This window comes from Nocardia sp. NPDC059229 (genome assembly GCF_042754165.1).
In the GTDB taxonomy this organism is placed as follows: Bacteria; Actinomycetota; Actinomycetes; order Mycobacteriales; family Mycobacteriaceae; genus Nocardia.
In genome coordinates this window covers 1-42,623 of record NZ_JBHZAK010000036.1, presented here as the reverse complement: position 1 = coordinate 42,623, position 42,623 = coordinate 1, and the positions used below count along the sequence as shown (strand labels likewise).

Genomic DNA, 42,623 nt, shown 5'->3' with positions numbered 1-42,623 from the left:
CTCTGGGGCGTGCTGTGCCCGCGGGGAAGGGGCCGGTGGGGCATTTCGACCCGTCCCTGATGAGTCTCGCCACCGTACGGAAATAACCCACGTGGCGATGCCGCAAGCCCGACCGGACGGCAGGTGTGCCGCCATACAGCACGACCGTGACGATGCGGATTCACCCGACTGCGGCCACTCTGCACCCAGCACGCCGCCCGACCGCAGACGTTGGATCGCGCTTGCCGTGGTCCTCGTCGCGGGGTTCATCGATCTGCTGGATTCCACCATCGTCAATGTCGCGGTGCCGAGCATCCAACGTGACCTCGGGGCGCAGTATGCGCAGCTCGAATGGATCGTCGCGGGATACGTGCTGGCGTTCGCGGCAGTTCTTATCACCGGTGGCAGGCTCGGCGATATCTACGGCCGCCGCCGGGTGTTCCTGACGGGCGTTGCCGGGTTCACCGCCGCCTCGGCGCTGTGCGGCATCGCCGTCAGCCCCGGCATGCTCATCGTCTCGCGGTTTCTCCAGGGCGGAAGCGCGGGGCTGATGGTGCCGCAGATCCTCGCGATCATCCACGTCACATTCCCGCGCGCAGAGCGCGGCCGGGTGTTGGGCATCTTCGGTGCCGTGGTCGGATCGGCGGCAGTGGTCGGGCCGACCGTCGGTGGTGTGCTCGTCGACTGGAATGTGTTCGACCTCCAGTGGCGGCCGATCTTTCTGGTCAACGTCCCGGTCGGGATCGCGGCCGTCGTGGCGGCCCTGTTCGTGGTGCGCGAATCGAGGTCCGCGACCGCTCCGAAGCTCGACCTCGTCGGCGCCACCCTCGCCACGGCCGCGATCGCGATGCTTGTGTACCCGCTCACGGAGGGACGCCGATTCGGCTGGCCGGCCTGGACTTTCGTCATGATGGCGGGCGCGGTCGCGATGCTTGCGGTCCTTGCCGTCCACGAGAACCGGCGAACCCGCACGATCGGTTCACCGCTGATCGTGCTCGGATTGTTCCGGCGGCGGTCGTTCTCGATCGGCAGTCTGCTCTGGCTGATCTTCTGGATCGCGCTCGGTGGCTTCTTTCTCGTCTGGACGCTCTACATGCAGGTCGGCCTCGGCTGGTCGCCGCTGCGGGCCGGTCTGACCTTCGGCGTGTTCGCTGTCGGCGCTGCGGCGGCGGCAGGCATCTCCGTGGAGGTGCTCGTACCCCGGTACGGGCGGCGAGTGCTGATGGCGGGAGCACTGCTCAATGCGGCGGGCTTCGCCGGCTACGTGTGGGCCGCGTGGCACTATGGTCCCGCGATTACCTCGTGGGAAATGATTGCGCCGCTGGCCATTTCGGGTCTCGGCTTCGGCCTGGTCGTCTCGCCGACCATCGATTTCGTGCTGGCCGAGGTCCCCGGGGACGATGCCGGTTCGGCGTCCGGTCTGCTGAACACCGCTCAGCAGCTCGGCATCGCACTCGGGGTCGCACTCGCCGGCGTGGTCTTCTTCGCCCAGCTCGACAGTGGTTCCGGCCGCGGCGTCGACGTGGTCGCACCCCAGGTCCGCACCGAATTCACCGCGGCCGGCCTGAACACACAAGCGCAGACGCAGATCCTCTCCGGCTTCCGGGCATGCGTGCAGGACAGATCGGCCGGCACCAACCCCGCCGAGACCCCTCCGAGCTGCCAGGCGATCCAGGGTCCGTCCGCCCAGCCTGGAAAGCCCGATCGGATCACCGAAATCCTCAGCGACGCAGGCAAAAAGGCCAACGCCGAGAACTTCTCCCGTACGTTCGGGCTCACGCTGTGGTGGGGCGTAGGAATTCTCGCCGCCGTCTTCGCGGGATTCTTCGCGGTGCCGCGACGCGCAGAACACCACGATCCGAACGATCTCTGACTATCGAACTTCCTTGTACCAGCGGGCTCAGATGGTGTCTCATGTCGCTGTGATTCGTTCGCCGCGTGTCGGATTCGGTTGCGCGGCATGATGTCCGGCCGTGATCGACGAGTTGTCGAGCTGTCACCGGCTCGAGCTCCGGCTCGAGACCGTCTTATCGGGAGTGTGGCCGCACAACCTCTGCCGACCGAGTGCCGCGCGAAGGGGCATCATCCCGCGAGTTGTCCTGCGACCGAACCTGTCGCTCGACGGCCTGTCGATGGCGATCGCTTCGGCGACCATCGGTGGCCGCACCCGTGGGCTGGTCGACGATTCTTTGCAGCCGATGCGGGCGTGCAGCCGGCGCAATGGTCGTGGCGCCCACCAGTTCAGGTCGCCGGCGATCCGCATGAAGGCCGGGACCAGCACGCCGCGGATCAAGGTGGCGTCGACGAGGACGGCCAGTGCGGTGCCGATACCGAACATTTGCATGAACGACAGGCCGGTCGCGAACGACAGCAGTGTCACGGTGAGCAGGGCCGCCGCGCTGCTGACGATGCGGCCGACGCGGCCGAGGCCCTCGATGGTGGCCGCGGTGGTGTCCGCGCCGGCGTCGTGTGCCTCCTTGATGCGGCCGAGCAGAAAGATCTCGTAGTCCACGGAGAGGCTGAATGCGATGCAGCACAGCAGCACCACCATCGCGATGTTGAGCGGTGCCGGGGTGAAACCGAGCAGCCCGGCCAGGTGACCGTCCTGGAACACCCAGACCAGCGCGCCCAGTACGGCCGAGAGCATGAAGATGTTCAGCACCAGCGCCTTGATGGGCACCACGATGCTCCCGGTGAACAGGAACAGCAGCACCAGTGTCGCTCCGGCCATGATCGCCAGCGCCGGTGCCAGCCGGCCGGTGATCGCGGCGCGGCTGTCGATCAGCGACGCCGTCGGCCCGCCCACCGAATGGTCCCCCGGCAGTGCGCGAATCGCGCGCACCAAAGCCTGCGAAGCCGGGCTCTGAACGGTCGTCGACGGCTGTACCTCTACGAATCCGGTTGTCCCCGAGAGGAACCGGGCGGCAGCCGGCCCGGGTGCGGTCACCAGCACGCCACCCTCGTACCGCCCGAAGGCGCCGTCGACGTGGCGGACGCCGGGCATGGTCGAGACGTGCCGGGCGAGCGGTTCCAGCGTTTGCGGGTCGTGATCGGACAGCACGGTGACGGCGTTGGACATGTCCGCCGGGTAGTCGTCGCGGATCGGTGTCGTGACCTGCCGGGCAGCGGAGTCGGCCGGCAGCGCCCGCTCGTCCGACGTCGCGAACTGTGCGTGCGCGAACGGGATTCCCATCAGGAGCAGCAGCGCCATGACTCCCAGCGCGGCCCGCAGCGGCCGGCGCGTGACGGCCATCGCGGTGCGCCGCCAGAATCGCGACGGCTGCGCCAGCCGATCCCGGCGGCGGCGCAATGCCAGGGCATCGACGCGGGATCCGAGCAGGCTCGTCAGCGCCGGCAGGACGACGACCGCGGCCAGCGCGGCCAGCAGCACCACCACGATCGCGGCAATCCGTCCGGTCGCCGACCGCGAACGCCAGCCGATGCCGGCCGGAGGACTTCACGAGATTGCTCGACCAGCACAGCCGATTCAGGGCGGCGGGATCGTGGTCGATGTGGTCGGCGAGCCGGACGGCGTTGCGCCGCAGACCATCCCGGTCGTTCGAGGAGACGGTGAGCACGCCGCCGCCGTCGGTCGCCGCCGGAACGCTGGTCGCGGGAGCGCCGGCCAGCAGCATATGCGCATTGGTCCCGCCCATGCCGAAGCTGCTGACGGCGCCGTGAATCGGGCCGTCCGGCAACGGCATCGGCTCATGCAGCAGCCGCAGCCCGTGGGCGGCCAGCCGCAGCCGCGGATTCTCGTCGGCGGCGAACCTGGTGGGCGGGACGACGCGGTGGCGCAGGCTGAGCGCCACCTTGATCAGGCCGGCGATGCCGGCCGCGCCCTCGGTGTGGCCGAGGTTGCCCTTGATCGACCCGATCGCGCACGGCTGCGGCCGCTCGACTGCGTGCACCGCGCCCAGCGCCTTGGCCTCGATCATGTCGCCGAGAACCGTTCCCGTGCCGTGTGCCTCGACGAAGGCGACCTGCTCCGCGGACACGCCGGCGCGCCGGTAGGCCTCGGCGATCACCTGCTGCTGTGCCCAGCGATTGGGCGCAGTGATGCCGTTGCTGCGCCCGTCGTTGTTCACCGCACTGCCCTTGATCACCGCGTGGATCGGCAGACCCTCGGCCAGGGCATCGGCGAGCCGCCGCAGCACCACCACCGCGACACCCTCACCGCGGCCGATGCCGTCGGCCTTGCCGCTGAACGGCTTGCACCGCCCGTCCGGGGCCGACAGGCCGGCCTGGGTGTAGAAGACATTGAGCGCGGGCGTGACGGTGATGTTCACCCCGGCGGCGAGAGCCTGATCGCATTCCCCTGCCGACAGTGCGACACACGCCTGGTGCACCGCGACCAGCGAGGACGAGCAGGCGGTGTCGATCGCCAGGCTCGGGCCCTTCAGGTCCAGCTGATAGGAGATCCGATTCGCGGTCATGAAATAGCCGTTACCCGAACCCATTTGGGGCGTGATGCGCGTGTAGTCGCGCATGTGCACGGTTGCCCACTCGTTGGCCATGACGCCGACGAAGACACCGGTATTCGACCCGGACTGGCGGCGGGGGTCGAGGGTGGCGTCCTCGAACGCCCGCCAGGCGGCCTGCAGCAGCAGCCGCTGCTGCGGATCCATCGCTTGCGCCTCGCGCGGAGCGATGCCGAAGAACTCGTGGTCGAATGCGTCGGCATCGCAAAGGAATCCGCCACTGCGGTTGTTGACCGATCCCGGTCCGCCCGCCGGATCGTGGAATTCGCCTGCCCGCCAGCGCTGCTCGGGCACCTCGGTGACGGCATCGGCGCCGGCCATCAGCAACGCCCACAACGCTTCGGCATTCGGCGCCTGCGGGAACCGGCAGTCGAGGCCGACGATCGCGATATCGGTCATGCTGTGTCGATCGGGCATGCGCGGCGGCTCTGCGTGGTTACGCTGTGCTGCCGCCTCCGAGCCTTGACCGCTCATGCCGCCCACTCACGGTGCAGGCCGGCCTCGTTCGCGATGAATCCGGCCAGTTCGGCGATCGTCGGATAGTCGAACACGACGGTGGCGTCGAGTTCGAGATCCCACTCGTCCTCGACCTCGCCGCACAGGCTCACCGCGGATACGGAGTCCAGGCCGAGTTCGGCCAGCGGCAGCATGGTGTCGACGCTGTAGGCGGGCTGGTCCAGATAGCCGGCGACCCGCTCGACGAGCCACTCGATGATCGGCGCTGCCGCACCGGCAGCCGTGTGCGTGTGCATCGTGTTGATCCCCTTGTGGTTTCGGCTGTCGAATCAGCCGAGGGTGGCCAGTGCGCGGGTGCGCAGCCGTTGGACGGACGGTTCGATCTGTTCGTGCAGCACCGAGTCGATGGTGTCGTCGAAGAAGGCCGCTTGCATGGAGCTGCGCTGCACCTTGCCGCTGGTCGTGCGGTGCACGCTGCGGTGCTCCACCAGCACCACATTCGGCGCCGGCAGGTCGAACGCCGCGGCCACGGTGGCGCGGATGCGGGTTGCCAGTTCGGCGGGGGTCGATGCGCCCAATGCGGTGGTCCGCACGCCCTGGATCAGCGGCAACCGCTCCTGCCGGCCGGTTTCCACGGCCAGTGCGACTCCCAGTGAGTCGGTGAGTGCCGGGTGCTCCGCGCGGACGGTTTCCTCGATGTCGTGGGGGTACAGATTGCGGCCGTTGACGATGATCAGGTCCTTCAGCCGGCCGGCCACGAAGATTTCGCCGTTATGGATCGCGCCGAGGTCGCCGGTGCGCAGGTACGGTCCGTGCCCGGCGATGCGCGCACCGAACTTCTCGCGTGTTTCTTCCGGTCGGTTCCAATAGCCTTGTGCCACACTGTCTCCGGTGATCCAGATCTCGCCGACCCGACCATCGGGCAGCGCCTGCAGCGTGTGCGGATCCACGATCCGGATCTCCATTCCCGCTACTGCCGGCCCGTTACCGACCAGGCGGATTCCGTGCTCGGCCGGCACCAGCCGGTGGGCTTCGAGCTGAGCCGGATCGACGGTCAGATACTCGAGCGGGCGCCCGGGCGGGCTGATGGACCCGATCAGCGTCGCCTCGGCCATGCCGTAGCCGGGGGCGAAGATGTCGGCGGCGAATCCAGCCGGGCCCAGCCGCTCGATCACCGCCTCGAGGGTCCGTGGCCGGATCGGTTCGGCACCGACGAGCGCCCCCCGCAGCGACGACAGGTCGAGCTCCGCCAGCTGCGCGTCGCTCACGCGCCGGGCGATCAGGTCGTAGGCGAAGTTCGGCGCGACAGTGGCGCGGGCGCGGTAGCGGTGGATGGTCTCGAGCAGGCTCACCGGTCGTTTGAGGAACGTCATCGGTGACATGAACACCAAGTTCGCGCCGTGGTACATCGGCTGCAGCAGCATGCCGATCAACCCCATGTCGTGGAAGTGCGGCAGCCATCCGACCGTGGTGTCGAGATCGGTGGCGTTCAGGACCGCACTGGTGGCGGCCGCGTTGTGCACGAGATTGCGGTGGGTGACCACCACACCCTTGGGCGCACTGGTGGAGCCGGAGGTGTACTGCAGGAATGCGACTGCGCCGGAATCGATCTCGGGCATCACCCAGGCCTCCGGATCACCCAGCTCGGCGGTATCGGTCGCGGCGACCGACACCTGCACGCTCGCCTCCCGGGCCCAGGCGGCGAGCGGATCCCGGAATTCACCGGTCGTCAGCACCAAACCGGTCCCGGTGTCCGTGAACATCGCCGCCACCCGCTGCATGCTGCGCGCATCGTGCGGTACCGGGGCAGGTACCGCGATCACGCCCGCATACAGGCAGCCGAGGAAGGCCCGCAGGAATTCGAGTCCGGGGGGATACAGCAGCAGCACCGGCCGGTCGGCCTCCGGGCGTTGTGACAGCCAGACCGCCATCGCCCGGGCATCGCGGTCGAGTTCGCGATAGCTCGCCGGCTGCTCGATCAATTCGCGGCCCTGCTCGCGCAGATACGTGTAGCGCCGAGTGTCGCCATAGGTAGCGGCCTGCTCGCGAATGTGCGCGACGAAGGTGGACTGCATTCGTGAACTCCCGGGATTTGATTCGTGTACCAGGTGCGACAGATTTGCTGGGTAGTTGTCGCACTACTTGGAAAAGAATCTTCCGGGTCGGCGGTTACGCCGAATAGCCACCAAAGGTGGAGACCACCTGCACTTCCTGGGGCCACATTCCCGCTGGAGGGGGCACTGCTAGTCGGCGTATACCTTGGCGGGCATGGAGCGGTAGGCGTGCAGGTTTCGCAGGGGATGCGGGATCGGCGGGCCGTCCAGGCGCAGATCCGGGTACCGCTCGAAAAGGGCTCGCAGCGCGATGGCGCCTTCCAGCCGGGCGAGCCGGGCTCCCAGACAGCCGTGTATCCCGCTGCTGAACGCGAGATGCTCCGCGGCGTTGTCCCTGGTCACATCGAATTGCTCGGGGTTGGGGAAGACCGTGGGATCGTGGTTGGCTCCGGCCAATGACAGCAGGACCAGGGAACCCGATCTGATGTGCTGATTATCGATATCGACGTCACAGTTCGCGACCCGGCCGGTCATCCGCACGGGACCGTCGTAGCGCAGGACTTCCTCGACCGCGTTCGGCCACAGCTCCGGCCTTGCGGCCAGCAGTTCCAGCTGGTCCGGATGGCTTGTCAGCAAGGCGATTCCGTTGCCGAGCATGTTCACCGTCGTCAAGAATCCGGCATCCAGGAGCAGGGCCGCATTGGCCTCCTGCTCGCGGCGGGTGAGTTCGTCATTCGCCACCAGCATGCTGAGCACGTCATCGCGCGGCTCGGCGGTGAGCCGATCGAGGTGCTGGTCGAAGTACTGTTTGACTTCGGCCAGGTCTTTGACGGCGTCGCGATAGGTGGTCCAGGCCAGGCCTCGTTCGAGCAGCGGCGCACCCGAGTCTCCCCATTTCAGCAGGGTCGAATGCATCTCCTCCGGCAGCCCGAGAATTTCGGCGATGATCGTGACCGGCATCTGCGCGGAAAAATCGCTGATCAGATCGGGTCGAGGATTCGAATCCAGGCGATCGATCAGGTCATTGGCCACTTCGGCAACTCGCTCCTCCAGCGTCGCGATCGCCTTCGGGCCGAATGCGTGCCCGACCATGCGCCGGTACCGGGTGTGATCCGGCGGATCGGTCACCAGCATCGAGGGCGGTTCTCCGAGGTTGGGAAGTCCCGGATCCGTCTTGGCCAGCATCCAGCGGATCGGCTTCGGCAGGGCTGGATGATTGGGCGAGACCACACCGAAGCGCCGGTCTCGGAGAACGAGTCGGCAGATTTCGTAATCTGCGGTGATGTGCACCCCCGACATCTGGGGAATCCGGCCCTGCCGCCGGATGTCCTCGATATGCGGCGATGAGCCGAGCAAGCTGTCCGGGTAGAGGGCGAGATTCCCCAGCGGCTCACCACGACGCGCCGACCACCGGAGGTAGGTCCGCAGGAAGCCGTGCATGAGCAGCCACCGAGTCCATGTGCGAGTCAACATCGTCACCTCTCACTCCCGACCCGCTCCCTATGATAGTGATTCGCTATGGGCTGTCGCAGCTGCTCGGGGGTGATGGAGTGACGTTCGGATCAGGCGAGGGGCCCACCGTGGACAGGCGCAGGTTCATAAAGGGCGTCGGCGCGGCTGCGGCGACGCTGGGCTTTGCGAGCGTAGGCGCGGCCATATCTGTCGCACGGGCCGACGATTTCGACCAGAGCTCGAAGACGCCGGAATATCGCACGCTGGTGCCGGAGATCTTCGAACCCCTGCCGGATCCCGCCGATCACGTACCGGCGATCGTCGTCGGATCAGGGTTCGGGGCGTCGGTCACCGCGCTGCGCCTGGCGCAGGCCGGGATGGACGTCGCAGTGCTCGAGCGCGGATCGCGCTGGCCGAATGATCCGTGGCGCAACATCTTCACCGTCGACACGGTTCCGGATGGCCGCGGCTTCTGGCATCGCACCACCTTCACCGGGGTGAACAGGATCCCGCTTGCTTTCGATCCGTTCGGCGGGGTCCTCGATGTCTGCAGCTACCCGGGCATCGACGTGTGGCGCGCCGCGTGTGTCGGCGGCGGCTCGGTCGTGTTCACCGGGGTGATGATCGAGCCGGAGCAACGGTTCTTCGATCACGTATTCCGCGGCGTGGTCGACTATCGCGAGATGCATGACGTCTACTACCCCAGGGTCCGAAAGATGTTGCGGCTCAGCCCGATACCGGACGACATCTACAACTCCTCCGCGTTCGTGCACTCCCGCGCCTGGGACGAACAGGTGCGCGCGGCCGGATACACGCCGCAGCCCATCGACGGCATCTGGAGGTGGGACGTCATCCGCGACGAGCTGGCCGGGCGATCGAACCCGTCGGCGACGGTGGGCTGTTCGGACCTCGGCAACTCCAACGGCGCGAAGTTCGATCTGAACCAGAACTACCTGCTCGGTGCCAAGGACACCGGCCGCGCCCGGATCTACCCGGGCCATCGGGTGGACACCATCGCCGAGGAGCCGGGAGCGCCGGGTCGCTATGCCGTCGCCGTGACCAAACTCGCCCCGACCGGCGAGGTGCTCCGCACCCGGACGCTGACCTGCGACAGGCTGTTCCTGGCCGCGGGCTCCCTCGGCACCTCCGAGCTGTTGGTGCGCGCGCAGGCGACCGGCACACTGCCGAACCTGAACGAGCACATCGGCGAGGGCTGGGGCAGCAACGGCGACGTCGCCCTGGCGCGGCCGCTCACCGTGTTCGATGTGGGGACGCAGGGTGCGCCGTCAGCGAGCCGGATTCTGGACGAGACGGGCGCACCCGTGACGCTGGAGAGCTGGTACATCCCCGGCACGACGCCCTTCGACATCGGCCTGCTCGGATCGCTGGGCATCGTGCTCGACGACACCCGCGGCCGGTTCGTCTGCGATCCGGCCAACGGGCGCGTGGACCTGCTGTGGCCAACCGGCGGCGCCGCCGGTTATCTCGCGCGAGCGCGCGAAGTCAACGGCACCATGATCGATAACGGTCAGGCTTTTGCTCTTTCGGGCCTGGACGCGGACGCGTCGTTCACCGCCCATCCGTTGGGCGGCGCAGTGATCGGACGCGCGACGGACGAGTACGGCCGGGTGCGTGGTTACCGGAACCTCTATGTGATGGACGGGGCGGCGGTGCCCGGTAGCACCGGAACGGTGAACCCCGCGTTGACGATCAGCGCGCTGGCCGAGCGCAATATCGAACAGATCATTCGTTCCGGCGGGTAGCTGAATAGTCCAGCGATACAGTCGAGAGCTGTGGACGAGACTCCGGTCGCACACCGTCGGCGGTCGCTCGCCGAGCGAGTGGCGATCCGGCTGCTGTACCCGACATTCCGGCCCACCGCGGTGTCCTTACGGGAGGCCGTCGCCGGCAAGGTGGTGCTGGTGACCGGAGCCTCGCACGGTATCGGCAGGGCCAGTGCGCGGAAGCTGGCCGCGGCGGGGGCGGTGGTGCTGCTGGTGGCGCGTTCCCGGTCCGAATTGGAACGGCTGGCCGCCGACATCATGGCCGCCGGCGGCGTAGCCCACGCCTACCCGGCCGACCTGACCGACACGGATGCCGTCGACCGGCTCGGCCGCACGCTGCTGGCCGAGTACGGGCACATCGATGTGGTGATCAGCAACGCGGGTAAGTCGATTCGACGTCCCATCGCCGAGTCCTACGACCGCTTCCACGATGTCACCCGCACCATCGACATCAACTATCTCGGCCCGGTGCGGCTGCTGCTGACTCTGCTGCCCGATATGCGCGCACGCGGGCAGGGGCACATCGTGAACGTCTCCACCTGGGGTGTGCTCATGCCGCCGACTCCGCGCTGGTCGGCCTACGGTGCCTCGAAGGCGGCCTTCGATGTCTGGCTGCGCAGCGTCGCCGCCGAAATCGCCGGTGACGACGTCACCACCACCTCGGTCTACATGCCACTGGTGCACACCAGAATGAGCGCCCCCACCGACTTCGGCCGGATGCCCGGCCTGACCGTCGACGAAGCCTCCGACCTCGTCACGCACGCCGTCACCGCCAAACCACGCGACGTCGCCCCGTGGTGGGCAGTCCGGGTCCAAGCCTGGTCCGCCGTCCACCGCGACCAGGTCCAGCGCTTCATGGAACGCAGGTTCCATCGCTGAAGACCGGGCCGGCCAGCGTGTCGTCCCCATTACTTTTCGGCGACATTCTTATGGCAATTGTATAGCCATTGCATCGCGCCGGATAATTTCGAAGGCCGACCGGCGCAAATGCAGGAATGGAGAGACATTTAGTCGTCGAATCGAACGTGCGAAGTCACTGAATCGTTGCTGTTCTACCGCAGCGGTGTTCCCGGTGAAGTTCTCGGGGAATACTCCAGTGCGCTGCACACCTTCCTGGTGGATATGGAAACTATCCCAGCGTGCGGCGGTGTACACGAACGTACCGATCGGCTTATACTGGCCGCGGTCGGGGTTGCAGGAAATTAAGGCGCGAATAAAGCGCGGTCCAGGGTTAGAGGGATGTAATGACTGCACCGCGACCGCAGCCCGACCCTGGCCGAGGATCGAGCGGAAATGCCGAGCCGGGCGCGTCGACCACAGAGTTGATACCGCTGTCTGCCGGGCAGCAGGGGTTGTGGCTGGCGCAGAAATTGACTCCGGATGTGCCGATATCCGAGGCGCAGTATGTCGAGTTGCATGGCGACCTCGACGGTGATCTGCTGCGTAAGGCGGCGATTCGAGCCGGCCACGAGTTCCAGTCGGGGTATCTGCGATTGGTCGAGACCGACGGTGAGCCGTATCAGCGGTACGACCCGTCGCTGAACGTGACGGGACCGGTGATCGATGTCCGTGGTGCATCGGATCCCGTCGCAGCCGGCTTGGAATGGATGCGCCGGGAGTACACAGCGCCGCTGGATATGACCCGGGATCTGTTGGTCGCAACGGCGATTGTGCAGGTGGGGGATCGGCACTATCTGCTGTACTGCCGGAGTCACCACGTCGCACTGGACGGCTACGGCGCGATGATGATCGTGAACCGGATTGCCGAGTTGTACACGGCGGCGGTGCAGGGCCACACCGCAGAGCCCACTCGGCCGGCAGACATCCGCGCCCTCTACGAGGCCGAGCGCAGCTACCGGGAGTCGAAGCGGTTCACCGACGACCAGGCATATTGGGTGAACAGGCTCGCCGATGTCGGCGAGGAGTCCAGCCTGGCCGCCGGGCAGGCGCCCGCGTGCGCGGACAGTGTTGTGGCAATCACCGAACTGTCGGCGGCGACGGTGGAGCGGATCGAACACTCGGCGAAAGCAGTGGGGGCGAGCCCGGCCGCGGTGGTGATCGCCGCATTCGGCTGTTATCTGGGTCGCAAGACCGGCCGCGACGAGGTCCTGGTCAACATTCCCGTGTCGGGTCGCACAACCGCGGTGCTGCGGCGATCCGCGGGGGTGTTCGTCAATGTGGCACCGCTTCCGATCGTCCTCGATCCACGGGACACCGTCGCGACGCTGGCGCTGCGGGTGCAGTCCGATCTGGTGGGGGTGTTGCGGCACCAGCGGTGCGGCCTCCCCGATATTCGCGCCGCCACCGGGACGCGTGGCGCCGAGCGCCGCTTCGCGGGCCCCGTTGTGAATGTCATGCTCTTCGACCAGAAGCTGCAACTCGGGCCGGTGACCGGCGAATTCCATATCCTCAGCTCCGGCCCGGTCGAGGATGTGCTGGTCGACGTGTATCGGACCGGGGATCCGCCGCGGACGCTCCTCCAGTTCTTGGCCAATCCCAACCTCTACACCGACCTCGAACTGTCGGCGCACAGCACCGCATTCGCAGAGTTCATCGACGAATTCGCCGCCGCCACAGCGGACACCGAGCTCGGACAGGTCCACCCCGCCAGCTTGGCCGACAGCGCCGGGATCCGCCGCCGCCGCGAGAACCTGGCGTTCTGGCGGGATACCCTCGCGGATCTTCCCGAGGAGCTTCGTCTGCCATTCGACAGGCCGCGGCCGGTGGTGATGTCGAATCGTGGTGCGACTGCGGATTTTTCGTTGGATGCGGGGTTGGTTCGGGGGTTGGAGGATTGTGCGCGGCGGCATGATTCTTCATTGTTCACGGTGGTGCATGGTGCGTTGGCGGTATTGCTTGCGCGGATGAGTGGTGGCACCGATATTCCGGTCGGCACAGCGGTCGACGATGCGATCGGGATGTTCGCAAATACCTTGGTGTTGCGGACCGAGATCGATCCGGGGGAGTCCTTCGCTGATCTGCTCGGGCGGGTCCGGCAGGTCGATCTGGATGCGTTGGATCATGCCGATGTCCCGTTCGAGCAAGTGGTGGACCAGCTATCTCTATCGCGACACCCCTTGTGCCAAGTGATGCTGGCATTCCGGAACGCGGAACCTGTCGAACCGGAACTACTCGACCTCGAACTGCCTGCGGTCGGCCTCTCCAGCGAAATATCCTGCTTCGACCTGCAATTCGTCCTGTCGGCAGACCCCGGCGGCGGCGACATGACCGCTGCGGTCACCTTCGTCACGGATGTGTTCGATGCCGCGACGATCGATTCTCTTGCACGTCGGTGGATCCGGATTCTGGAGTCCGTGGTAGCCGATCCGACAGTTCCGGTCGGGGCGATCGACGTGCTCGAGCCCGCCGAGCGCGCCGAGCTGCTGGCGCGTCACGGTGCACCCGCGATGGCGCCGGTCACCCTGGCCGAGCTGCTGGCGACCGCGGTCGGTGTGGATCCCGATGCGGCGGCGATCGTGTCCGGCGGCCGGGAGTTGAGTTACCGGGAGGTGGACGAGCGTTCGAATCGGTGGGCTCGGCAGCTGATCGAGCGGGGTATCGGTCCGGAAGATGTTGTCGCGATCGGTATGCCGCGTTCTGCGGATTCGGTGCTGGCGGTGTGGGCGGTTGCCAAGTCGGGGGCTGCCTTCCTGCCGATCGATCTGGGCTATCCGGTCGAGCGCGTCGCCCATCTCGTGACCGATTCGAGGGCGGCGGTTGGCCTGACGGTGGCCTCCGCCCGTGCACAGTTACCGGATGACATCGATTGGCTGACAGCGGATTACCTCGATGAGGGTGATGATCGGCCGGTCACCGACGGTGATCGGGTGCGTCCGGTTCGTGTCGACGATATCGCGTATGTCATCTATACCTCCGGATCGACCGGGCTGCCCAAGGGCGTTGCGGTCACCCATCGAGGACTGAACAACTGCGCCATCATGCACCGGGATGCCATCAGCATCGGAAACCGGTCCCGCACACTGCATCTGGCTTCACCGAGCTTCGATGTCTCGGTCCTGGAACTGCTGTTGTCGCTGTGCGCGGGCGCGACGATGGTTGTCGCACCCGGCGACAGCTTCGGCGGCGACGAACTCGCCGAACTCCTCGACCGCGAACACGTCAGCCACGTGTGTATTACGCCCTCGGCACTGTCGACCATCGACCACACCCGTTGGCTGTTACCGGATTTGGCGCATCTGATCGTCGGTGGCGAAGGCATCGGCACCGACCTGGTCGAACAGTGGAGTGGTGATCGTGAACTGCTCAACGAATACGGGCCCACCGAGACCACGATCGCGGTCACGCTGACCTCGCTGGCGGTAGGGGAGCTGGTCACGATCGGCCGTCCGATCCGCGGCGTTTCGACATTCATCCTCGACCAGCGATTGCAGCCGGTGCCGGTCGGTGTGGCGGGTGAGTTGTATGTCGCCGGTGGCCTATTGGCGCGTGGGTACTACCGTCGGGCGGGTTTGACGGCGGAGCGTTTCGTGGCGTGTCCGTGGTTGCCGGGTGAGCGCATGTATCGGACCGGTGATGTGGTCCGGTGGTCGCCCGATGGTGCGATCGAGTATCTCGGCCGGTCCGACTTCCAGGTCAAGATTCGCGGTCTTCGGATCGAGCTCGGTGAGATCGATTCCGTGCTCGCGGGTTACGCGAGTGTTGGTTATGCCGTCACGATCGGCTATCGCGCCGATTCGGGAGCTCAGTCGCTGGTCTCGTATGTTGTTGCCGCGCCCGGGTATTCGATCGATCCCGCACTTTTGGTGGAGTATGTCGCCGATCGTGTGCCGGCGTACATGGTTCCGTCCTCGATCGTGGCGCTGGACCGGATCCCGCTGACACCCACCGGCAAGCTCGATCGCAAGGCGCTGCCCGAACCGGTGTTCACCGACGACAAACCGTACCGGGCACCGCGAACACCGAACGAGCATCTCATCGCCGAGACATTCGCCGATGTTCTCCACCTGGACACCATCGGTATCGACGACTCCTTCTTCGCCCTGGGCGCAGACAGCTTGGTCGCGACCCGGGTCGCAGCGCGCCTCGGGGCCGCGCTGAATATCGAAATTCCGGTGCGGCTGCTGTTCGATGCGGCCACGACCGCGGAACTGGCCACCCGGATGGAGCAGGAGGCACTGACGGGGCGGCGACCCCGCCCGCCACTGATCGCCGGTCCGCGCCCCGATCTCGTGCCGTTGGCGCCGGCGCAACAACGAATGTGGTTCTTCAACCAATACGACACCGGCTCCGGGGCATACAACATGCCGATCGCCCTTCGGCTGCGTGGCGAATTGAACGTCGAGGCCCTGCGGCTGGCCCTGATCGACGTGCTGGCCAGACACGAATCGTTGCGAACGCGGTACCCGGATCACGACGGAATGCTGATCCAGGTCATCGAATCCGTCGACCACGTCGACCGGGAACCCACTCTGACGACGGTCTCGTTCGGCCAATTGGTCCCGGCGATAACCGAATTCGTGACCGAAGGCTTCGACGTGAGCACCCGGGCGCCGGTGCGGGCCCGGCTGTTCCGCATGGCCGATGCGGAGGAATCGGAACACGTGCTGGCCGTGGTGGTGCATCACATTGCCGCGGACGGCTTCTCGATGGCGCCCCTGGCTCGTGACGTGACGACCGCGTATGCCGCCCGGATCCGCGGTGCGGCCCCGTCGTGGACACCGCTGCCTGTCCAGTACGCGGACTATGCCCTGTGGCAGCGAGCTACCCTGGGCTCGCCGGACGAACCGGAATCGCTGTGCGCGCAGCAGATTCGATACTGGACAGAAGCATTGGACGGAGTTCCCGACGAGCTCTATCTGCCGTTCGACAGGCCGCGTCCGGCGGTGATGTCGAATCGGGGTGCCACGGCGAATTTCTCGCTGGGTGCGGGATTGGTTCGAGCGTTGGAAGATGCTGCGCGGCAGCACAATTCCTCGCTGTTCATGGTGATTCATGGCGCGTTGGCGGTGTTGCTCGCCCGGATGAGCGGGTCCGCCGATATCCCGGTCGGCACGCCGGTTGCCGGTCGTGGTGTGGCGGAGCTCGACGATATGGTCGGGATGTTCGTCAATACGTTGGTGCTGCGGACCCAGATCGATCCGGGGGAGTCGTTCGCCGATCTGCTCGGCCGGGTGCGGCGGGTCGACCTGGATGCCTTCGACCATGCCGATCTTCCGTTCGAGCAAGTGGTGGATCAGTTGGTCACGCACCGATCCCAGGCTCGCCATCCGCTGTTCCAGGTGATGCTGGCATTCCAGAACCTGGAACCGGTGAAGCTGAAGCTGCCCGATCTCGAACTGTCGGTGGTCGACCTCCCCAACAACGTCTCCCGCTTCGACCTGCAATTCATACTCTCGCAGGACCACGACAGCGGCGACATGACCGTCGCGCTCACCTTCGCCACGGACTTGTTCGATGCCGCGACGATCGATTCTCTGACCCGTCGGTGGATCCGGATTCTGGAGTCGGTGGCCGCCGACCCGACGGTTCCGGTCGGGGCGATCGACGTGCTCGAGCCCGCCGAGCGAGCCGACTTGCTGGCCCGTCACGGTGCACCTCCGGCCGCGCCGGCCACCATGCCCGACCTGTTCGCCGCCGCAGTTGGATTGGATCCTGATGCGACCGCGATCGTGGCCGGAGGACGGCAGCTGAGTTACCGGGAGGTGGACGAGCGTTCGAATCGGTGGGCCCGGCAGCTCATTCGGCAGGGGATAGGTCCGGAAGATATTGTCGCGATCGGCATCCCGCGTTCCGCGGATTCGGTACTGGCGGTGTGGGCGGTGGCCAAAACAGGAGCCGCTTTCCTGCCGATCGATCCGAGCAATCCGGCCGAACGCGTCGCCCATCTGGTGACCGATTCGAGGGCGGCTGTCGGCCTGACGGTGGCCTCCGCCCGCGCACGGTTACCGGATGACATCGATTGGCTGACAGCGGATTACCTCGATGAGGGCGATGATCGGCCGGTCACCGACGGTGATCGGGTGCGTCCGGTTCGTGTCGACGATATCGCCTATGTCATCTACACCTCCGGATCGACCGGGCTGCCCAAGGGCGTTGCGGTCACCCATCGAGGACTGAACAACTCCACCACCGAACGTCACGCCGCCCTGAGTATCGAAACCCATAGCCGCATACTGCATCTGGCCTCCCCGAGCTTCGATGTCGCGGTTCTCGAGCTGCTGTTGCCGTTGGGTTCGGGCGCGGCGATGATCATCGCACCCGGCGACGCCGTGGGCGGCGACGAACTCGCCGAACTCCTCGACCGCGAACACGTCAGCCACGTGTGTATTACACCCTCTGTCTTGTCCACGATCGACCACACCCGCTGGCCGTTGCCGGATTTGAGGCATCTGATCCTCGGTGGCGAGAGCTGTCGCACCGAACTGGTCGATCGGTGGAGTGGGAATCGCCGGCTGACGATCGACTACGGGCCCACCGAGACCACCATCACCGCGACAGTGACTTCCCCCCTGGTAGCGGGGGAGTCGGTCACGATCGGTGGACCGGTGCCGGGCGCCTCGACATGGATACTGGATCAGCGATTGCAGCCTGTGCCGGTCGGTGTGGCGGGTGAGTTGTATATCGGCGGTGGTCTGTTGGCGCGTGGGTATCTGCGCCGCGCGGGTTTGACGGCGCAGCGTTTCGTGGCGTGTCCGTGGTTGCCGGGTAAGCGCATGTATCGGACCGGTGATGTGGTTCGCTGGTCGGCCGATGGTGCGATCGAGTATCTGGGCCGGTCCGATTTCCAGGTGAAGATCCGGGGTCTTCGCATCGAGTTGGGTGAGATCGATTCGGCGGTGGCGGCGCACGAGAGCGTTGGTCATGCCGTCACGATCGGCTATCGCGCCGATTCGGGAGCTCAGTCGCTGGTCTCGTATGTTGTCGCCGCGCCGGGGTATTCGATCGATACCGCGCTTTTGGCGGAGTATGTCGCCGATCGTGTGCCGTCGTACATGGTTCCGTCTTCGATCGTGGTGCTGGACCGGATTCCGTTGACACCAGCGGGCAAGATCGATCGTAAGGCGTTGCCCGAACCGGTATTCGCCGACAACAAACCGTATCGGGCACCGCGAACACCGATCGAGCATCGCATCGCCGAGGCATTCGCCGGTGTGCTCCACCTGGACACCATCGGTATCGACGACTCCTTCTTCGCCCTCGGCGGGGACAGCATCATGTCGATCCAGCTGGTGAATCGGGCCAGAGCCGCAGGCGTGGTGTTCTCCCCACGCGACGTGTTCGAGCGCAAAACGGTCGCCGGGCTCGCCCAGGTCGCCATCCACGAGGGCGCTGCGGAGACATCCCTTCCGGCCGAACCGCCCGGCGCAGGTGTGGGTCCGCTACCGCTGACGCCGATCATGCGAGAGTTGCTCGAGCGGGCGGGGCCGACCTGCGACCGCTACTCGCAGGCGATGATGCTGGGCCTGCCGGCGGGGATCGACCGGCGGCAGCTGACCGACGCCGTGCAGGCGGTACTCGATCGGCACGACATGCTGCGTGCGCAACTGACCCCGGGCACCGACGGGTGGTGGACGTGGGAGGTGTTGCCGGCCGGAGTGATTCGCGCCGACGACGTTCTCGTGCGGGTGCCGATGGAAGCGGGGCGCGGCGAGTTCCGTGCGTTGGCGGCGGCCGAGCTGGATGCCGCTGCGGACCGGCTCGATCCGGGAGCCGGGATCGTGACGCAGGTGGTCTGGTTCGACCCGGTGAACGCGGCGGAGCCGGGCACGGTGCTGGTGGTGGTGCATCGTTCGGCGATCGATCGCGTCTCCTGGCGCGTGCTGGTCCCGGATCTCACGGCCGCGTGGACGCGGACCGCCTCCGGCGAGCTACTCGATTCGGCCCCGACCGGGACATCGATGCGCAGCTGGGCGCACGGGCTGGTCGAGGCGGCCCAACGCCCGGAGCGCGCCGCCGAGCTCGAATTGTGGCAGGCGATGACCGCCGGGAACGATCCGATGCTCGGGTCACGGCCCCTCGACCCCGCGATCGACGTGGTCGCGTCCACCCGCACGGTCCAGGTCGACGTCGACCCCGAGACGACCGAGGCTCTGCTGACCACGGTGCCCGCGGCTTTCCACGGCAGTGTGGACGACGGGCTGCTGGCGACCTTGGCGGTGACGATCGCGAGGTGGCGGCGCGAGCACGAGACAGCGACTCCCGCGGACGTGACGATCCGTTTCGAAGGAAACGGCCGTGCGGAAGGCATTGTCCCGGGCTCGGATCCGGCACGGACGGTCGGCTGGTTCGCCACGAGTTTCCCTATGCGCCTGGATCTTTCGGGCATCGATCTCGACGACGCGTACGCGGGCGGGCCGGCGCTGGGGGCAGCGGTCAAGTCCGTCAAGGAACAGCTCCTCGCCGTCCCGGACCACGGGATCGGCTACGGCCTGCTGCGGTATCTCGACGAGGACGCCGGACCGATCCTCGCCACTGCGCCGCCGCAGATCGCATTCAACTATCGTGGCGCCGAAGCGATTCCGGCCGCCGGATGGGTGCCGGTGGACGTCGGCGATGCCTCGGGTGCGGCAGAGCTCGCGGGTACACAGCCTCCGGATATGCCGGTGCCGGCGGTGCTCGACATCAATGCCCTCGTCATGGACGGCGCGAACGGGCCACGGCTGCAAGCGATCTGGTCGTATCCCTCCGGGGTTCTCACCGCTGATGCGGTGCGCGAGGTGGCGGAGTCGTGGCGCTCGGTACTGACCGCGCTGGCGGCGCACGTCCGCCGTGCCGGGAGCGGGGGACGAACGCCGTCGGATCTGGCGCTGGCCGGGCTCGGACAACCCGAGATCGAGCGGCTCGAGGACCGATATCCGGCCCTGAGCGACGTCTGGCCCTTGGCCCCACTGCAACAGGGGCTGCTGTTCCATGCGCTGGTGTCCGAGCAATCGGTGGATGCCTACATCACGCAGCTGGTCCTCGAGCTGCGCGGCCGGGTCGATCCACCGCGGCTGCGCCGAGCCGCGCACGTGCTGCTCGACCGGCATGCGAATCTGCGCGCCGCCTTCGTCACCGACCCCGGACCGGTACAGGTGGTCGACGACGACGCCGAGGCGCCATGGACGGAGCTGGACCTGTCCGGGCTGGACGACGATGCACGCGAACGCGAGTGGACGCGGCTCATGGCCACGGACCGCACCACCCGGTTCGACCCGGCGCGTGCCCCGCTGCTTCGCTGGATGCTGGTCACCACCGGGCCGGAGCAGTACCGGCTGGTGCTGACCAATCATCACCTGCTGCTCGACGGCTGGTCGACGCCGCTGCTCCTGCAGGAGCTGCTGGTGCTCTACGCCACCGACTGCGACGCAACGATGCTGCCGCAGGTGCGCTCCTACCGGGACTTCCTGACCTGGGTCGCCCGGCAGGACCCGGCGCCGTCGCTCGACGCCTGGGCCCGTGCGTTCGACGGCGCCGACGAGCCGACCCTGGTGACTGCGGCCGATCCCCGCCGTCACTACACCGAATCGCGTGCGGTGCTCGGCGAACTCACCGAGGCGCAGACCGCGGAGTTGACCGGCCGCGCACGATCCCGCGGAATCACGCTCAACACCATGATCCAGGCGGCATGGGCAATCGTGCTGGGCACGTTGACATCCCGGCAGGACGTGACGTTCGGTGCCGTGGTCTCCGGACGGACCCCGCAGATCGCGGGTATCGAATCGATGATCGGGCTGTTCATCAACACGGTCCCGGTGCGTGTCCGTCTCGACGCCACCGAAACCCTCGGCCAACTGCTCGACCGCATCCAGGCGGAGCAGGCCGCGCTGCTCGATCATCAGTCCATCGGTCTGGCCGACATCGAGCGAGCGGCCGGGCCGGGGGCGGTATTCGACACGGTGACGGTATTCGAGTCCTTCCCGGTCGACCGCCACGGGTTGACCGCGGACACCGATATCGCCGGCATGCGGCTGGTCGACGTGACCGGCGCCGACGCGGCGCACTATCCGCTGGGCGTGGTCGGGCGCGTCGACTCGCGACTGCACCTCGAGATCAAGTACCTGCCCGAGTTCTTCGACCACGACACCATCGCGGCGACCCTGCGGCGGTTCGTGGGCGTGCTGGGCGACATCGCCGCCGACCCGGATCTGCCGCTGACCCGGCTGAATCTGCTCTCGCCGCGGGAATACCGCGAATTGGCGCCGGTATCAGGTGATCCCGCGATGCCGGAGCGGATGTTGCCGGAGCTCTTCGCGGCGACGGTGGCCCGGGATCCGGGGGCGGTGGCGGTGGTGTGCGGGGACCGGCACTGGACCTATGGCGAGCTCGATGCCGAGTCGAATCGGCTGGCGCGCTTGCTGATCGGCCGAGGTGCCGGGCCGGAGACGAGTGTCGCGGTTGCGTTGCCGCGCTCCTACGAGTCAGTTCTCGCAGTGTGGGCGGTGGCGAAGTCGGGGGCGGCATTCGTCCCGGTGGATCCGCGCAATCCGGGGGACCGGATCCAGCACATGCTCCGCGATTCGGGCGTCGCGACAGGAATCACGCTGTCGGAGTGGAGGAATCGACTGCCCGGATCGGTGCGGTGGCTGGTCCTCGACGAGCCGGCGCTCGAAGCGGAGGCGGCGGGGTTGCCGGCCATGGCGGTGACCGATGCGGAGCGAATTCGGCCGGTCCGGGTCGATCACGCCGCGTACATGATCTACACGTCCGGCTCGACGGGTGTGCCGAAGGGCGTCGTGGTCTCGCACCGGGGGCTGGCGAACCTGGTGGCCGAGCAGTGCACGCGGTTCGACCTCGGGCCGGGCGCGCGGGTGCTGCATGCCGCGTCTCCCAGCTTCGACGCGGCGGTCCTGGAACTGCTCTGGGCGTTCGCGTCCGGCGGGCGGCTGGTGATCGCGCCGCCGACCGTCCTCGGCGGAATCGAACTGGCGCAGATCATTTCGCAGAACTCGGTGACCCACGCCGCGCTGACACCCACGGCCCTGAGCACGGTCGACCCGGCCGGGCTGCGGAACCTCGGGACCGTCGTGATCGGAGGCGAGGAGCCCCCACCACAACTGGTGTCACGGTGGGCGCCGGGCCGGAAACTGTTCAACACCTACGGTCCGGCGGAGGCCACGATCCAGACCGATGCCGGTGCGCCGATGGTGCCCGGTGAGGCCGCGACGATCGGCGGACCGATCCGCGGTGTCGGTGAGGTCGTGCTCGACGCGTGGTTGCGTCCGGTGCCGCTCGGCGTCGTCGGCGAGTTGTACCTCACCGGCCCGGGACTGGCACGCGGCTACCGCAATCGGACGGGTCTGACAGCGTCGCGGTTCGTCGCCGACCCGTTCGCGGGCCGCGGGCAGCGCATGTATCGGACCGGGGACCTGGTGCGGTGGCTGCGGCTACCGGAAGGAGGTCTGACCCTCGACTATGTCGGCCGGGCGGACTTCCAGGTCAAGATCCGTGGCTTCCGTATCGAACTCGGCGAGGTCGAAGCGGGCCTGCTGGCCTATCCGGGAGTGGCTGCCGCGGTGGCGACCGTGCACCGCGGTTCCGCCACCAGCGATCGGTTGATCGGGTACGTGGTGCCCGAGCCCGGCGCCGACCTGGATCCCGTCGCGATCCTCGCGTTCGCCGGGCAGCGATCGGCCCCGCACATGGTGCCGGCGACCGTGATGGTGCTCGACACGCTGCCGACGACGGAGACGGGCAAGATCGACCGCCTCGCGCTGCCCGAGCCCGACTTCACCACGGGCCGAACCGAATTCAGGGCGCCGGTCACCGAGATGGAGACGACGCTCGCGGGACTGTTCGCCGAGGTATTGGGGGTCGACACGATCGGACTCGATGACTCGTTCTTCGCCCTGGGCGGAGACAGCATCATGTCGATCCAGTTGGTGACCCGGGCCAGGGCGGCGGGTCTGGTGCTGTCCGTGCGTGAGGTGTTCGAGCGTAGAACGGTCGCCGGACTGGCCCAGATCGCGGTCCGCGACAGCGCCGCGGCAGCCTCCCTTCCGGCAGAACTGCCCGGCGGGGGTGTGGGGCCGATGCCGTTGACGCCGATCATGTGCTGGATGTTCGAGCGTGGCGAATTCGACCGCTTCTGCCAGTGGGTGATGCTGACGCTGCCGACCGGCATCGAGCAATCTGCCATCGCGGCGACCGTGCAAGCGGTGATCGATCATCACGACATGCTGCGGGCCCGGCTACAACCCGACCCCGCACACCCATCGGGCTGGGCAGTGCAGGTGCAGCCGACCGGGGCATCCGCCGCCGGACTGATCCGGCGGGTGCCGGTCGATGCGGCACCGGACAGCAGCGCGTTCACCGCGATCGCCGACGCCGAGGCACGCGCGGCCGCCGAACGCCTCGACCCCGCCGCGGGAGTCATGCTCCAGCTGGTCTGGTTCGACTGCGCCGGCGGGCCGGGCCGGCTCCTGGTCGTCGCACACCACCTGGTGGTGGACGGAGTGTCGTGGCGCATCCTCGTTCCCGACCTTGCTGTCGCCGGAGCGCAGGTGAGCGCCGGGCAACGGCCGCAGCTCATGCCCGTCGGTACGTCGATGCGACGCTGGGCGCACGCTCTCGAGACCGCTGCCGCGAACCTCGATGAACTCGACTGGTGGCGTTCCACACTCGCGGCCGCTGATCCACCGATCGGGACGCGCCCGCTCGACCCGGTCGTGGACCTGCAGGCCACCGTTGCCACCGTCCGGGTGACGCTGCCTACCGTGGTGACCCGCGCTGTACTCACCACCCTGCCCAGGGCGTTCCGCGGCAATGTGGACGATGCCCTCATCGCGGGGCTCGCACTGGCGCTGACCCGGTGGCGGCACCGCCGCGGCGACGACGTCACCGACACGCTGCTCACTCTCGAAGGCCACGGGCGCGACGACACGGTTCTCCCCGGTGCCGACCTCACCCGCACTGTCGGATGGTTCACCACCACCTCCCCGGTGCGGCTCGACCTGTCCGATATCGACATCGATGACGCGTTCGCCGCCGGCGCCGCCGCGGGGGCGGTCGTCAAATCGGTCAAGGAACAACTCCGGCGGGTCCCCGGCCACGGGATCGGCTACGGGCTGCTGCGCTACCTCAACACCGATACCGCCCGCATCCTGGGCGCGCTGCCCGACCCCCAGGTCAGTTTCAACTATCTCGGCCGATTCGACACGATTCCCGACGCGTTGCGCGACACCGGGTGGATGCCCGCCGGTGACGATGCCGCGGGCGGCAGCCAGCACCCCGGCGCATCCGCGGCAGCCGTGCTGGGCATCAACGCGGCCACCGAGGACACGCCGGACGGACCTGCCCTGACCGCGGCCTGGGACTACCCGTCCGGCCTGATCACCGCCGCCGAGGTCACCGACCTCGCGGAACTGTGGCGCGACGCGGTGACGGCTCTCGCGGCCCACGCCTCCCGGCCCGGCGCGGGCGGGCTGACGCCCTCCGACGTCGGACTCGTCGACCTCGACCAGGCCGCGATCGACCGGATCGAGGCCCGGTACCCGGAACTGGACGATATCTGGCCGCTCACGCCGCTGCAGGCAGGGCTGTTGTTCCACGCCCAGCTCGCCGACGGCGCTCGCGACGACTACATCGTGCAACTCCGGATGGAACTCGGTGGGCGCGTCGACGCTGACCGGTTACGCCGCGCCGCACAGACTCTCATCGGACGGCATCCGAACCTGCGGACCGCGTTCGTACAAGACGGTGCCGGTGAGCCGGTCCAGGCGGTCCACCGCCGTGTCGACGTGCCGCTCACCCGGATCGACCTCTCGGAAGGCGCCGACACCGCAGCGGCGCTCGATCAGCTCATGGCCGCCGACCGGCACTTCGACATGACCGCGGCGCCGCTGCTGCGACTGACACTGATCAGCACCGCCCCCCAGCGGTACACGCTGCTGCTGAGCATGCATCACATTCTGATCGACGGCTGGTCCACCCCACTGCTGATCCGGGAGCTGCTGATCCTCTACGCCGGCGACAGCGACCCCACTGCACTGCCCCCGGTGCGTCCCTACCGCGACTACCTGACGTGGCTGCAGACCCAGGATCAGGATGCGGCCGAAGCGGCGTGGGCACGGACACTCGAGGGCGTCACCGAGCCGACTCTGCTGGTGCATGCGGACCGCGGCTTCCAACGCACCGCCGCCGCTCGCGAAGTCCGGGTGGGGCTGAGCGAGCACCGCACCGCGGCCCTGGTCACGGTGGCTCACCAGCAGGAGAGCACCCTCAACACGGTCGTCCAAGCCGCCTGGGCGATCGTGCTCGCGAGCGCGACCGCGCGCGAGGACGTCGTCTTCGGCACCACCATCTCCGGACGCCCCCCGCAGCTCTCCGGCATCGAATCGATGATCGGCCTGTTCGTCAACACCGTGCCCGTCCGGGTCCGGCTCGACTACGGCGAAAGTCTCGCTCAGCTGCTTCGGCGAATCCAGGCCGAACAAGCTGCGCTGCTCGACCACGACCACCTCGGACTCGCCCGGATCCAGCGGGTGACCGGGTTCGGCGCGATGTTCGACACCGTGACCGTCTTCGAGTCCTACCCGGTCGACACGGCCGGGTTGTCCGAGGACACCGACATCGCCGGGATGCATGTCCTCGACGTGCAGGGACGAGACGCCGCGCACTACCCGCTCGGCCTGATCGTCCATCTCGGTACGCGGCTGGAGCTGACCTTCGAATACCAGCCCGGACTGTTCTCGCCCGACGAGATCGACGCCCTCGCCGGCCGGGTGCTGCGCGTGCTCGACGCCATCACCGATGACATCGATCTCTCACTGCTACGCGTCCAGCTGCTGTCGCCGGATGAGCTGGCCACCTTCGCACCCGTTCGCGGTGGGCCCAGCGTGGCGACATCGACGTTGCCGCAGGTGTTCGCGGCCGCAGCGAGGTCCGGGGCGGACGCGTTGGTCTGTGACGGTGAACGGTTGTCCTACCGCGAACTCGACGAAGTCTCGAACCGGTGGGCGCGGATACTGATCGACGCCGGAGCAGGACCGGAATCGTTTGTGGCCGTGGCATTACCGCGCTCCATCGACGCCATGATCGCCGTCTGGGCGGTCGCCAAGACCGGCGCCGCGTTCGTGCAGATCGACCCCACCCAGCCCGAAGACCGGATCAGCGGCATTCTCGCCGATGCCGGTGCCATCGCAGGGCTGACCGCCGAGTCCTATCGAGACCGGCTGCCGGGCGACACCACGTGGCTCAGCCTCGACAGTCCCGCATTCGCCGCGAAGGCAATGTCGTTGTCCGCCAACGCGATCGAGGATTCCGAGCGCACGGCCATGCTCCGGCCGGAGCATCCCGCCTACCTGATCTACACCTCGGGCTCGACCGGGACCCCCAAGGGCGTCGTGGTCACCCATACCGGGATTGCGAATCTGGCGGCCGAAGCGCGGGAGCAGTTCGGCCTCACCTCGTCGTCTCGAATGCTGGCCGCGGCCTCGCCGACCTTCGACGTGTCGATCCTCGAATGGCTCAGCGCCGTCGCCGCTGGAGCCACCCTGGTGCTCGCACCGGAGCGTGTGGTCGCCGGCGCCGAACTGGCCGAGCTGATCGAGGCCGCACAGGTCACGCATGCGGCCGTCACTCCGACTGTGCTCGCATCGCTGCGCCCGGACGGACTCGATACCCTCCACACCCTGATCCTCGGCGGCGAGACATGCTCACCGGATCTGGCAACCCGATGGGCCCCGGACCGCACGCTGATCAACGCTTACGGGACGACCGAGACCACCATCCAGAGCTGCACCGACGTTCTCCTGACCACAACCGCCGACGGTCCACCGCCGATCGGCGGCCCGGCCCGCGGGTTCTCCGCCGTCGTGCTCGACCGCAGACTGCGCCCGGTCCCGCCCGGAGTGGTCGGCGAACTGTATCTGTCCGGACCGGGCATCGCCCGCGGCTACCACGGGCAACCCGCGCTCACGGCAGCACGATTCATCCCCGACCCGTACGGGCCGGCCGGGACCCGCATGTATCGCACCGGTGATCTGGTCACCTGGACCAGCGACCGGAGACTGCAGTACCTGGGCCGTAGCGATCTGCAGATCAAGGTCAACGGCCATCGCATCGAACCAGGCGACATCGAAACCGCGTTGTGCAGTCATCCCGACGTCTCGCGTGCCGCCGTCGCGGTCCACACCCGGCCCGACGGCGTCGACCAGCTCACGGGCTATGTGGTACCCGCCCCGCACGCCACACCGGATGTCGCGGTGCTGACCGGGCACCTCGCTACCCGATTGCCGACCCACATGATCCCGACCGCCATCGTGACGCTCGACCGGATACCGCTCACGACCACCGGCAAACTCGATCACAACGCCCTGCCCGCACCCGACCTGCGCGGTCGGGCTCGGTTCCGGGCGCCGTCCACCCCGCTCGAGGCCACCGTGTGCGAAGCCTTCGGTCAAACCCTCGACATCGAACGAATCGGAGTCGACGACGGCTTCTTCGCTCTCGGCGGCAACTCGCTGGCCGCCACCCAACTGGTGGCGCGGCTCGCGGAGTCCACCGGTGTCACCGTGCCGCTGCAATGGCTCTTCACCGATCCGACGCCGCAGTTGCTGGCCCTCCGCATCGAGAGCCGCCGCGAAGGTCTCGCAGGGGACGTCGACGGACAGGATCTCGCAGGGGCGCTCGCCGTGATGCTGCCGCTGCGCGCTGCCGGAACCGATCCGCCGCTGTTCTGTGTTCACCCGGCGGTCGGATTGGCGTGGGGCTTCAGCGGACTCGTGCAGTACCTCGATTCCGACCGTCCCGTCCGAGGGCTGCAATCTCCCGCGCTGTCCGACCCCACCGTGCGGTTCGACACCCTCGACGAACTCGCCGCCCGCTATGTGCAGGAGATCCGGTCCGTCCAGCCGCACGGCCCCTATCATCTGCTCGGCTACTCGCTCGGCGGCACCATCGCGCACGCGATCGCGGTCCAGCTCCGCCGCGACGGCGATTCCGTCGCCACCCTGGCCATGATGGACACCCGCGTCGTCACGGCCGACAGCTTCCGGGGTCCCACACCCTCCGTGGCGACGATGCTCGCCGAGTTCGGCGGTTTCGCCGTTCCGGACGGCCACACCGAGCTGACCGTCGAGGCCGCAACCGAGTTGCTGCACCGGCAAGGCGGACTCTTCACCGAGGTGACCCCCGAGCACATCGTGAGTTTGCAACGCGACTACACCCGGCTCATCGACCTCACCTGGAGCCATCGGCCGGGACTGTTCGACGGCGATCTGATCTACTTCAGCGCCGCCGACCACCACGTCGACGGGTCCTCTCCTGCTCATGCCTGGAACGACCACATCACCGGTCGTATCAGCGAGCACCGGATTCCCGTCCAGCACGAACGGATGACCGATCAGGATGCGCTCCGCGCCATCGGTTTTGTCCTCACCGAGCACTTCCGGTCCATCCACACCGCCCCCACGGAGTCACAAACCCCAGCAAGGACAAGCCGATCATGAGCACCGACCGAATCGTCGGAACACGTTCCGGCGTCGAGCCAGTCAACCTGTTCGCCCCCGATGTGGCAGCAGGTAACGGCATGCACCCTCACCTTGCCGAACTGCGCCGATGGATGGTCGATTACCTGTGCCAATCCCACCCCGACCTGGGCCGGCCCGGCCATGTCTGCCCCTACACCAGCCACGCCATCGCACTGCGATCCCTGTGGGCCGCATTCATTCCCGGTCGTGATGTCGACCGCTCGCGCATCACCGCAATAGTCGCCGACCTCTACGACCTGTTTCCCACCCTGCCACCCCGGACCGAACCCGATTCCAAACTCAAGGCCGTCATCGCGGTCTTCCCCGACCTCACCGAATACGCCGACATCGACACCGTTCAGCACGACCAGAAAACCAAATTCGTCGAACAGGGCCTGATGCTCGGCCAGTTCTACCCCGGCTGCACCGTCCCCGGCCTCCACAACCCGTCCTTCCCCGCCCTGGACGCCCCCCTCCCCATGCTCGCCATCCGCTACATGGCTGCCACCGACTTCCCATTCCTCAGCTCCCGCCACGAATGGATGAACTTCTATCTCAAGATCTTCGCCCCCGCCATCCCCAAGTTCATCGCCACCGCGATGTCCGACCGACTCGTCGTAACCCCCGACGCCCCACCCGACCTCGGTCCGGACGGCCGGTAACATCACGTTTCAACCAGCCATCTTCTATGGCGCGAGAAAGGTTCGGCTGCGACTGAATCGGGGAGAACGCACAACCATCGCCGCAGCTTCGGACCCGCGAATGCGAGGGCGAAAGGTGAAAGATGTTGTGCACCAACGGTTAGGTGTCTCCATTCGGATCTGCCGCGCTTGCCGAACGACTCGCCGAGGCCGGGACCGTGCCAACTTGCACGCGACGCCATGTGCGCCGGGCACGACACGCAGAGTCATGGGTTCGCGGGCCGAGGTCACCCTCACTGAGCGCGCGGTCAGCGTGGGTGCGCAACCGCGGCTGGTTCTGCCGGCGCGGAAGTGTATATGCCGCAGCAGTTCCCAGTGAATTACGCGACGCAACCATTGTTGTGCGGGTTCGACCCTGGCTGCGCTGTCCGAAGCCCGTCCGTGCACCTGAATCGCATGATCACCTGGCACGGCGTGGACCTGCGCCATCACCGACAGCAACCCAGTGGCGGTTGGTCACCGGAAGCATGCGGCCGGTGAAGTGAGCGTTCGACGGCTTGGTGTAGAGCACGGCCGCTTGCCCCCTGGTCGTCGGCAGGAACTTGACAGTGATCGTGGGGTCGGCCGCGCTGCCGAGTGCTATGAACGCCGATGTGCTGTAGGAGCGCAACAAGCTGATGTACGCGTCGTGCAGGACCGGGGCGACCGCGAACGGCGAGGAGCAGGCCATCACGATCAAGATCACGGGGAGGAGGGTGAGCACGGGCACCACTGCCAAGACAATCGCCGGCGGCCTCATCACGTCGATGACGAGGAATCTCCTCCCGACACGGGTGGCTTCGGCGATGGCCCGGTACGCGAGTCCGGGCGGGAGGTGATGCATGGAGGTCGCTAACACGACCAGGTCGTAGCTATGGTCGGGTGCGTCGATGGCGGTCGCGTCGGTGACCCTGGCGGTGGCACGGGGGTGGGCGCCGAGGGGACCTGCTTCGATCGCGGCAACCGATTTCGGGTCCAGGTCGGTCACTGTCACCGTCGCGGTGCGGTGCAGGTCGAGCACCCGTGCCGACAGCTCGCCGTGGCCGGCACCCAATTCGAGCACCCGCGGATTGCGGAGGCCGGCGAGCCGTCCGGCGACCAGCTGCGCGTTGTGGTCGTGGTCACCGAACACGTTGCCGACTCGATCGAGGAACGTCACGATCCTCCGCTTGCGCTGCTCGGGCACGTCGTATCTGTCGAGGTATTCGAGCCTTCCGGTCTGTAGCCGCCGGTCGAGCCAAGACGCATCCGGACCGCCACGAGGCATCGCGGCGACCATCTCGATATCGGGTGGGTATTGAGTCATATCCCTCCGCCTTGTGCCGAATTTTAGTCCTGGTGTACAGCCAGGGCGACCGCGTGGCGGCAGCAGCGTCGTGTAGCCCTGCTCTGTTCTCATCCCTGGATCGCAGGTTCGATCCGCTCCGGATCACTGTCGAGCGCAATCGAAAAGTCTTGTCTGCCTTTCGATCTGGCTGTCGAATCCGTTGTCGTGCAATGCATGTGCGGATTCCGCGCTGGTGAGTCCGGCGCACGCGGTCATGATCGCCGAGAGTGTGGTCGTGCGGTCACCGTCCTGCGGGTGCGGTGAGGGCGTGGGCGAGGTCGGTGCCGAGTTGGTCCCAGCTGGCGTCGAACTTGGCGACGCCGTCGGCTTCCAGGGTCGCGACGACATCGTCGTAGTCGACGCCAACTGCGGCGAGCTCGTCGAGGACCTGCCGGGCGTGCGGGTAGGTGCCGTGGATGCTGTCGGCGGGGAGCGGGCCGTGGTCAGCGACAGCCTGCAGGGTTGCCTCGGGCATGGTGTTGACCACCCCGGCCGCGACGAGTTCCACGACGTAGCGGGTGTCGTCGTAGCGATGGTCTTTCACCCCGGTCGAGGCCCAGAGCGGACGCTGCGGGTGGGCACCGGCCTGCGCCAAAGCCTGCCATCGGTCGCTGGCGAGAGTTTGCTCGTGGATTTGGTAGGCCAGCCGGGCATTGGCGATGGCGGCCTGGCCGCGTAGCGCCGCGGCCTGGTCGGTGCCGAGTTCGTCGAGGCGCTTGTCGACCTCGGTGTCGACGCGCGAGACGAAGAACGACGCGACGGAGTGGATGGCACTGAGGTCTTTACCGCGTGCACGGGCTTGCTCGAGCCCGGTCAGGAAAGCGTCGATCACCTCACGGTAGCGGTACAAGGAGAACATGAGGGTGACGTTGATATCGATGCCGTCGGCCAGGCAGCCGGTGATCGCCGGCAGGCCCTGCTTGGCGGCGGGGATCTTGACGAACAGGTTGGGTCGGTCCACCAGCCACCACAGGGCGTGGGCTTCGGCGACGGTGCGGTCGGTGTCGTGGGCGATACGCGGGTCGACCTCGATCGATACACGCCCGTCCACCCTGCCGGTGGCGTCATACACCGGGCGCAGCACATCGCAGGCCCAGCGCACGTCGTAGCAGGTCAACTCCCGCAGCGCGGCAGCGATACCCACCCGCCGCAGCGCGAGCGCGTGGATTTGGTCGGCGTAGCAGTCGCTGCCGGTAATGGCCTTGGCGAAGATGGTCGGGTTGGTGGTCACACCGACCACGTGCCGGTCACGAACCAGATCGGCGAGGCTGCCGTCGGCGAGGCGTTCGCGGCTGAGGTCGTCGAGCCAGATCGACACCCCGGCCTGGGTCAGCGCGGTCAGCGGATCGGGCATCTCATGTGCTCCTTCCACTCGATGCAGAGTGCGGCTCGGGTCGAATTCCCGCAGACCCAGGGTCGCTGCCGCGGTGCGGTGTTCTCGCTGGTTTCGGGTCTGCGGGCATGACTGGTCGATCGGCTGGAGATCGACTGCCTTGTGAGGGCTGAGGCGCGGAAGACACACACGGTCACCCCGAATAGGGATCGAGGTTGCCATGCGTGCGGTGGTCGGCCCCCTCGGCGGGCTGCAGCCAGCGAGCCGGGACGCGCAGGGGCTCGGGTAAACCCACGGGTCGGTCCTGGTCGTCCACCAATCGTCCGCGCACGCGATATTCGCCACCGGGCAGACCCAGCGCAGTGAGCGCAGTGACCTGCTCGTCGGTCAGCACCACCTCGATGCTCTTGCCTTCGGTGATCGGTCGCCCCTCCACCATGGCCGGACTGCTGGTCGAGTCCACTTCGGTGACGGTGAGCCGGAAACGAGTACCGGTCATCCACCACCACGCCGACGCCGGCGTGCCGGGTTGATCACGGTCGGGACGGCGCCTCGGCGAAATCCGGTGTGGAATCAGCACCGCATAGGTTTGCCCGACCACGACGTCGCGGGCCTGCATGCACTCAGCCTGCGCGTCCGCATCGGTGCTGGTCAAGCCACTGTCGTTGTTTTCGCGCAAGTTCGGGACCCCGATGTTCGGGAGTCATTGCGAGGTTCCTGGTGCAAAACAACGAAGTTCGGATAGCCGTTTCGATGGCTCCGCCGATCGCCCCCGCCCCGCTCGTGACCACCGCGACTCGGTTCCCGTTGGCAGACATCGTCGTACTCCTTCGATCTCTTGGCCTAGCCGAAGGTGACACCGTCGAGTGCCTGGCCGAAGGCCAGGGGGTTCCAGTACTCGCGGTAGCCGGTGATCTGCCCATCGCGGACGGTGACGAAGGTCGCGTAGGCCATGTCGTACTTGTTCCCGTTGGGAATGACCTGTCCCGTGACACTCCATTCGGCAATGACGGTGTCCGGCTGGTTGGTTTCATAGACGGTGACCGAGTTGATCTCGTGGATATCGATGATCGTCGGGTAGTACCGCAGGTACTCGAAGATCGCCTCACGACCGTCGAGCCGCGAGGGCAGATTGTCGGGCGAGAAGGGGAACTCGACCACGACGTCCTCGGCGCAGAGATCCGCCCAAGCCCGCATGTCCTTGGCAAGGAAGGCATCGAGGCTGCGCCGGAAGACGGCGGCGGGAGCGTTGTCGCTCACGGTGTTTCCGTTCGTGTCGCGGGTTGCTCAGAAGCCGTAGGCGGGCAGGATCGCGCCGGAGACCGGAGCTCCGGACTCGGCCACGAGGTGCACCAGCTGGTCGGCGATCTCCTCGGGCTTGGTCGCATGGTCGAGAACCTCCGCCGGGAGGAAGGAACGGTTCGTCGGATTGTCGATGAGTTGCGGCGCTACGGCGTTCACGCGAATCCCCGAGGCCCTCAGCTCATGGTTCAGCACCACGACGAGATGGTTCAGTGCAGCCTTGCTGAGGCTGTAGGCCGCGACACCCGCTTCGGGATCGGTGCCGAAACGCGAGGAGACGAAGGCAATCGACCCGCCGCCCGCCGACTGCATGTGCGGCGCGACCGCCTGCGTCAACCAGAGCGCCGGCCCGAGATTCACGTCCATCATCTGGCGCAGCTGGTCGGGCTTGGTGGACAGGGCATCGCCCATGCCGTACATGCCGATCGTGTTGACGAGCACCGAGGGCACGCCGACCTCCGACACCGCCGTGTCCACGATCTGTTGCGCCGCTTCGGGATCCGCCGCGTCGCCGACGATCCGTACCACCTGCGCCGGAAGCGCTTCCAGGCCTTGGGCATTCCGGTCGGCCCCCGCCACCCGGTAGCCCAGCGCCACCAGCTTCTCGGCAACCACACGGCCCAGCGGGCCTCCCGCGCCGACTACCAACGCCACATGCTCGGTCATCAGATTCTCCTTTCGCCGGGGGATGCCTCCCGCATCCGTCGCCCTGATCCGAGGCTAGAACATATTGCTTGCCCAAGCAAGTACTTTCTCGATACGCTTTCGCCATGACCACGTCCGGCCCGTTGAACGCCGAGGAAGAGCACGTGTGGCGCGCGCTCATGCGGGTGTGCGTCGCTCTACCCCGCGAGTTGCACGGCGACATGTCCCGGGCCGCAGGACTGCTCGTCAACGAGTACGTCACGCTGATGTGCCTGTCCGAGGCGCCGGACCGCCGGCTGCGGATGGCGGCGCTCTCCATGGAGGTCGGGCTTTCCCCCAGTCGGATGACGCGCGTGGTCGACAACCTTCGAATCCGCGGACTGATCGTCAAGCAGACCTGCCGTGAGGACGGCCGCGGCAGTCTGGCCGTGCTGACCGATGCCGGGCTCTCGACGTTGCTGGGGGCGTGGCCCACTCATCTGCGCAGCGTGCGCACCCGCGCGTTCGACCACATCGATCCCGCGGACCTGCCGGCGATGGCCCGCGTGCTCACCGCCATTGCGGCGCAACTCGACCGCGATGTCTGAGTGGGAACGGTTCGAATAGACTTCGCGTGTGTCCGAGCCCCAGCCATTGAACCCCGACGAGGACCTGGTCTGGCGCAACCTGATGCGGGTGTGCACCATTCTTCCCCGCGAATTGCACGCAGACATGAGCCGGGCAGCCGGGTTGCTGGTCAACGAATACATGACCCTGATGGCACTGTCCGAGGCCCCGGACCGCCGCATGCGAATGGCCGCGCTCTCCAGGGAAGCGGGTGTTTCGCCCAGCCGCATGACGCGCGTGGTCGACAACCTGCAAGCACGCGGACTGGTCACCAAGGAAACCAGCAGTGAGGACGGCCGCGGGAACGTGGCCGCCCTGACCGATGCCGGCTTCGCCAAAGTCCGCGAGGCCTGGCCGACCCACCTGCGCAGCGTCCGAGCCCGGGCGTTCGACCATATCGACCCCCGTGATCTCGCGGCGATGGGCCGAGGCCTCAGCGCCATAGCGGAGGGCCTCGGCGCCAGCGCCGACTTCTAGGGATGTACGTCCATGCGGTAGCCGAGGTCGAGCCGCATGGATTCGAGAATGGCCATCGTATTGCTGAAGGTGAAGACGTCCGCCGCGCCCAGCACGTCCACGTACTTCCCGGCGACCCGGGTGGCGGCAATCTCGGAGACCGCGTACAGCCATTCCTTCACCCCGGCCCAAATGTTCTCGCCGTACTTCGCGAAGTAGGGGGTCGGATCCAGCTCGGCCAGTGAACTTTTCGCCTCGTCGACGATGTCGGCGATATAGCGCTGATGGATGCCCAGGTCCTCCCGTGTCCCGAGCCTGCCGAGGTGGCCCGTGATCATCGTCGTCCACTCGTATTCGAAGGCGATATCCGGCGCCGCAATGTAGCCGGGAATGTCCTCGCTGATATTGATGCCGTAGAACGGTACCCACCCCGGCATATTGATGTCGACGAGCATCAGAGCATTGTGGTCCGGGAAGTGGATGAACGAATTGTCGGGCGTGTGATTCCCGCCGTGCCAGGACAATTCGAATCGCTCACCCCCGATCTCGATCATCCTGCGGTCCTGAAAGGCCTCCTCCGGCGCGGGCTTCTTCGGATCGTTGTCGCGCAACAGGAGACGGCGAGTCTCTTCGTGCCCGATCCGCGCGATGTCCTTGCCGAAGATCGAGGACCCGCCCGCGTGGTCGGAGTGGTGGTGGGTATAGACGAGATGGGTGATCTGGCTCGGGGTGCCGATCGCCCGGGTGACTTCGTCGACCGCCCGGCGGATGTTGTGCCCGATGGAGGCCGGAGCGTCGAAGAGCACCACACCGTCGCGCGTCGCCAGGAACGCGGACTGGTAGTCACCGTCGGTGATCCAGTACAGATTCCGCTCGATCAGGCCGACGTAATACCCCTGTTCGTTGACCGCCGGTCCGAACGCGGAGCGGGGGACCGGTGCGTAATCGGGGAGGTTCATGAGCATGTCCTTCTCGGTCGACCGGAGGGAATCAAGGGTGGATCTGGGAGCCGACGCCCTTGTCGAGGCGTAGCGATTGCATGATCATGAATGTGGTTGTGTAAGTGAGTGGTTCGATGTCGGCCGCGGCGAGCACGCCGGTGTATTTCGCCACGACGAAATCGCTCGCCGTCCGGGTCACCTCGTTCAGATAGCCGTTCACCCAGCCCCAGTGGTTCGGCGGGTACTTCGCGAGATACGGTGTCGGATCGACGGATTCGAGCGCCTTGTAGGAGGCGGCGACGACATCGGCGATGTAGGCCTGGTGGAGTTCGACGTCGGCCCGGGTTCCGAGTCGGCCCAGGTGACCGCCGATGAGTTTCGTCCACGAGTATTCGAGCGCCTGGCCGGGCGCATCGATGTAACCCGGCATGTCCTCACTCAGGTTCGAGTTGAAAATCGGCACCCAACCCGGGTTGATCACATCGACCAGCATCAACGCGTCGTGATCCGGGAAGTGGATGAAGATGTTGTCCGGCGTGTGATTCGGGCCGTGATAGGCGAGCTCGACGCGCTCCCCACCGACCTCGAGGGTGTAGGTGTCGCTGAAGGTGTTCTCCGGCGCGGGCCGGGTCGGATCGCCATCGCGCAGCAGCCGACGGCGGGTCTCCTCGTGGCCGATCAGGATCGCGCCGGGGAACAGGCTCGCGGCCCGGCGTGGTCGGCGTGGTGATGCGAGTAGACGAGATGAGTCACCCGATTGGTAGTGCCTTCGATGGCTGTGACCTCGTCGATGGCGCGTTGCAGGTTGTGCCCGATCGTCGGTGGCGCGTCGAAGACGACGACCCCCTCGGCCGTGGCGAGGAACGCGGACAGGTACACGCTGTCGGTGACCCAGAAGAGGTTTCGTTCCACGCGTTCGACGTGGTAGCCCTGCTCGTTGAGTGCCGGTCCGAGAGCGGAATCCGGGAGGGGAGCGTAGTCCGGCAGCTGAGCTGATTCGACCTGTGTGGACATGATTTTTCCTTCGCGACCGGCGCGAACGGCACTCGCGCCATCGGTACGAACGCTAGACGAATCTTGTTGCTTGCGCAAGCAATATCAGACACCTTCGTGGATTCCCAATCGCGTCGGCACCCGGCACCAGGGTGTCTCGGTGGGTGGGGTGAGGGGGTCCGGTGGGTGGGAGAACCAATGGGTAGGTGCGATGAGTCTCGATGCCGCAGTCGCTTTCGCACTCGAAGCGCACCACCCGGTTCTAGTTCAACCTTCGCCGTCGCGTTGCGACGCCCATTCCCGGATCGCGGCGATGATCTGCTCGGGCGCGTCTTCCTGGATGTAGTGGCCCGCGCCCTCCAGGATGACGGTGCGATGCTGGGGAAAGACCCGCTCCCAGCGGCGACGCTCCGGTTCGCGGAACGCCACATCCTTCGTCGGCCACACCAGCAACGCGGGCTTGTTTCCCAGGGCGGGCAGCCCTCGCTCGATCTCGGCGAGAAACGGTCGGCTGCCGAGGATTTCGCGAGGGAACACGTGCATCGGACGCCTCGACTCGGACGTCGGGAACGGCCCACGGTAGGCGTCCATCACCGACTCCGATAGTTTCCGGCGCCGGACACCGAGCGGTATGAGCCTCTCGACGAAGAAGTTTCGACGCAGAATCAGGTAGCTGCCGATCGGACCGCCCAGCGTCCGGGAGAACACCTGCGTTCCCAGGTCCGATTTCGGCCAGGCCCAGGTATTGCCGATCACGAACGCGGCGAACCGATCCGGATGCCGCGTCGCGACCGCGAACCCGATCGGTCCGCCCCAATCCTGCACCATGAGCGTCACGCCCGACAGGTCGAGCTCGGTGACGAATCGCTCGACGACTGTCGCGTGCTCGGCCGGCGTGAAACCGTATTCAGGGCCCGGGCGTGAGAGGCCGAACCCGGGGTAATCCAAAGCGATGCAGCGAAATTGGCCGGCGAGATTGGTGATCAACTCACGGTAGAGAAACGACCAGGTGGGGTTACCGTGCAGAAGTAGCAGGGGTGGACCGATGCCTTCGTCGACGTAATGGACGCGAGCGCCGGCCAGGTCGAGATAGCGGTGCTCGAAGGGGTATGAGTCTCGGGGCACCCAGGACGGAATTGCCGGTGTGTCTTCGGACATGTCGACCTCCTCGGGCGAAGCATACGGAGTAGCTGCTGCGGATCGCATTCGCGAAACACCTACCCGACCGGACCGATCACCATCGAACGGACTGCAAGCTGAGAACCCGCCGCCGCAAACAGGCTTTTATGACCGACAGCGGTGGGTTCCCGACGAAATAGCTTCAGTCCGGCTGAACCCACGGGAAACGGCCGCCTCAGCGCTGGAAGCCGCGGTGACCAAGCTTTTCTACGATGTCATAGAGCAGAGGCTCAGTATTCAGGAGCGGCAGCAGCTCCGGACCTGGGCGAGAGTAATCTTCGAGCAATTCATCAGCGCGATCCGCTACGAATTGCAACTTCCTCGAGTCGAAGCGAGCTTCTTCTCCTGCACCACGGAGCCAGTGGATCCGCCGGCTCCGACAAGCTGGCTGTCTGCGGCCATCGCCTCCGGCCAGTTACCAGAGGCACCTCTGACGGGAATCGAACCTGCGACCTAGGGATTTTAACAAAGTGCCGTTGCTCGACATCACGGGCTGCTGTCAAGAGCCATCGAAAAGACTTGTACGCCTAGAGATTTGGCCGCCAACGGTTAACTGTTCGCAGCTGAACGCAATCTCGAAAGACGCCGGCGGGCGGTGGATTCAGTGGGAGATCGTTGGGTCTCGTCCGGTCCGGGGTGCCGTCGTAAGCATGGAGCCTTGCGTAACTGACCCACAGAGTGCGTCGGCGAACCGCGCCTTGATGCTTGCGATGCCCAGGTGGCGGGCGGTGACGCCGACCGAGTGCGGCGTCGCCACGTACCCGCGATTGCGTCGATTACCACAAGGTCGCGATGTCGCCGCATATTCGCCCAGTCCACCGTGATCGTGGCGTGCGCCGGAGGCACGGAACTAGACTTCAAATTTGCCAGACGTTTTCTCTAGTTGTAGTCCGTCGAACGACCCAGGGAGACCGGCCATGGCGACGCATACGTGGGAAACCGAACAGCAGCACCGCATCGACCAGGTCTTCACCGACCAGCAGGTGCGCGATGCCATGCCGTCGGAGGAGGTCATCGCCGCCGCCGCGCGGCCCGGCCTGCGACTGGCCCAGATGGTCGACACCGTCGCGGCCGGGTATGCCGACAGGCCGGCCTTGGGCATGCGCGGTACCGAACTCGGCACCGACGCTGCCGGGCGCCGGGTCCGTCGGCTGTTGCCGCGCTTCGACACCATCACCTACCGGGAATTGTGGTCGCGGGTGGGCGCGCTGGCCGCCGCATGGCACCGAGACCCGCAGCATCCGGTGCGTGCCGGTGACTTCGTCGCGATCCTCGGGTTCACCAGCCCCGACTACATCACCGTCGACTTCGCCTGCACCCGGCAGGGCGCGGTATCGGTGCCACTGCAGGTGAGCGCGACGCCCGCGCAGTGGGCGGCGATCCTCGCCGAGACCTCCCCGCGGGTGCTCGCCAGCAGCCTGGAGATGCTCGACGGGGCCGTGGACGCGGTGCTCGCCGGGACCGCCACCCCGCAGCAACTGCTGGTCTTCGACTACCACCCGGAGGACGACAGCGACCGTGCCGCCATGGAGGACGCCCGCCACCGCCTGGCGCAGGCCGACAGTCCCATCGTGTTGGCCGAGCTGAATACCGTGCTCGACCGAGGCAGCAGCCTGTCTCCCGCCCCGTTGTTCGTGCCCGCCGCCGGCGAGAATCCGCTGTCCATGCTCATCTATACCTCCGGCAGCACCGGCACCCCGAAGGGCGCGATGTACACCGAGGAGATGCTGGCCGCGATGTGGCGTACCCGCTACGGAACCGATGGCATTTCGCTGCCCGCGATCGAACTCAACTACATGCCACAGAGCCACCTGGCGGGGCGGATGCAGGTGGTCAGCACGCTGATGCGTGGTGGCACCGCGTATTTCACCGCCGGCAGCCACATGTCCACCCTGTTCGACGATTTCGCGCTGGTGCGGCCCACCGAGGTGTCCTTCGTGCCGCGGGTGTGCGATCTGGTATTCCAGGAGTTCGTCAGCGAGGTGGAACAGCGCGTCGCGGACGGCGCCGACCGCACCACCGCCGAGCGTGAGGTGCGAATCGACCTGCGGGAGCGGCAGTTCGGTGGCCGCGTGCTGGCGATGAGCTGCGGGACCGCGCCGCTGTCCGCGGAGACGCGGGTCTTCATCGAGTCCGTGTTCGAACTGCCGCTGCACGACGGGTACGGTTCCACCGAGGCCGGAGGCATCATGCGGGACAACCACATTCACCGGCCCCAGGTGCTGGACTACAAGCTCGCCGACGTGCCCGAACTCGGCTATCACCACGACGACCGGCCGCATCCGCGCGGCGAGTTGCTGGTGAAGACGATGACGATGTTCCCCGGGTACTACAAGCGGCCCGAGCTCAGCGCGGAGATGTTCGACGCCGATGGCTTCTACCACACCGGCGACATCATGGCCGAGATCAGCCCCGACGAACTGGTGTATGTGGACCGGCGGAACAACGTGCTGAAGCTCTCGCAGGGCGAATTCGTCGCCGTGTCCCAGCTGGAGGCCGTATACGCGATCAGCGCGCTGGTCCGGCAGATCTACGTGTACGGCTCCAGCGAGCGCGCCTACGTGCTCGCGGTGGTGGTGCCCACCGACGAGGCGCTGCATGCGCATCCGGACGATCTGAAGGCCGCCGTCCTGCAGTCGCTGCAGAAGATCGCGCAGAATGCCGGGCTGGCCTCCTACGAGATACCGCGCGACATCATCATCGAGACGCACCCGTTCACCCGCGCCGAAGGGCTACTGTCCGGTGTCGGAAAACTGTTGCGGCCCAAGCTGAAGCAGCGCTACGGGGAGCGGCTGGAGGAACTCTACCGGGAGCTGGAGCGGCAGCAGACCGACGAATTGACCGCGTTGCGAAGCGGTATCGGTGACCGGCCGGTGCCGGAGATCGTGCACCGGGCGGTGCGGGCGCTACTGGGCTGCGCCGACGCCGATATCCGGCCCGACTCGCACTTCGGCGATCTCGGCGGCGATTCGCTGTCGGCACTGTCGCTGTCCAACCTGCTGCAGGAGATCTTCGGGATACAGGTGCCCGTCGGCGTGATCGTCAGTCCCGCGGTCGATCTGCAACAGCTGGCCGGATACATCGAGGAGGAGCAGGTTACCGCGGGACGGCGCGCGACCGCGGTCTCGGTGCACGGCACCGGCGATCGGATCCGCGCTGCCGACCTCACACTGGAGAAATTCATCGACGCCGGCACTCTGGAGGCCGCGCCCGCGTTGCCGGCGGCCGCCACGACGCCGCGGACCGTGCTGCTCACCGGCGCCAACGGATACCTGGGCCGGTTCCTGTGCCTGCGTTGGCTGGAGCGGCTGGACGCCGTCGACGGCGCCCTGATCTGCATCATCCGCGGCAAGGACGCGGACGCGGCGCGCGCGCGGCTGGACGCGGTGTTCGACTCGGGCGATCCGGCGCTGTTGCGGCACTACCAGGAGCTGTCCGAACGCCGGCTGCAGGTGCTACCCGGCGATATCGGCTACCCGAATCTCGGTCTGACGGAAAAGGATTGGCAGCGGCTGGCGGACACCGCCGACATGGTCGTGCATCCCGCCGCGTTGGTGAACCACGTGCTGCCCTACGACCAGCTGTTCGGCGCCAACGTCGTCGGCACCGCGGAGGTGATCCGGCTGGCCCTCACCGGCAAGCGCAAGCCGGTCACGTACCTGTCCTCGGTGGCAGTGGCCGGCCAGGTGCCGCCCGGGAGGTTCGCCGAGGACGGCGACATCCGCGAGATGAGCCCGGAGCGGATACTCGACAACAGCTACGCCAACGGCTACGGCAACAGCAAGTGGGCCGGCGAGGTGCTACTACGCGACGCGCAGGAGCGGTTCGGGCTGCCGGTGGCGGTGTTCCGTTCCGACATGATCCTCGCGCACAGCTATTACGCCGGGCAGCTCAACGTGACCGACATGTTCACCCGGCTGCTCCTCAGCATCCTGGTGACCGGCATGGCGCCGAAGTCGTTCTACCGCACCGACTCCGGCGGCCATCGGCAGCGGTCGCACTACGACGGCCTGCCCGCAGATTTCACCGCCGAGGCGATCGTCACCCTCGGCGGCCGCGCCACCAGCGGCTATCAGAGCTTCGACGTCCTGAACCCCTACGACGACGGCATTTCCCTGGACCAGTTCGTCGACTGGCTCATCGACGAGGGCCACCCTGTCCAGCGCTTCGACGACTACGGCGAATGGCTGTCCCGCTTCGAGAGCGCCCTGCTGGCCCTACCTCAGCAGCAGCGCCAGCAATCCGTCCTCCCGCTTCTGGACGCCTACCGCACCCCCGCCGAACCCACCCGAGGCTCCGTCCTCCCCGCCGACCTCTTCCGAGTCGCCGTGCAGCAGGCCCATCTCGGCCCCGACGCCGACATTCCCCACCTTTCCCCCGCCCTTGTCCACAAGTACGTCGACGACCTGCACCTGCTGAAGCTCCTCTGACCCAGCAGAGGACCGGTCGGGGGACTGTAAAAACAACGGTGTAACTCCGAATCAAGGAGTGGCACTTGATGTCTGATACGACAACGATCGATGTGACCGATACTGCTGCGGTGGG

At 66.8% G+C, this 42,623-nt stretch carries 22 protein-coding genes and 1 pseudogene; 9 read left to right on the top strand and 14 right to left on the bottom strand.

The window, feature by feature from the left end; translation table 11 throughout:
* Positions 1–226: 226 nt before the first annotated feature.
* A complete protein-coding gene (locus ACFXHE_RS41400; RefSeq protein ID WP_379390787.1) occupies positions 227–1,852 on the top strand; it encodes an MFS transporter in 1,626 nt (541 codons plus the stop codon).
* 123 nt (positions 1,853–1,975) lie between these two features.
* Here ACFXHE_RS41400 and ACFXHE_RS41395 read toward each other — a convergent pair whose 3' ends face one another.
* The 5 genes and pseudogenes from ACFXHE_RS41395 to ACFXHE_RS41375 form a co-directional block, all read right to left on the bottom strand.
* Positions 1,976–3,376, bottom strand: coding sequence for an MMPL family transporter (locus tag ACFXHE_RS41395; protein ID WP_379390785.1), 1,401 nt, complete (start codon positions 3,374–3,376; stop codon positions 1,976–1,978).
* Positions 3,377–3,536: 160 nt separating this feature from the next.
* Positions 3,537–4,859: pseudogene (locus tag ACFXHE_RS41390) on the bottom strand (beta-ketoacyl synthase N-terminal-like domain-containing protein); the annotation flags it as partial.
* A gap of 71 nt (positions 4,860–4,930) precedes the next feature.
* Entirely contained in the window at positions 4,931–5,212 is a 282-nt protein-coding gene (locus ACFXHE_RS41385) for an acyl carrier protein (protein ID WP_379390783.1), read from the bottom strand.
* Between the two features lie 33 nt (positions 5,213–5,245).
* A complete protein-coding gene (locus ACFXHE_RS41380) occupies positions 5,246–6,991 on the bottom strand; it encodes a fatty acyl-AMP ligase (RefSeq protein WP_379390781.1) in 1,746 nt (581 codons plus the stop codon).
* Positions 6,992–7,159: 168 nt separating this feature from the next.
* The gene (locus tag ACFXHE_RS41375; protein ID WP_379390779.1) at positions 7,160–8,443 is read right to left on the bottom strand and encodes a cytochrome P450; all 1,284 of its coding nucleotides are present in this window, start codon (positions 8,441–8,443) and stop codon (positions 7,160–7,162) included.
* Positions 8,444–8,550: 107 nt separating this feature from the next.
* Between ACFXHE_RS41375 and ACFXHE_RS41370 the strand changes: the two genes are divergently transcribed.
* The 4 genes from ACFXHE_RS41370 to ACFXHE_RS41355 all read left to right on the top strand — a co-directional run bounded on the left by ACFXHE_RS41370 (position 8,551) and on the right by ACFXHE_RS41355 (position 29,278).
* Complete coding sequence (locus ACFXHE_RS41370; RefSeq protein WP_379390777.1) at positions 8,551–10,185, top strand: GMC oxidoreductase; 1,635 nt, start codon at positions 8,551–8,553, stop codon at positions 10,183–10,185.
* 30 nt (positions 10,186–10,215) lie between these two features.
* On the top strand, positions 10,216–11,085 hold the full coding sequence (locus ACFXHE_RS41365; RefSeq protein ID WP_379390775.1) for an SDR family NAD(P)-dependent oxidoreductase: 870 nt from the start codon (positions 10,216–10,218) through the stop codon (positions 11,083–11,085).
* 365 nt (positions 11,086–11,450) lie between these two features.
* Positions 11,451–28,595 (top strand): amino acid adenylation domain-containing protein, encoded by a 17,145-nt coding sequence (locus tag ACFXHE_RS41360; protein ID WP_379390773.1) that lies wholly within the window; start codon positions 11,451–11,453, stop codon positions 28,593–28,595.
* Complete coding sequence (locus ACFXHE_RS41355; RefSeq protein ID WP_379390771.1) at positions 28,592–29,278, top strand: DUF6875 domain-containing protein; 687 nt, start codon at positions 28,592–28,594, stop codon at positions 29,276–29,278. The genes ACFXHE_RS41360 and ACFXHE_RS41355 overlap by 4 nt, the downstream gene beginning before the upstream one ends.
* A 439-nt stretch (positions 29,279–29,717) precedes the next feature.
* Here the strand turns inward: ACFXHE_RS41355 and ACFXHE_RS41350 are convergent, their stop codons facing one another.
* The 5 genes from ACFXHE_RS41350 to ACFXHE_RS41330 all read right to left on the bottom strand — a co-directional run bounded on the left by ACFXHE_RS41350 (position 29,718) and on the right by ACFXHE_RS41330 (position 33,924).
* On the bottom strand, positions 29,718–30,602 hold the full coding sequence (locus ACFXHE_RS41350; protein ID WP_379390789.1) for a class I SAM-dependent methyltransferase: 885 nt from the start codon (positions 30,600–30,602) through the stop codon (positions 29,718–29,720).
* A gap of 262 nt (positions 30,603–30,864) precedes the next feature.
* The gene (gene tal / locus ACFXHE_RS41345; RefSeq protein ID WP_379390769.1) at positions 30,865–31,977 is read right to left on the bottom strand and encodes a transaldolase; all 1,113 of its coding nucleotides are present in this window, start codon (positions 31,975–31,977) and stop codon (positions 30,865–30,867) included.
* A gap of 172 nt (positions 31,978–32,149) precedes the next feature.
* Positions 32,150–32,611, bottom strand: coding sequence for a hypothetical protein (locus tag ACFXHE_RS41340; RefSeq protein ID WP_379390767.1), 462 nt, complete (start codon positions 32,609–32,611; stop codon positions 32,150–32,152).
* A gap of 188 nt (positions 32,612–32,799) precedes the next feature.
* Positions 32,800–33,216: a nuclear transport factor 2 family protein gene (locus ACFXHE_RS41335; protein WP_379390766.1), complete on the bottom strand. Its 417-nt coding sequence runs from the start codon at positions 33,214–33,216 to the stop codon at positions 32,800–32,802.
* Positions 33,217–33,243: 27 nt separating this feature from the next.
* Positions 33,244–33,924 carry an SDR family NAD(P)-dependent oxidoreductase gene (locus ACFXHE_RS41330; RefSeq protein ID WP_379390764.1) on the bottom strand — a complete coding sequence of 227 codons (681 nt, stop codon included), beginning with the start codon at positions 33,922–33,924 and terminating at the stop codon, positions 33,244–33,246.
* A 104-nt stretch (positions 33,925–34,028) separates the two neighbouring features.
* Between ACFXHE_RS41330 and ACFXHE_RS41325 the strand changes: the two genes are divergently transcribed.
* Both ACFXHE_RS41325 and ACFXHE_RS41320 read left to right on the top strand, forming a co-directional pair.
* Complete coding sequence (locus ACFXHE_RS41325) at positions 34,029–34,490, top strand: MarR family winged helix-turn-helix transcriptional regulator (RefSeq protein ID WP_379390762.1); 462 nt, start codon at positions 34,029–34,031, stop codon at positions 34,488–34,490.
* A 28-nt stretch (positions 34,491–34,518) separates the two neighbouring features.
* On the top strand, positions 34,519–34,986 hold the full coding sequence (locus tag ACFXHE_RS41320; RefSeq protein WP_379390760.1) for a MarR family winged helix-turn-helix transcriptional regulator: 468 nt from the start codon (positions 34,519–34,521) through the stop codon (positions 34,984–34,986).
* Here ACFXHE_RS41320 and ACFXHE_RS41315 read toward each other — a convergent pair.
* The 4 genes from ACFXHE_RS41315 to ACFXHE_RS41300 form a co-directional block, all read right to left on the bottom strand.
* Complete coding sequence (locus ACFXHE_RS41315; protein ID WP_379390758.1) at positions 34,983–35,924, bottom strand: MBL fold metallo-hydrolase; 942 nt, start codon at positions 35,922–35,924, stop codon at positions 34,983–34,985. The genes ACFXHE_RS41320 and ACFXHE_RS41315 overlap by 4 nt on opposite strands.
* Positions 35,925–35,955: 31 nt before the next feature.
* Complete coding sequence (locus ACFXHE_RS41310) at positions 35,956–36,399, bottom strand: hypothetical protein (RefSeq protein WP_379390756.1); 444 nt, start codon at positions 36,397–36,399, stop codon at positions 35,956–35,958.
* 185 nt (positions 36,400–36,584) lie between these two features.
* The gene (locus tag ACFXHE_RS41305) at positions 36,585–36,920 is read right to left on the bottom strand and encodes a hypothetical protein (RefSeq protein WP_379390754.1); all 336 of its coding nucleotides are present in this window, start codon (positions 36,918–36,920) and stop codon (positions 36,585–36,587) included.
* 246 nt (positions 36,921–37,166) lie between these two features.
* The gene (locus tag ACFXHE_RS41300) at positions 37,167–38,057 is read right to left on the bottom strand and encodes an alpha/beta fold hydrolase (RefSeq protein WP_379390752.1); all 891 of its coding nucleotides are present in this window, start codon (positions 38,055–38,057) and stop codon (positions 37,167–37,169) included.
* A 214-nt stretch (positions 38,058–38,271) separates the two neighbouring features.
* On the opposite strand from ACFXHE_RS41300, the gene ACFXHE_RS41295 reads away from it, so the two are divergent.
* Positions 38,272–38,535: a hypothetical protein gene (locus tag ACFXHE_RS41295; protein WP_379390750.1), complete on the top strand. Its 264-nt coding sequence runs from the start codon at positions 38,272–38,274 to the stop codon at positions 38,533–38,535.
* Between the two features lie 460 nt (positions 38,536–38,995).
* A complete protein-coding gene (gene car / locus ACFXHE_RS41290) occupies positions 38,996–42,508 on the top strand; it encodes a carboxylic acid reductase (RefSeq protein WP_379390748.1) in 3,513 nt (1,170 codons plus the stop codon).
* Positions 42,509–42,623: the final 115 nt, after the last annotated feature.

Bases quoted from the DNA above. Each gene is read 5' to 3' on its own strand.
- ACFXHE_RS41360 (WP_379390773.1), top strand. From the start codon at position 11,451: ATGACTGCACCGCGACCGCAGCCCGACCCTGGCCGAGGATCGAGCGGA.
- ACFXHE_RS41315 (WP_379390758.1), bottom strand. From the start codon at position 35,924: ATGAACCTCCCCGATTACGCACCGGTCCCCCGCTCCGCGTTCGGACCG.
- ACFXHE_RS41375 (WP_379390779.1), bottom strand. From the start codon at position 8,443: ATGTTGACTCGCACATGGACTCGGTGGCTGCTCATGCACGGCTTCCTG.
- ACFXHE_RS41310 (WP_379390756.1), bottom strand. From the start codon at position 36,399: ATGCTGGTCGATGTGATCAACCCGGGTTGGGTGCCGATTTTCAACTCG.
- ACFXHE_RS41325 (WP_379390762.1), top strand. From the start codon at position 34,029: ATGACCACGTCCGGCCCGTTGAACGCCGAGGAAGAGCACGTGTGGCGC.
- tal (WP_379390769.1), bottom strand. From the start codon at position 31,977: ATGCCCGATCCGCTGACCGCGCTGACCCAGGCCGGGGTGTCGATCTGG.
- ACFXHE_RS41305 (WP_379390754.1), bottom strand. From the start codon at position 36,920: ATGTCCACACAGGTCGAATCAGCTCAGCTGCCGGACTACGCTCCCCTC.
- car (WP_379390748.1), top strand. From the start codon at position 38,996: ATGGCGACGCATACGTGGGAAACCGAACAGCAGCACCGCATCGACCAG.
- ACFXHE_RS41355 (WP_379390771.1), top strand. From the start codon at position 28,592: ATGAGCACCGACCGAATCGTCGGAACACGTTCCGGCGTCGAGCCAGTC.
- ACFXHE_RS41350 (WP_379390789.1), bottom strand. From the start codon at position 30,602: ATGACTCAATACCCACCCGATATCGAGATGGTCGCCGCGATGCCTCGT.
- ACFXHE_RS41380 (WP_379390781.1), bottom strand. From the start codon at position 6,991: ATGCAGTCCACCTTCGTCGCGCACATTCGCGAGCAGGCCGCTACCTAT.
- ACFXHE_RS41385 (WP_379390783.1), bottom strand. From the start codon at position 5,212: ATGCACACGCACACGGCTGCCGGTGCGGCAGCGCCGATCATCGAGTGG.
- ACFXHE_RS41300 (WP_379390752.1), bottom strand. From the start codon at position 38,057: ATGTCCGAAGACACACCGGCAATTCCGTCCTGGGTGCCCCGAGACTCA.
- ACFXHE_RS41330 (WP_379390764.1), bottom strand. From the start codon at position 33,924: ATGACCGAGCATGTGGCGTTGGTAGTCGGCGCGGGAGGCCCGCTGGGC.